54 protein-coding genes (2 of these 54 cut by a window edge) are annotated in these 56,261 nt (G+C 62.2%); 23 read left to right on the top strand and 31 right to left on the bottom strand.

Annotated features, from left to right (window positions below; all coding sequences use genetic code 11):
• Positions 1-44: the 3' portion of an aminotransferase-like domain-containing protein gene (locus NCT03_RS04875; RefSeq protein WP_250492082.1), read on the top strand. The gene continues 1,396 nt to the left of window position 1, outside the view; the window shows 44 of its 1,440 coding nt (coding positions 1,397-1,440); its start codon lies off the left edge, out of view; its stop codon occupies positions 42-44.
• A gap of 54 nt (positions 45-98) precedes the next feature.
• Here the strand turns inward: NCT03_RS04875 and NCT03_RS04880 are convergent, their stop codons facing one another.
• Positions 99-671, bottom strand: coding sequence for a Rhs element Vgr protein (locus NCT03_RS04880; protein WP_250492083.1), 573 nt, complete (start codon positions 669-671; stop codon positions 99-101).
• Positions 672-858: 187 nt separating this feature from the next.
• Here NCT03_RS04880 and htpG point away from each other — a divergent pair, with 187 nt between their 5' ends.
• A complete protein-coding gene (gene htpG / locus NCT03_RS04885; RefSeq protein WP_250464158.1) occupies positions 859-2,763 on the top strand; it encodes a molecular chaperone HtpG in 1,905 nt (634 codons plus the stop codon).
• Positions 2,764-2,943: 180 nt separating this feature from the next.
• On the opposite strand, the gene NCT03_RS04890 is transcribed toward htpG, so the two are convergent.
• Entirely contained in the window at positions 2,944-3,195 is a 252-nt protein-coding gene (locus NCT03_RS04890; RefSeq protein WP_250492084.1) for a hypothetical protein, read from the bottom strand.
• A 124-nt stretch (positions 3,196-3,319) separates the two neighbouring features.
• Here NCT03_RS04890 and NCT03_RS04895 point away from each other — a divergent pair, with 124 nt between their 5' ends.
• From NCT03_RS04895 to NCT03_RS04920, 6 genes are all read left to right on the top strand, one after another.
• Positions 3,320-3,967, top strand: coding sequence for a chorismate--pyruvate lyase family protein (locus tag NCT03_RS04895; RefSeq protein WP_250492085.1), 648 nt, complete (start codon positions 3,320-3,322; stop codon positions 3,965-3,967).
• Positions 3,964-4,446 (top strand): DNA-deoxyinosine glycosylase, encoded by a 483-nt coding sequence (locus NCT03_RS04900; protein ID WP_250492086.1) that lies wholly within the window; start codon positions 3,964-3,966, stop codon positions 4,444-4,446. The genes NCT03_RS04895 and NCT03_RS04900 overlap by 4 nt, the downstream gene beginning before the upstream one ends.
• Positions 4,443-5,345: a class I SAM-dependent methyltransferase gene (locus NCT03_RS04905; protein WP_250492087.1), complete on the top strand. Its 903-nt coding sequence runs from the start codon at positions 4,443-4,445 to the stop codon at positions 5,343-5,345. Before NCT03_RS04900 ends, NCT03_RS04905 begins: the two co-directional genes overlap by 4 nt.
• 259 nt (positions 5,346-5,604) lie before the next feature.
• Positions 5,605-5,862, top strand: a complete 258-nt coding sequence (locus tag NCT03_RS04910; RefSeq protein WP_244827500.1) for a DUF3311 domain-containing protein — start codon at positions 5,605-5,607, stop codon at positions 5,860-5,862.
• Positions 5,862-7,412, top strand: a complete 1,551-nt coding sequence (gene mctP / locus NCT03_RS04915; RefSeq protein WP_244827999.1) for a monocarboxylate uptake permease MctP — start codon at positions 5,862-5,864, stop codon at positions 7,410-7,412. Before NCT03_RS04910 ends, mctP begins: the two co-directional genes overlap by 1 nt.
• A gap of 89 nt (positions 7,413-7,501) precedes the next feature.
• A complete protein-coding gene (locus tag NCT03_RS04920) occupies positions 7,502-8,590 on the top strand; it encodes an FUSC family protein (protein WP_250492088.1) in 1,089 nt (362 codons plus the stop codon).
• A gap of 34 nt (positions 8,591-8,624) precedes the next feature.
• On the opposite strand, the gene NCT03_RS04925 is transcribed toward NCT03_RS04920, so the two are convergent.
• From NCT03_RS04925 to NCT03_RS04955, 7 genes are all read right to left on the bottom strand, one after another.
• The gene (locus NCT03_RS04925) at positions 8,625-9,059 is read right to left on the bottom strand and encodes a VOC family protein (protein WP_250464167.1); all 435 of its coding nucleotides are present in this window, start codon (positions 9,057-9,059) and stop codon (positions 8,625-8,627) included.
• 199 nt (positions 9,060-9,258) lie between these two features.
• Complete coding sequence (tal, locus tag NCT03_RS04930; RefSeq protein ID WP_250492089.1) at positions 9,259-10,212, bottom strand: transaldolase; 954 nt, start codon at positions 10,210-10,212, stop codon at positions 9,259-9,261.
• A 210-nt stretch (positions 10,213-10,422) separates the two neighbouring features.
• The gene (locus NCT03_RS04935) at positions 10,423-10,728 is read right to left on the bottom strand and encodes an energy transducer TonB family protein (protein WP_250464169.1); all 306 of its coding nucleotides are present in this window, start codon (positions 10,726-10,728) and stop codon (positions 10,423-10,425) included.
• Between the two features lies 1 nt (position 10,729).
• Positions 10,730-11,932 (bottom strand): benzoate/H(+) symporter BenE family transporter, encoded by a 1,203-nt coding sequence (locus NCT03_RS04940; RefSeq protein ID WP_250492090.1) that lies wholly within the window; start codon positions 11,930-11,932, stop codon positions 10,730-10,732.
• A gap of 13 nt (positions 11,933-11,945) precedes the next feature.
• Positions 11,946-13,121 carry a vWA domain-containing protein gene (locus NCT03_RS04945; RefSeq protein WP_244827506.1) on the bottom strand — a complete coding sequence of 392 codons (1,176 nt, stop codon included), beginning with the start codon at positions 13,119-13,121 and terminating at the stop codon, positions 11,946-11,948.
• 25 nt (positions 13,122-13,146) lie between these two features.
• Entirely contained in the window at positions 13,147-13,737 is a 591-nt protein-coding gene (locus NCT03_RS04950; RefSeq protein ID WP_250492091.1) for a GNAT family N-acetyltransferase, read from the bottom strand.
• 22 nt (positions 13,738-13,759) lie between these two features.
• The gene (locus tag NCT03_RS04955; protein WP_244827508.1) at positions 13,760-14,602 is read right to left on the bottom strand and encodes an AAA family ATPase; all 843 of its coding nucleotides are present in this window, start codon (positions 14,600-14,602) and stop codon (positions 13,760-13,762) included.
• Positions 14,603-14,999: 397 nt separating this feature from the next.
• Here NCT03_RS04955 and NCT03_RS04960 point away from each other — a divergent pair, with 397 nt between their 5' ends.
• Positions 15,000-15,365 carry a c-type cytochrome gene (locus NCT03_RS04960; protein WP_061121774.1) on the top strand — a complete coding sequence of 122 codons (366 nt, stop codon included), beginning with the start codon at positions 15,000-15,002 and terminating at the stop codon, positions 15,363-15,365.
• A gap of 96 nt (positions 15,366-15,461) precedes the next feature.
• Positions 15,462-15,842 (top strand): c-type cytochrome, encoded by a 381-nt coding sequence (locus NCT03_RS04965; protein WP_244827509.1) that lies wholly within the window; start codon positions 15,462-15,464, stop codon positions 15,840-15,842.
• Positions 15,843-15,938: 96 nt separating this feature from the next.
• Here NCT03_RS04965 and NCT03_RS04970 read toward each other — a convergent pair whose 3' ends face one another.
• The 3 genes from NCT03_RS04970 to rsxB all read right to left on the bottom strand — a co-directional run bounded on the left by NCT03_RS04970 (position 15,939) and on the right by rsxB (position 17,970).
• Positions 15,939-16,370, bottom strand: coding sequence for a DUF1841 family protein (locus tag NCT03_RS04970; protein WP_250464171.1), 432 nt, complete (start codon positions 16,368-16,370; stop codon positions 15,939-15,941).
• Positions 16,371-16,471: 101 nt separating this feature from the next.
• A complete protein-coding gene (gene nth, locus NCT03_RS04975; RefSeq protein WP_250492092.1) occupies positions 16,472-17,116 on the bottom strand; it encodes an endonuclease III in 645 nt (214 codons plus the stop codon).
• The gene (gene rsxB, locus NCT03_RS04980; RefSeq protein ID WP_502800353.1) at positions 17,113-17,970 is read right to left on the bottom strand and encodes an electron transport complex subunit RsxB; all 858 of its coding nucleotides are present in this window, start codon (positions 17,968-17,970) and stop codon (positions 17,113-17,115) included. The genes nth and rsxB overlap by 4 nt, the downstream gene beginning before the upstream one ends.
• A gap of 324 nt (positions 17,971-18,294) precedes the next feature.
• On the opposite strand from rsxB, the gene NCT03_RS04985 reads away from it, so the two are divergent.
• Positions 18,295-18,927, top strand: a complete 633-nt coding sequence (locus NCT03_RS04985) for a TetR/AcrR family transcriptional regulator (protein WP_244828000.1) — start codon at positions 18,295-18,297, stop codon at positions 18,925-18,927.
• Positions 18,928-19,039: 112 nt separating this feature from the next.
• On the opposite strand, the gene NCT03_RS04990 is transcribed toward NCT03_RS04985, so the two are convergent.
• Both NCT03_RS04990 and NCT03_RS04995 read right to left on the bottom strand, forming a co-directional pair.
• Positions 19,040-20,311 (bottom strand): polyhydroxyalkanoate depolymerase, encoded by a 1,272-nt coding sequence (locus tag NCT03_RS04990; protein ID WP_250492094.1) that lies wholly within the window; start codon positions 20,309-20,311, stop codon positions 19,040-19,042.
• A gap of 347 nt (positions 20,312-20,658) precedes the next feature.
• Positions 20,659-22,533, bottom strand: coding sequence for a glycoside hydrolase family 15 protein (locus NCT03_RS04995; protein ID WP_250492095.1), 1,875 nt, complete (start codon positions 22,531-22,533; stop codon positions 20,659-20,661).
• A gap of 396 nt (positions 22,534-22,929) precedes the next feature.
• On the opposite strand from NCT03_RS04995, the gene NCT03_RS05000 reads away from it, so the two are divergent.
• Complete coding sequence (locus NCT03_RS05000; protein WP_250492096.1) at positions 22,930-23,178, top strand: hypothetical protein; 249 nt, start codon at positions 22,930-22,932, stop codon at positions 23,176-23,178.
• A 65-nt stretch (positions 23,179-23,243) separates the two neighbouring features.
• On the opposite strand, the gene NCT03_RS05005 is transcribed toward NCT03_RS05000, so the two are convergent.
• Positions 23,244-23,396 (bottom strand): DUF3096 domain-containing protein, encoded by a 153-nt coding sequence (locus NCT03_RS05005; RefSeq protein WP_244827516.1) that lies wholly within the window; start codon positions 23,394-23,396, stop codon positions 23,244-23,246.
• A gap of 170 nt (positions 23,397-23,566) precedes the next feature.
• Between NCT03_RS05005 and NCT03_RS05010 the strand changes: the two genes are divergently transcribed.
• On the top strand, positions 23,567-24,910 hold the full coding sequence (locus NCT03_RS05010; RefSeq protein WP_250492097.1) for a lactonase family protein: 1,344 nt from the start codon (positions 23,567-23,569) through the stop codon (positions 24,908-24,910).
• A gap of 275 nt (positions 24,911-25,185) precedes the next feature.
• Positions 25,186-26,253: a transporter gene (locus NCT03_RS05015; protein ID WP_244827518.1), complete on the top strand. Its 1,068-nt coding sequence runs from the start codon at positions 25,186-25,188 to the stop codon at positions 26,251-26,253.
• Positions 26,254-26,259: 6 nt separating this feature from the next.
• On the opposite strand, the gene NCT03_RS05020 is transcribed toward NCT03_RS05015, so the two are convergent.
• Together NCT03_RS05020 and NCT03_RS05025 are read right to left on the bottom strand one after the other, a co-directional pair.
• Positions 26,260-29,931, bottom strand: coding sequence for a DNA translocase FtsK (locus NCT03_RS05020; protein WP_250492098.1), 3,672 nt, complete (start codon positions 29,929-29,931; stop codon positions 26,260-26,262).
• Positions 29,932-30,076: 145 nt separating this feature from the next.
• Complete coding sequence (locus NCT03_RS05025; protein WP_250492099.1) at positions 30,077-30,649, bottom strand: META domain-containing protein; 573 nt, start codon at positions 30,647-30,649, stop codon at positions 30,077-30,079.
• Between the two features lie 295 nt (positions 30,650-30,944).
• On the opposite strand from NCT03_RS05025, the gene purT reads away from it, so the two are divergent.
• From purT to NCT03_RS05045, 4 genes are all read left to right on the top strand, one after another.
• Complete coding sequence (purT, locus tag NCT03_RS05030; protein ID WP_244827520.1) at positions 30,945-32,213, top strand: formate-dependent phosphoribosylglycinamide formyltransferase; 1,269 nt, start codon at positions 30,945-30,947, stop codon at positions 32,211-32,213.
• 45 nt (positions 32,214-32,258) lie between these two features.
• The gene (locus tag NCT03_RS05035) at positions 32,259-32,414 is read left to right on the top strand and encodes a DUF6726 family protein (protein WP_309845184.1); all 156 of its coding nucleotides are present in this window, start codon (positions 32,259-32,261) and stop codon (positions 32,412-32,414) included.
• 58 nt (positions 32,415-32,472) lie between these two features.
• Positions 32,473-32,841 (top strand): MliC family protein, encoded by a 369-nt coding sequence (locus tag NCT03_RS05040; RefSeq protein ID WP_250464215.1) that lies wholly within the window; start codon positions 32,473-32,475, stop codon positions 32,839-32,841.
• Positions 32,842-33,261: 420 nt separating this feature from the next.
• Positions 33,262-34,731: a DEAD/DEAH box helicase gene (locus NCT03_RS05045; protein ID WP_250464186.1), complete on the top strand. Its 1,470-nt coding sequence runs from the start codon at positions 33,262-33,264 to the stop codon at positions 34,729-34,731.
• Positions 34,732-34,972: 241 nt separating this feature from the next.
• Here the strand turns inward: NCT03_RS05045 and gluQRS are convergent, their stop codons facing one another.
• Positions 34,973-35,848 (bottom strand): tRNA glutamyl-Q(34) synthetase GluQRS, encoded by an 876-nt coding sequence (gene gluQRS, locus NCT03_RS05050; RefSeq protein WP_250492100.1) that lies wholly within the window; start codon positions 35,846-35,848, stop codon positions 34,973-34,975.
• A 20-nt stretch (positions 35,849-35,868) separates the two neighbouring features.
• A complete protein-coding gene (locus NCT03_RS05055; protein ID WP_244827523.1) occupies positions 35,869-36,723 on the bottom strand; it encodes a sulfurtransferase in 855 nt (284 codons plus the stop codon).
• A 213-nt stretch (positions 36,724-36,936) separates the two neighbouring features.
• Here NCT03_RS05055 and dnaE point away from each other — a divergent pair, with 213 nt between their 5' ends.
• Together dnaE and NCT03_RS05065 are read left to right on the top strand one after the other, a co-directional pair.
• Positions 36,937-40,467: a DNA polymerase III subunit alpha gene (dnaE, locus tag NCT03_RS05060; RefSeq protein ID WP_409015181.1), complete on the top strand. Its 3,531-nt coding sequence runs from the start codon at positions 36,937-36,939 to the stop codon at positions 40,465-40,467.
• Positions 40,467-41,528 carry a glycosyltransferase family 4 protein gene (locus tag NCT03_RS05065; RefSeq protein ID WP_250492102.1) on the top strand — a complete coding sequence of 354 codons (1,062 nt, stop codon included), beginning with the start codon at positions 40,467-40,469 and terminating at the stop codon, positions 41,526-41,528. Before dnaE ends, NCT03_RS05065 begins: the two co-directional genes overlap by 1 nt.
• Positions 41,529-41,552: 24 nt before the next feature.
• Here NCT03_RS05065 and NCT03_RS05070 read toward each other — a convergent pair whose 3' ends face one another.
• Positions 41,553-42,314, bottom strand: a complete 762-nt coding sequence (locus NCT03_RS05070; RefSeq protein WP_250492103.1) for a glycosyltransferase family 2 protein — start codon at positions 42,312-42,314, stop codon at positions 41,553-41,555.
• Positions 42,315-42,368: 54 nt separating this feature from the next.
• Entirely contained in the window at positions 42,369-43,364 is a 996-nt protein-coding gene (locus NCT03_RS05075) for a glycosyltransferase family 2 protein (RefSeq protein ID WP_250492104.1), read from the bottom strand.
• 159 nt (positions 43,365-43,523) lie between these two features.
• Here NCT03_RS05075 and NCT03_RS05080 point away from each other — a divergent pair, with 159 nt between their 5' ends.
• From NCT03_RS05080 to NCT03_RS05090, 3 genes are all read left to right on the top strand, one after another.
• A complete protein-coding gene (locus tag NCT03_RS05080; RefSeq protein ID WP_250492105.1) occupies positions 43,524-44,801 on the top strand; it encodes an O-antigen ligase family protein in 1,278 nt (425 codons plus the stop codon).
• A 172-nt stretch (positions 44,802-44,973) separates the two neighbouring features.
• A complete protein-coding gene (gene msbA, locus NCT03_RS05085; protein WP_370652127.1) occupies positions 44,974-46,692 on the top strand; it encodes a lipid A export permease/ATP-binding protein MsbA in 1,719 nt (572 codons plus the stop codon).
• A gap of 181 nt (positions 46,693-46,873) precedes the next feature.
• On the top strand, positions 46,874-48,133 hold the full coding sequence (locus NCT03_RS05090) for a CotH kinase family protein (protein WP_250492106.1): 1,260 nt from the start codon (positions 46,874-46,876) through the stop codon (positions 48,131-48,133).
• An 85-nt stretch (positions 48,134-48,218) separates the two neighbouring features.
• Here NCT03_RS05090 and NCT03_RS05095 read toward each other — a convergent pair whose 3' ends face one another.
• The 10 genes from NCT03_RS05095 to upp all read right to left on the bottom strand — a co-directional run.
• Positions 48,219-48,566 (bottom strand): YggL 50S ribosome-binding family protein, encoded by a 348-nt coding sequence (locus NCT03_RS05095; protein WP_250492107.1) that lies wholly within the window; start codon positions 48,564-48,566, stop codon positions 48,219-48,221.
• Positions 48,567-48,834: 268 nt separating this feature from the next.
• On the bottom strand, positions 48,835-50,304 hold the full coding sequence (gene rng / locus NCT03_RS05100; RefSeq protein ID WP_250492108.1) for a ribonuclease G: 1,470 nt from the start codon (positions 50,302-50,304) through the stop codon (positions 48,835-48,837).
• 7 nt (positions 50,305-50,311) lie between these two features.
• Positions 50,312-50,923 carry a Maf family protein gene (locus NCT03_RS05105; protein WP_250492109.1) on the bottom strand — a complete coding sequence of 204 codons (612 nt, stop codon included), beginning with the start codon at positions 50,921-50,923 and terminating at the stop codon, positions 50,312-50,314.
• Positions 50,924-50,989: 66 nt separating this feature from the next.
• Positions 50,990-51,460 carry a 23S rRNA (pseudouridine(1915)-N(3))-methyltransferase RlmH gene (gene rlmH, locus NCT03_RS05110; RefSeq protein ID WP_244827533.1) on the bottom strand — a complete coding sequence of 157 codons (471 nt, stop codon included), beginning with the start codon at positions 51,458-51,460 and terminating at the stop codon, positions 50,990-50,992.
• A 14-nt stretch (positions 51,461-51,474) separates the two neighbouring features.
• A complete protein-coding gene (gene rsfS, locus NCT03_RS05115; protein WP_244827534.1) occupies positions 51,475-51,930 on the bottom strand; it encodes a ribosome silencing factor in 456 nt (151 codons plus the stop codon).
• 2 nt (positions 51,931-51,932) lie between these two features.
• Complete coding sequence (locus NCT03_RS05120) at positions 51,933-52,637, bottom strand: nicotinate-nucleotide adenylyltransferase (RefSeq protein WP_250464257.1); 705 nt, start codon at positions 52,635-52,637, stop codon at positions 51,933-51,935.
• A complete protein-coding gene (hemF, locus tag NCT03_RS05125; RefSeq protein WP_250492110.1) occupies positions 52,628-53,566 on the bottom strand; it encodes an oxygen-dependent coproporphyrinogen oxidase in 939 nt (312 codons plus the stop codon). The genes NCT03_RS05120 and hemF overlap by 10 nt, the downstream gene beginning before the upstream one ends.
• Before the next feature lie 111 nt (positions 53,567-53,677).
• Positions 53,678-54,955, bottom strand: a complete 1,278-nt coding sequence (gene purD / locus NCT03_RS05130) for a phosphoribosylamine--glycine ligase (protein ID WP_250492111.1) — start codon at positions 54,953-54,955, stop codon at positions 53,678-53,680.
• A gap of 209 nt (positions 54,956-55,164) precedes the next feature.
• A complete protein-coding gene (locus tag NCT03_RS05135) occupies positions 55,165-55,893 on the bottom strand; it encodes a YebC/PmpR family DNA-binding transcriptional regulator (protein ID WP_244827538.1) in 729 nt (242 codons plus the stop codon).
• A gap of 346 nt (positions 55,894-56,239) precedes the next feature.
• Positions 56,240-56,261 carry the 3' portion of a uracil phosphoribosyltransferase gene (upp, locus tag NCT03_RS05140; RefSeq protein WP_244827539.1) on the bottom strand. The gene runs 632 nt beyond the window's last position, so only the last 22 of its 654 coding nucleotides appear in the window; its start codon lies off the right edge, out of view; the stop codon is at positions 56,240-56,242.

Raw genomic sequence — 56,261 nt, forward strand, 5'->3', positions numbered from 1 at the left:
TGCTGGCGAGTCATCGGGAAAAGACGGCGCGGCGGGGTTCCTAGGCGAGCGGCTCGGCTGAATGGGTGTCGTGGAAAACCGCGCACCCCGGCCGCACGTCAACTCTCCCGATGCGGCCGATTCCGAAGACGAGGCAAATGCCGCCGGTCCGATGGCGCATTCAAAAACCCCGCCAGCACGTGTTCGAAGAGCGCAAGCGCACCCGGCATCAACCGATACCGATGCTCATAAAGCCGCGCCTGTCCGCCGCAAAACTTTAGCGCGTAATAGTCGGCAAGCAGGTTGCCTTGCGCTTCCATGTTGTAGTCCGCGAGACCTTTGTCGGCCGCAAGCGCATAGCGATAAGGCAGGCCGATACGAATCGCCCCGCGCAGCCTCACCCAATAGCCGAGCTGGAACTGCCACACATGCGTCATCTCGTGGATGAACCACATGCGCTCACCGAGGTCGCAGGCGGAGAAGTCGTGCTGGTAGCATGCGCGTGGAAAATAGAGGTTGCCGTTCGGCGCCATCGCGGTGTGTCGCGGTTGCAGTCCGAACGGCAGATAGCCGCGAGCGTGAACGCGGACCGTCGAATAATCGATCGAAGCGCCGAACACGCACCGCGCCAGCGCGATCTCACCGGGCGTGAGCGGCCGTGCGCGTATCAAGGGCTTCGGCGTGTGAAACATGGTCGGGCGATCGGTCGTGCTAAAGCGTCATCCTAACCGGCTTTTCACTGGCTCTTGAAATAGCCCGTCCCGCCCATATATCGGACGAATTCTGCGTGTGTTCGCGGCGCATGCCATGCAAGTGGCTTAAGATCGCACGCCGCGCATTCCGAACCGCATCTATAAAACTCAACCAGAGGACCCGACCATGGCGCAAGAAACCATGAGCTTTCAGGCGGAAGTGAAGCAGCTTCTGCAACTGATGATTCATTCGCTCTACAGCAACAAGGAAATCTTCCTGCGCGAGCTGATCTCGAACGCATCGGACGCGGCAGACAAGCTGCGCTTCGAGGCAATCGAAAACAGCGCGCTCTACGAGAACGATCCGGACCTGCGTATCCGCGTGTCGTTCGACAAGGCGGCGCGCACCGTCACCATCGACGACAACGGCATTGGCATGAGCCGCGAAGAAGCCATTTCGCATCTGGGCACGATCGCGCGCTCGGGCACGAAAGAGTTCTTCTCGAAGCTCTCCGGCGACCAGCAAAAGGACGCCGCGCTCATCGGACAATTCGGCGTGGGCTTTTACTCGGGCTTCATCGTCGCCGACAAGATCACGGTGGAATCGCGCCGCGCCGGTCTGCCGGCATCGGAAGGCGTGCGCTGGACGAGCGCGGGCGAAGGCGAGTTCGAAGTCGAGAATATCGAGCGCGCGCAACGCGGCACGACCATCACGCTGCATCTTCGTCCGGAAGAGGACGAACTGCTTTCGAGTCACAAGCTCAAGTCGATCATCCAGAAGTATTCGGATCACGTCGCGCTGCCCATTCTCATGAAGAAGGAAGAATGGGACGCCGAGAAGAGCGAGATGGTCGAGAAGGACGAAGACGAGACCGTCAATCAGGCGAGCGCGCTGTGGACGCGTAACAAGAGCGACATCACCGACGAGCAATACAAGCAGTTCTACCAGCATATTTCGCACGATCACGACGACCCGCTCGCGTGGACGCACAACCGCGTGGAAGGCCGCAGCGAATACACGCAACTGCTGTATGTGCCGAAGCACGCGCCGTTCGATCTGTGGAACCGTGAGCATCGCGGCGGCCTCAAGCTCTACGTGAAGCGCGTCTTCATCATGGACGATGCCGAGCAATTGCTGCCCGCGTATCTGCGCTTCGTGAAGGGCGTGGTCGATTCGGCCGATCTGCCGCTCAACGTCTCGCGCGAGATCCTGCAGGAAAGCCGCGACGTGAAGGCAATTCGCGAAGGCGTGAGCAAGCGCGTGCTGTCGATGCTGGAAGAAATCGCATCGTCGTCGGCCGAAGCAACCGAGGACGCCGACCGAGAAAAGTACACGAATTTTTGGAAGGAATTCGGTCAGGTGCTGAAGGAAGGCATTGGCGAGGATTTCAGCAACCGGGATCGCATCGCGAAGCTGGTGCGTTTTGCATCGACGCATAACGACTCCGACGTGCAAAACGTCTCGCTCGCCGATTACGTCTCGCGCATGAAGCCCGAGCAGACGAAGATCTATTACGTCACCGCGGACAGCTGGCAGGCCGCGAAGAACAGTCCGCATCTGGAAGTGTTTCGCAAGAAGGGCGTGGAAGTGCTGTTGCTGACGGATCGCGTCGACGAATGGATGCTGTCCTTCCTCAATGAATTCGACGGCAAGCCGCTAGCGAGCGTCGCGCGTGGCGACCTCGATCTGGGCGCGCTGAACGACGAGGAAAAGCAGCAGCAGGAAAAGGTCGGCGAGGAATTCAAGCCGCTCGTCGAGAAGATGAAGGAAGCGCTCGAAGGCAAGGCCAAGGACGTGCGCCTGACCTTCCGCCTGACCGATTCGCCGAGCTGTCTCGTGGCCGACGAAGGCGACATGAGCGGCTACCTGCAACGCATGCTGAAGGCAGCGGGGCAGAACGCACCGAAGATGGAGCCGATTCTCGAAGTGAACCCGGAACATCCGCTGGTGAAGGCGCTGCAGACCGATGGCGCGAATTTCGCGGATTGGTGTCATCTGCTGTTCGATCAGGCGTTGCTGGCCGAAGGCGGATCGCTGGAAGATCCGGCGAGTTTCGTGAAGCGGACGAATGCGTTGTTGTTGGCGCGTTGAGGTCGAGGGTTGGTTGTTGAGGTGAAGGACGCGCCGTTGGGGTTTCGACGGCGCGTTTTTTTGCGGCTACGACTTCTTGGCCCGCTCTGGCACGGAAGCGGACTGAAGCGTTGTCGTTAGCGCGCTAGAAGTCTCGACCTTTGGATGCGCGCTGCCGGAACGGACCGGCAGCGCGTATTTTTACTTGCGCTCCTTGTTGGACTGGGCGAGCACGGAAGCAGCTAGCGTCTTCGTTTCCTTCGAATACTTCGGGCTTTTCAGCACTTCGCTTGCCTTGTGCTCCATCGCGCCGCTTGTTTGCTTCGCGCTATGGGCCTGTGATAGAGCCGACGCGGCAAGACTCTTTTTGATCTCCGATGCTTTCGGATCATGAAGCGTCTCGGATGCCAAATGCGCCACCTTGTTCGACGTCTGCTTTGTGTTTTTAGACATTTAGATATCCTTTTATAAATGCGCTGATCGTGAAATCCACGGTCTGCAATTCAGTGTGCTGCGTTGCGCGCCGCCATTCCATACGATTTGTCCGAAGGGCCAGCGCGGTTTTATAATTAACGCCATGCTGACCTGCACCGATCCCGTCGACCGCCATTGGCGCAGCGCGCCGCTCGCATCGCTTACGAGGCATCAAAAAGACTGGCTCACACGCGGCGGCTCCCTGACCGCGCACTTGCGCGCGCTAGGACAAGTCACTGTGGAAGTGACGCGCGAATGCGTCGCCGCGCCGTGGCTTGACGAATGGCAAGCGCTCGGCGTCACGCCGCGCACGCCGGTGTGGACGCGCGAAGTCGCGTTGAAGGTCGATGGCGTCGCAGTTGTAGTCGCGCACAGCATCGTCGCGCTGTCGCACAGCACGGGCATCTGGCAATCGATGCGCCGCCTGCGCACCCGCCCGCTCGCCGAACTTCTTTACAGCGACAGCAGCGTGTCCCGTTCCGTACTCGCAAGCCGCGTCGTCACCGCGCGGCATCCGCTCCATGCGCTGGCCTTGCGCGAAACGCCGCCCGGACATGCTCTGCACGCGCGCCGCTCGGTATTCCTGCGCCACGGCGCGGCGCTCATGGTCACCGAATGCATGCTCGATGCGCTCTGGGCCCGGCTCGCGGAATCGGCAAGACCGCGGGGTGTTCATCATCGTGAGCATGCGCGGGCGTTCGAGCACCTGAGTTCGCATGCAAAGCGCGTCGCGGACGAGAAAGCCCGATGACGCTGACCGGATTCGCGCCCGTGGCCGACCGCGCCACGCATACGCTGATTCTCGGCAGCTTTCCGGGCGTCGCATCGCTGACGGCGACGCAGTACTACGCGCATCCGCGCAATCAATTCTGGCGGCTCGTGGGCGCGGTGATCGGCGAACCGCTGCATGAATTCAGCTACGAGGAACGTCTGCAACGCCTGCTCGCTCATCGGATCGGCTTATGGGACGTGCTTGCCGCATGCGAGCGCCAGGGCAGCCTCGACAGCGCAATCCGCAACGCCGCCGCGAACGACTTCGACGCATTTCACACGCGCTTTCCCGCGCTCGGGAAAGTCTGCTTCAACGGCAAGACTTCGGGCCGCTTCGAGGCGCAGGCGAGCGCCGCGGGTTACGCGACGCTCGTGCTGCCTTCGTCGAGCGCGGCCAATGCTATGCTCTCGTTCGACCAAAAACTGCGCGTCTGGCGCGACATTCTCAGCACACAATGAAGAATCTGATCAAGCGCGCATCCGCCGAAGCACGCGCGTTCGGCCGCAACAAGGACGCGGCGAAACAGGACCGCCGCCGCATCAAGGGCGATGACGACGATCTCGCCAACGCGCCGCGCATCGACGCGCCGCGTAAGCCGCGCTTCGCGCCCGTGACGTTCTCGGAAGAGGGCGGCGTGCGTTATCTGCACTTCGGCACTGAATGGATCCAGGGCGCGATGCGCATCAAAAAGCCCGATCACCTCGAACTCGAATACGCGCAGCAGATGATGGCGTGGCTGCTTTTCATCGAGACGCCGGCGCGCATCGTGCAACTCGGGCTCGGCTCGGCCGCGCTCACCAAGTTCTGCTATCGCTTCCTGAAACGCGCGCAAGTCGAAGCGGTCGAGTTGAATCCGGCGGTCGTGATCGCCGCGCGCGCCATGTTCGAGCTTCCGTACGACGACGCGCGCCTCACCGTCACCGAACGCGACGCGTGGGAGTTCGTCAACGACCGCGCGAACCACGGCACCATCGGCGCGCTGCAGATCGATATCTACGACGCCAGCGCGCGCGGTCCCGTGCTCGACAGCGTGTCGTTCTATCGCGCGTGCCGGGCGTGTCTCACGCCGGATGCGGGCGTCGTCACGATCAACCTGTTCGGCGATCACCCGAGCTTCGTGCGCAACATGCGGCATCTGAACGAGGCATTCGCCCATCGCGTGATCGCGCTGCCGGAAGTACACGACGGCAACCGTATCGCGCTCGCCTTCGCCGGTCCCACGCTCGACGTGCCGTTCGCCGCGCTCGAAGCCCGCGCCAGGCTGATCGAAGCGCAACTCGGCCTGCCCGCGCGCAAGTGGGTAAAAGGCCTGGCCGAAACCGCGAAGCTGCCGATGACCGGTTCGTTCACCATCTGATCCCCGGATCCGCTCCAGCCAATCCAGCCAATCCAGGCAGGCGATCTCGGCGATTTTTACGATCTCATTTCTTATCAGGGGATTAGTCGGGATTCCCCCTGCTTGACCCGCGTTTTTCGGTCCATATACTCCTCCTGTTATTTCGGGGCGCTTTCAGCGGCGTGCCATGCAAGATGGCAACCGGCCTTTCGAGCGAGCGACCGACCGTCCTCGCCTGGCCGCGTCCAAAGCGAATGCTCAAAACAATAGGGAGACCGTCATGGCTCACGAAGCTGCGACCGGCACAGGACAACCACGCAACAAGCATTGGCTCTGGCTTCTGATCCTTCCGTGGATCGGCGTGGTTTGGGTGCCGTTTTACAACAAGATCGAGCCGGTTCTGTGGGGCTTTCCGTTTTTTTACTGGTATCAGTTGCTGTGGGTGCTGATCAGCGCGGTCATCACGGCCGTCGTCTATAAGAAGACCAAGGCGCTGTCCTCGGGTCGTGCCACGCCCCGACAAGGAGCCCCGCGATGATGAATCTCACCGCGACTTTCGTCTTCGTCCTGTTCTTCGTCGGCGTGACGATTCTCGGCTTCATCGCCGCGCACTGGCGCAAGGGCGATCTCGGCCAGCTCGACGAATGGGGCTTGGGCGGCCGGCGCTTCGGAACCGTCGTCACGTGGTTCCTGCTCGGCGGCGATCTCTACACCGCGTACACCTTCGTGGCCGTGCCGGCGCTCGTGTTCGGCGCGGGCGCGACGGGCTTCTTCGCGCTGCCTTACACCATCCTGATCTATCCGTTCGCCTTCGTCGTGTTTCCGAAGCTGTGGAGTATCGCGAAGCGGCACGGCTACGTAACCGCCGCCGACTTCGTGCATGCACGATACAACAGCCGCATGCTCGCGCTGGCGATCGCCGTGACGGGTATCGTCGCGACCATGCCGTATATCGCGTTGCAACTCGTGGGCATCGAAGTGGTGATCGGCGCGCTCGGCTTTTCGACGCAAGGGTTGCTCGGCGACATGCCGCTCATCATCGCGTTCGCGATTCTCGCGGCCTACACGTACACCTCGGGCCTGCGCGCGCCCGCGATGATCGCCGTGGTGAAGGACGTCCTGATCTACATCACCATCATCGCCGCGATGATCATCATTCCCGCGCAGCTCGGCGGCTTCGGGCACATCTTCGGGGTCGTGCCGCCCGCCAAGCTGCTCTTGAAGGCGCCCGATACCGCGAGCCTCAACGGCTACAGCGCGTACGCGACGCTCGCGGTGGGTTCGGCGCTCGCGCTGTTCCTGTATCCGCACTCGGTGACGGCGATTCTTTCGTCGAACTCGGGCAACACCATTCGCCGCAACATGGCACTGTTGCCCGCGTACTCGCTCGTGCTCGGGCTGCTCGCGCTGCTCGGCTACATGGCGCTTGCCTCGGGCGTGAAGGACATGCCGGAATACGCGTCGTACTTCAAGGCCTACGGCGCGAACTTCGCCGTGCCGGCGCTCTTTCTGCATTACTTCCCGTCGTGGTTCGTGGGCGTGGCGTTCGCGGCCATCGGCATCGGCGCGCTGGTGCCCGCGGCGATCATGTCGATCGCGGCGGCCAACCTCTACACGCGCAATGTGCATCGCGAGTTCGTCAACCGGTCGATGACGCCCGAGCAGGAAACCAACGTCGCCAAGCTCGTCTCGCTGATCGTGAAAGTGGGCGCGGTGGTGTTCATTCTCGCGCTGCCGCTTACTTATGCCATCCAGTTGCAACTGCTCGGCGGCATCTGGATCATCCAGACGCTTCCCGCGCTCGTGCTCGGTCTCTATACGCGCGTGCTGGATCATCGCGGTTTGCTGATCGGCTGGGCGGTGGGTATCGGCACGGGTACGTGGATGGCCGTATCGCTGCAACTCAAGGGCTCGATCTTCACCGTGCATATGTTCGGCTACGCCGTGCCGGGCTATGCGGCGGTGTGGGCGTTGATTGTCAATCTCGTGGTGTCCATCGTCGTGAGCCTGCTGGTACGCGCGCTCGGCCTCAAACGTTCGGATGACCGTACACGTCCGGAAGATTATCTGGACATCGTGGAAGGTTGATCGCGCGATTTCTCCGCGTTTGATACCCTGAACGCCCGTAACCGCCTTCCGGCTGTTGCGGGCGTTTCGACTTCGGACCACGAGCGACCATGCCCTTACAGACTTCCGTGTCACCCCGGCGCATGCAGGCAAGGCGGCTCATGCACGGGCTCGCTTCGCCGTATTTTCGATACCGGCATGCGAACGTGATCCACGCGGTGCGCGTCGCGCTCGGCATGGCAACCTCGTTTCTGGTGACGACCGGCATCAACGTGCCGCATGGCGTGTGGGCGTCGGTGTCGCTGCTGGTCGTGATCGGCGGCTTGCAGCACTACGGCAATATCCGCAAGAAAGCCGTTGAACGGGCACTGGGTACGGCGCTCGGCGCGGGCATCGGCCTCTTTCTAATCCTCGTGCATGCGCTGTTCGGCTCGCTCCTGCTGTTTTTCTTTCTAATGTCCCTGTTCGCGGGCGCGTGCGCCTACTACGCAATCGGCAAGGCGGGCTATGTCGCGCTGCTGACCGCGATCACAATGGTCATCGTCTCCGGTCATGGCGATCTTTCCTTCGATGTCGGGCTGTGGCGCACGGCCAATGTGATGATCGGCATTGCCATCGCGCTGGCGTTCTCGTTCGTGCTGCCGCAGTACGCAACGTATTCGTGGCGCTATCGGCTGGCGGACAACCTGCGCGAATGCGCGCGGCTTTACGGCGCATTGCTCGATGGCAAGCCGCTGTTGCCCGAGGAAACCACGCGGCGCTTTCTCGCGATGAGCCAGCGTCTCGTGCAGGCGCGCGGCTTGATGGAATCGGTCGCAAAGGAAACACATGTGCCAATTGCGCGGCTAGAGGAGATTCAGCGCCTGCATCGTTCGATCCTGGCGGCGCTGGAGATGCTGGCTTCGTCGGCGGTGGAGAATTTCGGCATCGACTGCACGCCGCGTGAGCAGGAGGCGCGGCACAAGCTGCTGCGCATGTCGCGCGCGCTGCGTTTCGGACGCGTGGGTCTTTTGCACCGAAGCGTGGACCTGACCGTATTCACGCCGATGCCAGGAGAAGCGAACGAAAGGGATTTATCGACGCAGGGCATGCACTGGCTCGCGATGCGTTTTGCGGAGCAGGTGGAACGCCTGCGCTTGCGACTGAGTGAGATCGAGCGGCAGTGGAACATAGAAGGCGCACGGCCGCTCAACGATTGACTGTGCTCGTCTCGCGCCTTCAGTGAGCGGGCTGTCACGCCTGCGCGGGTGCTTCCTCGGTGGTATTGACCACGTTGATGAGCCAGGGCACGCCGAAACGATCCTTCAGCATGCCGAAGCCTGCCGTGAAGAACGTGGCCTGCCACGGGGTCAGCACTTCGCCGCCTTCGACGAGCTGGTTGAACATGCGCTCGCCGGAAGCCGCGTCGTCGGCGGCGATGGACAGCGTGAACCCCTGATAAGCCTTCGACGGCTGACCGAACTGGCCGTCCGACACCATGATGGCGTTAGGTCCCACGCTGAAGAGCGCGTGCATGACCTTGTCCTGCCATTCGGGCGGAACGCTCGCGCTGTCGGGCGTGTCGCGAAAGCGGATCAGCGCATGAATCTCCGCGCCGAGTGCGGTTTGGTAGAGAGCGAGCGCGTCCGCGCAGTCGCCGTTGAAGAACACATAAGTATCGAGTTGCATGACTGACTTTTCAAGCTCTTACGTTTTGCCTCAGAGCCTCGCAGTCTATTGCAACGCGCGTTTATGGAAACTGGGAAAAGGTCAATTTAGGTCAAAATAAACGGGAATAGTGCGTTTACAGAAACACTGACCCATGACAACAAAATGGCGCAGTGTGAGTGCGCCATTTTGTTGTACTGCATGCGGGGAAGCGCCCGGCTTATTGAAGCGCGGTAATCAGCTTTTCGAGCTTTATTGCATCGGCAGCGAACGCGCGGATACCTTCCGCGAGTTTTTCGGTGGCCATGGCGTCGTCGTTGACGAGGAAGCGGAAGGTCGGCTCATCGACGCTGATCTTCTCGACGTTCTCGTTCTTGACCGAATCCGCGGAGAGCTTGCGCTCAACCTTCTCCTCGCTGTCGGCGAGTTTCTTCAGGAGATCGGGGCTGATGGTCAAGAGATCGCAACCCGCGAGTTCCGTGATCTGGCTCACCGTGCGGAAACTCGCGCCCATGACTTCCGTCTTGTAGCCAAACTTCTTGTAGTACGCGTAGATGCGGCGCACCGACTGCACGCCCGGATCGTTAGCGCCGCCCATTTTCGCTTCGTCCCATTCGGCGCCCGCCGACTTCTTGTACCAGTCGTAGATGCGGCCGACGAACGGCGAGATCAGTTGCGCACCGGCTTCCGCGCACGCGACGGCTTGCGCCAGCGAGAACAAGAGCGTCATGTTGCAGTGGATGCCTTCCTTTTGCAGCACCTCGGCCGCGCGGATTCCTTCCCACGTGGACGCCAGCTTGATCAGCACGCGGTCCTTCGAGATGCCCGCTGCGTCGTACAGCTTGATGATTTCGTGTGCCTTGTCGATCGAGCCTTTGGTGTCGAACGAAAGGCGTGCGTCGACTTCGGTCGATACGCGGCCCGGAATGATCTTCAGAATCTCCGTGCCGAACGCGACGAGCAGATTGTCGATGATCTGACCCATCGGCTTGTCCTTGTGCTCCTTGACGGTCTTCTCGAGCAGCGGCTTGTAGTCGTCCTTCTGCACGGCCTTCAGGATCAGCGACGGATTGGTCGTGGCGTCCTGCGGCTTGAACGCGACGAATTGCTGGAAGTCGCCGGTATCGGCGACGACGGTGGTGTATTGCTTGAGCTGGTCGAGAGCGGATGTCATGTCGAGTTGTCGGCGCAATGCGCCTTGTCAATTGCGGTGGCCCGCGGTTTGCCCTTGAACGCGACGCCGCATGCGATGCTTCGGCTGCGGCGCGCCCCTGATTTCTCACTTCATCATTCTAGTCCCGCGCACGGGTTTCACGCTTGAAAGCGCGCACGCGGCATGCCCGGCTTCGACCGGAGCTGCACGGCGCGGTTCCTTACAGCGCGGTCACTCGATGCTGTACGCCAGCTCGTGCCAGCGCCGCACCGTGCCCGAACCGATCTGCCCGCGTGGAAAGCGCATGGCGCGTACTTCCTTGAGGGCGCGCGCGTCCTTGGCCGTATCGCCGCAACTTTTTTTGAGCACGACATCCTGGACGGTGCCGGTGTCGTCGAGCAGGACGCGAACGATCGTCTTGCGCTTTGTCGCGCCGGCGGAGATGCCGCGCGCCAGTAATTTGTCGATCAGAGACATGACGGTGATGCAGAAGTAGTTGCAATGTCTCGGCCAGATAATGCCGGCCGATACCGTCATTTTAGGCGCTCGGCCGGCGCGCATTAAGGATCAGATGCGTCACGACGCCCGCGATTAAACCCCAGAATGCGGAGCCGATCGACAGTAGGGTCAGCCCGGAAGCCGTCACCATGAACGTGACGAGCGCCGGCTCGCGCTGGCGCACGTCGTGCATGGCGTTGGCGAGTCCGCTCATGATCGAACCGAAAAGCGCGAGCGCCGCGACCGAAACGACCAGCGCTTTCGGGAACGCCGCGAACAGTGCAGCGATGGTCGCACCGAACGTGCCCGCGACGAGATAGAAAATGCCGCACCAGACCGCTGCCGTATAACGCTTGTCGCGATTTTCATGCGCTTCGCGGCCGGTGCAGATAGCGGCCGTGATCGCCGCGAGATTGACGCCGTGCGAGCCGAACGGCGCGAGCAGCAAGGAAGCGATGCCGGTGGTCGAAATGAGCGGCGCGGAAGGCGTGTCGTAGCCGTCGGCGCGCAAGACGGCGATGCCCGGCACGTTTTGCGAGGCCATCGCCACGATGAAGAGCGGAATGCCGATGCTCACGATTGCCGAGACGGAGAACGACGGCATCGTGAAAACGGGGTGTGCGAGCGCCACATGGAAGCGCGAAAAGTCGAGCAGTCCGAGCGAACCCGCGACGGCGATTCCGGCGATGAGCGTCGCCGGAATGGCGTAACGCGGCGCCAGGCGCTTGGCGATGAGGTACGTGAAGAACATCACCAGCACGAGCGCCGTCTGCATTTGCGCCGCTCGAAAAATCTCGATGCCGATTTCGAACAGAATGCCCGCAAGCAAGGCTGCGGCGATGCCCGACGGAATGCGCTTCATGAGCGTGTCGAACCAGCCCGTCACGCCGATCGCGGTCAGGAGCACCGCGCACACGATGAACGCCCCGATCGCCTCGCCATACGCCACGTTCGGCAGCGACGAGATGAGCAAGGCCGCGCCCGGCGTCGACCACGCGACGACGATAGGCGCGCGATAGCGCAGCGACAAGCCGATCGTGCACAGCGCCATGCCGATGGAAAGCGCCCAGATCCACGACGAAATCTGCGCGTCCGACAGATGCGCGGCCTGGCCCGCCTGGAACATCAGCACGAGCGAACTGGTGTAGCCGGTCATCATCGCGACGAAGCCGGCGACGATGGCGGAAAGGGAGGTATCGGCAAGCGGGCGAAGCGGGGCGGGCGTGGAGGAAGAGACGTTCATGCGTGGTGGATGGTTATTTGGACAGCGCGCGCATCGCGCTTTCGAGGCCTGCCATGGTGAGCGCGTACATGCGGTTGCCGAGGACATGGCGGATCGCGGAAACGGACTGGCGATATTCCCACAGCCGCTCGGGCTCCGGGTTCAGCCACGCATGATGCGGGAACTGATCGGCAAGACGCCGCAGCCACACCGCGCCGGCTTCGGCGTTGTTGTATTCGACAGAGCCGCCCGGTTGCAGCACTTCGTAGGGACTCATGGTGGCGTCGCCGACGAAGATCAGCTTGTAGTCCGGCGTGAATTTGTGCAGCACGTCGAAGGTTGGCGTGCGTTCGGCATGCCGGCGCCGATTGTTCTTCCACAGATAGTCGTACACACAGTTGTGGAAGTAGAAGAACTCGAGATGCTTGAACTCGGCCTTCGCCGCCGAAAAAAGCTCTTCGACGCGCTTGATGTGATCGTCCATGGAGCCGCCGACATCGAGCAGCATCAGCACTTTCACTTTGTTGTGGCGCTCCGGCACCATCTTCAAATCGAGCCAGCCGGCGTTGGCTGCCGTGCTGCGAATGGTGTCGGGCAAATCGAGTTCGTCCGCCGCGCCTTCGCGCGCGAAGCGGCGCAAGCGTCGCAAGGCGACCTTGATGTTGCGCGTGCCGATTTCCACCTGATCGTCGTAATCGGCATAGGCGCGCTCGTTCCACACCTTGACGGCGCTGCGCTCGCCGGGCGAATCGCCGCCAATGCGGATGCCTTCCGGGTTGTATCCGCCATGTCCGAATGGCGACGTGCCGCCCGTGCCGATCCACTTGTTGCCGCCTTCGTGGCGGTCCTTTTGCTCGTCGAGCAGTTCCTTCAGGCGCTCCATCAGTTTATCGATGCCGCCCATTGCCTCGATGCGCTTTTTCTCTTCCGGCGTGAAGTCGCGTTCGAGCCGCTTCTTGAGCCAGTCGAGCGGAACCTCGAAGGCTTCGTCGGGCAACTCGGTGATGCCATGAAAGTACGCGCCGAACGCGCGGTCGAACTTGTCGAAGTACTTCTCGTCCTTGACGAGCGCCATGCGCGCGAGGAAATAGAACTCGTCGAGCGAGGGCGAGATGACCTGGGCCTTCAGCGCTTCGAGCAAGGTCAGGTATTCCTTGACCGAGACGGGCAGCTTCGCGTCGCGCAGCGAGTAGAAAAAGTCGATCAGCATGGCGCGCTCTCCATAGCGAGGTGAATCAGCGGTCGAGCCGATACTTCAGGTGCGCGCGCACCGCGGGCCATTCCGACTGAATGATCGAGAACACGACGGTATCGCGCAACACGCCGTCGCGTCCTATCTGATGATTGCGCAGAATGCCGTCCTGCTTCGCGCCAAGCCCCGCAATGGCTGCACGCGAGCGGTGATTCATGAAATGCGTGCGGAACTCGACGGCGATGGCATCGAGCCTTTCGAAGGCATGCGTGAGCAGGAGCAGCTTGGCTTCGGTGTTGAGCGCGGTGCGCTGCACGCGCTTTGCATACCACGTATGGCCGATTTCCAGCCGCCGATGCGTTTCGTCGACCGCGAAATAGCGCGTGGAACCGACGACATCGCCGGTCTTCGCATCGATCACCGCGAAGGGATGCGCGCCAAGACGGTCGCGCATGTCGAGCGCCGTGTCGATATATGCGCGCGTCTTGTCGGGCGAGGGCACGAAGGTGTACCAGAGTTTCCACAACTCGCCGTCGGAAGCAGCGACCGTGAGCGCGGCTTCATGTTCGACGGTGAGCGGCACGAGCTTGACGTGCTCGCCTTCGAGCGTGACGGGTTCGATCCAGCGGCTCATGCGTGCTTTTTCCAAGGCTTGGTTAGCGGTTGTTGCGGTTCATGAACAGAAGCCGCTCGAATAGCGCGACGTCCTGTTCGTTCTTCAGAAGCGCGCCGTGCAGCGGCGGCACGATCTGCTTTTGATCAGTCGAGCGCAGCGCTTCAGGCGGGATGTCGTCGGCGAGAAGCAGCTTCAGCCAGTCGAGCAGCTCGGAGGTGGACGGCTTCTTCTTCAGGCCCGACACGTTGCGCAGTTCGAAGAAGCTCTGCATCGCGGCGGCGAGCAACTCCTGCTTGATGTCCGGGTAATGCACTTCGACGATTTCTTTCATCGTCTGCGCATCCGGGAACTTGATGTAGTGGAAGAAGCAGCGGCGCAGGAACGCGTCGGGCAGTTCCTTCTCATTGTTCGACGTGATGATGACGAGCGGGCGATGCCGCGCCTTCACGAGTTCCCGCGTCTCGTAGACATAGAACTCCATGCGGTCGAGTTCGCGCAGCAGGTCGTTCGGAAACTCGATATCGGCTTTGTCGATCTCATCGATCAGGAGCACCGTCTGTCGATCCGCTTCGAAGGCCTGCCACAGCACGCCCTTGACGATGTAGTTGCGGATGTCCTTCACGCGCTCGTCGCCGAGTTGCGAGTCGCGCAGGCGCGAGACGGCGTCGTATTCGTAGAGGCCTTGCTGGGCCTTGGTGGTCGACTTGATATGCCATTGCAGGAGCGGCATGCCGAGCGCGCTTGCCACTTCCTCGGCAAGCATGGTCTTGCCGGTGCCGGGTTCACCCTTGATGAGGAGCGGGCGTTGCAGCGTCACCGCGGCGTTCACCGCGAGTTTGAGGTCGTCGGTCGCGACGTATTGCGATGAGCCTTCGAAACGCATGACGAAGTCCGGTGAGGAAAAAAATCCCAGTATAAGTCAGAAGACCTTTTGGCATCGGGGCTTGCCGGGGTATCGTGTGAGCCGCTTCAGGCACGCCGGAGCACGCGCGCCGGCCCTGCATCCGAAGTCGGGCGAAGTCAATCGGAATGTTTGTGCAGGGACCAATTGTCGCAGGCGGGTTAGCTGCTTTTCAGCCGATTCCCCTTGTCAGCAGGGCTTTCGCGCGATCTCCCCTTGTGGACGGTGGGGAGGTCGCGCGGTACAATTAGCCCGATTTTTTTGGCCTGCGTGGCTAAATAGCGAAAACAGTCCCGAGAAGGTTGTGGTGCGCTCGGCGCGGCCTTGGCCCCAGGCGGTAGAAGCGCGCCGGATTTCCCCTCATGCTAGGTTAGAAGCTATGAACAATTTTGTCGGCAAATGTGCCGTGATTGCAGCGCTGTCGGGTCTTGCCGGCTTCGCGACCCAGGCGTCGGCCGACGTCGTGGGCAACGCAAAGGCCGCTGAGGGCAAGGTCGCGATGTGCATCGGCTGCCACGGCATACCCGGCTATCGCACGGCGTATCCCGAAGTTTATGAAGTGCCCATGCTCGGCGGCCAGAACGCGCAGTACATCGCCAACGCGCTGCATGCCTACAAGAAGGGCGACCGCCACTTCGACACCATGCGCGCCATCGCGACTACCTTGTCCGATCAGGACATCGCCGATATTGCCGCGTACTACGCCGCGCAAACTCCCCAATCGAAGAACAATCCCGACAAGTGATCCGTGCTTTTTAGCGTTTGACTCGATGCGACGCGCGCGCACTCATGCGCCGACGTCGATACGGCAATCCGGTATTGCATGGACACAGGAGAATTCATGATGCCCTCTCAGGCACTCCACACAAGCTTCAAGGCGGCATGCGCGGCAGCGGCGCTCATCGGCATGGCGGCGTTGAATGTTGCGCACGCGGCGGACGTCGGCAACGGCAAGGCACTGTCCGAGAGCCACAATTGCTCGGCCTGCCACGGCCCCAACCTCAATAAACCAGTGAGCGGCGAGTATCCGCGTCTCGCGGGTCAGCACGCGAGCTATATCTACTGGGCGCTACGGCAGTATCAGATTGGCGGCGGAAATCCGAATTTCGGCCGCAACAACGCCATCATGGCGGCGCAGGTGCAGAACCTGTCGCAGAGCGACCTAAAGGATCTCGCGGCTTATATCGAATCGCTCGATGGCAACCTCGTGCTGAAGAAGTAAGCGCGCTTCGGTTCGTTCGCATTAAACGAAACACCCCGCATCGAGCGGGGTGTTTTGCTTTGTCGCGCGGCTTCGAAGATGTTTAGTCCGGCGAAGTTAGTCCTTTGAAGCTCGACGCTCGATGAGCGCGAGGTATGCGTCGGTATCCGGCGGCGTGTTGCTGCGCTGCGCTTCCCAGATCACCTGCCCGAGGCATTCCATGATGGCGTGCTGCGCCTCGTGCGTGGAACCAAGCCGCGCGGCCAGTCGCTCGTGCGCTCGACGAATGCCAGGCGGCTGATCGATCGACAACTGTTCGGTGATCGCAAGATGCATCGACAGATGCAGAAACGGGTTGCTCTGGCCGCGATCGGGTGAATAGTCCGCGCCTTGTGCTTCAGGATCGATGAGCGCGTCGTGATATTCCGGATGCTCGCGCATCCAGTCGGCGGCCATGCTTTCGAGCGGCGTGAGAATCTCGCTCGCGCGCTCCTTGCGCCAGGTTTCGGTGAAGAACTGACGGACTTCGTCGCGGCTAGGGTTGAACATAAGGTATTGATTCGATTGCGGGATTCAGTCCGCTATTGTAGAGCTAGGGGTAGGGGTTCTGCTTGAGCGGTGGGGCAATTGGCGCTTGGCTGCCCGGCGATTCAAACCACCGGCGCCGGCGTCTTCGGCCGATATTCGCAAAGCGGCTCGATCGCGCAATGCCAGCACTCCGGCACGCGCGCCTTGCAGATGTATCGCCCATGCAGGATCAGCCAGTGATGCGCGTGCTGCAAAAATTCAACCGGGACATACTTCTCCAGCGCGGTTTCGACCGCGCGCACGTTCTTGCCCGGCGCCAGTCCCGTCCGATTGGCGACGCGAAAGATATGCGTGTCGACGGCAATGGTCGCTTGCCCGAACGCAATATTCAGCACGACATTCGCTGTCTTGCGTCCGACGCCTGGCAGCGCTTCGAGCGCCTCGCGATTGTCGGGCACTTCGCCGCCGTGTTGCTCGATCAACATCCGGCACGTCGCGATCACGTTCTTCGCCTTGGTCCGATACAGCCCGATCGTGCGGATATAGTCCGTCACGCCTTCCTCGCCGAGCGCAAGCACCTTTCCGGGCGTGTTGGCGACGGGGAACATCTTGCGCATCGCTTTGTTGACGGAGACATCGGTGGCTTGCGCCGAGAGCATCACGGCGATCAACAGTTCGAATGGCGTCGTGTATTCGAGCTCCGTCTTCGGCTCCGGGTCGATGCTTTGCAACGTTTCGAAGATGGCGCGGCGCTTTTTGGCGTTCATCGTGAGTTCGGGGGATCGTTGTTCGCGTCTTCCTGCATGGCGAGCCGCCGGCGGCGCTCCTCGGCGGCATCGATCTGCGCTTGCACGGCGGGGCTCACGTTGTCCGTGTTCTTCGGGCCGGTGCCTGCGCGCGCCATCTCTTCCTTCTTCTTGCGTGCGCGGTCGAGCGCGGCCTGAATGATCGCGCGTTTCCTGGCTTCGGGGTCGTCGGCTTGCGCGGCGGCGCTTGCGGCTGCTTCAGGCCGTGCGGAAGATGCCGCCGCTTGCGCCCGACGCGCCGATGCACGCGCTTCGGCCGCCGCGTGCTCACGTTCGTCGCGCGCCACGCGCCGGTCATGACGCTCGCGCGCCGCGTCGGCTTCCGGTTGAGACCACGCATTCCAGCCGGTGGCGTCGCCGGTCACGGGAATCATCGCGATGCAATCGACGGGGCAGGGCGGCACGCATAGATCGCAACCCGTGCACAGTTCGGGAATGACCGTATGCATCTGTTTCGCCGCACCGACGATTGCATCGACAGGGCACGCCTGCATGCAAAGCGTGCAACCGATGCACACGTTCTCGTCGATCACGGCAACGGGACGCGGACGTTCGACGCCATGCGTGGTGTCGAGCGCAATCACGGGCTTGTCGAGCAATCGAGCGAGCCGCGCGATACCTTGTGCGCCGCCTGGCGGGCACTGGTTGTAGTTTGCATCGCCCGCGGCGATGGCTTCCGCATAAGGCCGGCAGGCGGGATAGCCGCACTTGGTGCACTGGGTCTGCGGCAGCAAATCTTCAATGCGCTCGGCGAGCGTCTTTGAAACGATAACGGTCACGAAGGGGTCGCGATATGGCTTGGGGAGTCGAGGCAGGGAGGAGCGCAAGAACGGCTCGACCACAATCAAACACGTATGACGGTTGCTCGCTGCCTGCAATCGGCGCGCTTATTCCGCTTTTGACGACGGTACGCGCTCGGGTTTAGGCGTCATTATCGCCGAAGTCGCAAATAGTCGTGCTGCGAACGCTTAATCCCAATTGCCAATGACGTGGCGATGTGCGCATAATCAAAGCGCTTTACCGTTTGACCGCAGGACGGTGTTCCCCAATAACCATGGGCAGCGCCCGTTCACGTCATGTACCCAAACGCGGGCCGCGTGACGCTCATCCGGACAACGCGGCTCCTGAATCATGCCACCATGAATCAGCCGAAAATCAAAAGAGATCCTGAAGGCACCCGTCGCCGTATCCTGCTGGCTGCTGCAGAAGAGTTTGCAGCGGGAGGACTGTTCGGCGCGCGCGTCGATCAGATCGCGCGCCGGGCCGAAACCAATGAACGCATGCTCTATTACTACTTCGGCAGTAAGGAGCAGCTTTTCACGGCAGTGCTGGAACACGCCCTCGGCTCGCTGGTGGAAGCCGAGCGCACACTCGACCTCGACGGCGTGGCGCCCATCGAGGCCATCACGCGCCTTGCCCATTTTGTCTGGGATTACTACCGCGATCATCCGGAATTGCTGAGGCTGATCAACAATGAAAACCTGCACGAGGCGAAATACATCAAGAGCTCGAATCGCACGCGCGAACTGATCTCGCCCATGCTCGAAACGGTCACCGCAATTCTGGATCGCGGCCAGAAAGCCGGGCTTTTTCGAAACGATGTCGACCCGTTGAAGTTCTATATCACGCTGTCGGGGCTCGGCTACTACATCGTATCGAATCGATTTACGCTCGAAGCTACGTTTGGACTCGACTTTAGCGAAACGTCGCAGCGCGAACAAATGGTGCGGATGAATACGGAATTGCTGCTCGCGTTTTTGACGCGTCGTTAATCGTCTGACACGCGGCCAATAAAAAAGTCGCGCCTGGAAACAGGCGCGACTTTTCGTCTTTTACGGAACCGGTTCTAAGAACCGGCGCGTAGTCGAACTCGGTCACTGAATCTCAGGCCGGCACGGCTTCCTTCTTCGGCGCCTTGTCGTGTTCGAGAATGAACTCGCGCAGTTGCGGATACACCATCGTGCGCCAGCGGCGTCCGGAGAAGATGCCGTAGTGACCAGCTTTTTCCGCCGTGAAGTGCCGCTGATTCTGCGCGGGAATGCCCGTGCAGAGATCGTGCGCGGCGCGTGTCTGACCGCTGCCGGAGATGTCGTCCAGTTCGCCTTCAATGGTGAAAAGGGCCGTCGCCGTGATGTCTTGCGGGCGCACGCGCTCGCCGTTCACGTCCCACGTGCCTTCGGCAAGACGGAACTCCTGGAACACGATACGGATGGTCTCCAGGTAATACTCGGCCGCCATGTCGAGCACGGCGTTGTACTCGTCGTAGAAACGGCGATGCTGCTCGGCGTCGTCGTCGTCGCCGCGAAGGAGGTTCTGATAGAAGTCCCAGTGCGCGGTAAGGTGGCGCTCCGGATTCATCGCGACGAATCCCGCGTGCTGCAAAAAGCCCGGATACACCTTGCGGCCCACGCCCGGATAATTCGCCGGCACCGTATAGATGACGTTGTTCTCGAACCACTCGTACGAGTGCTCGTTGGCGAGCGAATTGACCGATGTCGGGCTGCGGCGCGCGTCGATCGGGCCGCCCATCATGGTCATGGTGCGCGGCGTGTCCTCGCCGCGGCTCGCCATCAGCGAAATGGCGGCAAGCACCGGCACGGTCGGCTGACACACCGAAATGACATGCAGGTCCTTCGCACCGATATGGCGGATGAACTCCTGAATGTATTCGACGTAATCGTCCAGATGGAACGCGCCATTTTCGATCGGCACCATGCGCGCGTCCAACCAGTCGGTGATGTACACCTTATGGTCTTGCAAAAGCGTGTTCACGGTGTCGCGCAAGAGCGTTGAATGGTGCCCGGAAAGCGGCGCGCACACCAGCACGATAGGCTCGTCCTTCAACTTGGTGACGGTGGCGCTGTCGTCGGCGAAGCGCTTGAAGCGCAGCAGTCGGCAAAACGGCTTTTCGACAACCGTCTGCTCGACGATCGGAATGTTATGGCCGTCCTTCACGATCTGGTGAATGTCGAACTGCGGCTTTTCGTAGTCTTTACCGAGCCGGTACAGCAATTCGTAGCCGGCGGCAAAACGGCTCGCGCCGGGAACATAGGAAAGCGGGCTCGCCGGATTCACAAACGACTTCGATGCGGCCTGGGCCCAGGCGGTGAGGGGCGACAACATGGCCCGCTGAACTTCGTGGATTTGGTAGAGCATGGTTGCCCCGTGAAAAACCGGTCTGCGTGTCGATCCCGGCAAGACTTCCGGCGATCAGGCTCAACGACGCTCGATAATCCCCGCGTGCGGCGGGCTGTCGCCGCACGCGAGGCACTGTCTCTTCCCTTACTGCAAACGTCTGATGCTTGATACTGGGCAACTTCTGGGCATTTAACGACACGCCCGGCTCGGAGCTTGAGCCGAAGCAGAATTTTCTGCGCAACAAACGCACGATTCCACCAAACGGTTAAAAATACCAGCTTTTGCTTCGCTACGCGCAACAGTTAAATTTTGTGCGTTGCACCAATCTTAACTGCATGGCATTCGTATTCCAAACACGACTTTGCCTATTTCTTGGCCATCGCGGCTTCCAGCGCTGGATTTGCCTTGAGATTTACGTCTTTCGAGTCGCCAGCAGGTTGACCCGTCGCTTCGGCCATCTCTTCCTCGTGCCGCATCAGATTCATGCCGGTGTGCACCAGCGCCACGTGCGTGAACGCCTGCGGAAAGTTGCCAACCATGCGCTTCGCTATCGTGTCGTACTCCTCGGCCAGAAGGCCTACGTCGTTGGCGAGGCCGACGAGACGCTCGAACATCTGATGCGCCTCATCGAGCCGCCCTTGCAGCGCGAGGTTGTCGACCAGCCAGAAGCTACAAGCCAGAAACGTGCCTTCTCCAGGCGGCAGACCATCGGCGACTTCGGTCGTGTGATAGCGCTTGACCAGCCCATCGTGCGTCAGAGTGGTTTCGATTGCATGTACGGTTCCGGCCACTCGCGGATCATCGGGCGGCAAAAAGCCGAGCAACGGGATCAGAAGGAGGCTCGCATCGAGCGCATCGCCGTCATACGTCTGCGTGAACGAATTGATTTGCGGATTCCAGCTTCTCGCGCAGACGGCGGCATGCACGCGCGCGCGCATCTCGCGCCAATGATCCACCGGACCTTCCAGATCGAACTTTTCCGCCGATTGAATCGCGCGGTCGTAGGCCACCCACGCCATCACCTTGGAGAACGTGAAATGCTTGCGGCCGCCGCGCACTTCCCAGATGCCTTCGTCGGGCATCTCCCAGACGGTGTCCAGGTGCTGAAGCATGGCGCACTGGATCGACCATGCGGTTTCGTCGCTTTGCAGGCCACCGACGCGCGCGAGATGCAACGCGTTCATCACTTCGCCATAGACGTCGAGCTGCAACTGATTGACCGCGCCATTGCCGATGCGCACCGGTTGCGCGCCTTCGTAGCCCGGCAGCCAGGGAATTTCGTATTCGGGAAGACGCCGCTCGCCCGCGATGCCGTACATGATCTGCACCTGATCGGGCGAACCCGCCATCACGCGGCCCAGCCACGCGCGCCAGGCGCGGGCTTCGTCGTAGTAGCCGCCGCGCATCATCGCGAGCAGCGTGATGGTCGCGTCGCGTAGCCAGCAATAGCGATAATCCCAGTTGCGCGTGCCGCCGAGCTGTTCGGGCAGCGACGTTGTCGGCGCGGCAACGATGCCGCCGGTCGGCTCATACGCCAGCGCCTTGAGCGTAATGAGCGAACGGCGTATGGCGCTGGCCCACTTGCCCTTGAGTTCACTTTGGCTAGACCATTCGCGCCAGTAATTTTCGGTGCGTGCGAGTTGCGTGTGCGGATCGTGCGCGGGCGGCAGCCGCAAATGCGATTGCGAATAGCACAGCGAAAAGGGCACGCGTTCGCCCGCGCCAACGTCGAAGTACGCGGTCGTGCGCATGTTCTCGCCGACGAGATCCACGGGCGTGCGCAGCACGGCGAGATCGGGACCGGCAATCGCGCGAATGCCGCTTGCGTCGGGCAGGCGGCTGACCCACGGAATCGCCGAGCCGTAGTCGAAGCGCAGCACCAGTTCCATCTTCATGCGCACCGAGCCGCGTTTACCCACGACGATGCGCACCAGTTCCGAATGACCGTTGCGCGAAGGCATGAAATCGACGATCGTCACCGCGCCATCCGGCGTCTCGAAGTCGGTTTCGAGGATCAGCGTGTCTTCGCGATAACGACGCCGGATGACCGGCGCTTTACCGTCGGGCATTTCCGGCGCGAGCAGCCATCGGCCGTGTTCGGGTGTGCCGAGCAACGCCGAAAAACACGAGGCTGAGTCGAAGCGCGGCCAGCAGAGCCAGTCTACGGAACCGTCACGGGAAATAAGTGCTGCGGTGTGGCCGTCGCCGACCATGGCGTAATCTTCGATCAATGCTGGCATGCGGACATCTTCCTGCTGGCGGCGCCCGAGAGCGCCGAGGGTTGGAATGAGAACGACACAGACATGTAAGACGCAAAACGCGAACCCTTGGTCTGGCCGCATTCTGCCGCATTCGTTCACGGTGAGCAGGAAACCGGGCGAACGCTCCTCTATCGCAGCGGCAACGGCGCGTCCCGCAGGGCTGGCGGAAACGCCCGCGTGACTCGCCGATGAAAACTTGCCGGAACGATCGGCCAATGTTTAAATGAAGTCTTACGAACGGCCTTCAGGTCGCGTCGTTCAACTGCGCGTCGGGGCCATGTCGCGCTGTCATCGAACCTTCTTTCGTACCACGGTCTCACGCTTCGCACGTCGCATATCGGTTCATCACTTCGTGATTTCGAGGAACAGGACACCATGCACAATCCGTCGAAAGCTGACTGCATCGCCATTCTTTCCGCAGCAAGCCGGTTGAACGAGCCCGACACTCTGCTCGCGCTCGATCCCGGACATCTCGGTTTGTCGCGCAACGCGATGGAAACCGCCGCTGTCTTTCTCACCGAGCGCGGCTGCTTCAGCGGCTATTCCTTCGACGCGGCGGGCGTCGCGGTAGGCGCGCTGTCCTTGCAAGGCCGCTTGCGGCTGGAACAACTCGCCAACGGTTGAAACGCGAAGACTTTCGCGTCCAATCCTAGGACATGCGCGCGGTTCAAGCCGCGCGCATGCGTTCGTCAGAAATGCGCCGAGCCCATGCCGAATAGCCCGATCAGTCCAATCACGATCAGATAGATCGCGACGATGAAGTTCAGCAGTCGCGGCATCACGAGGATGAGAATCCCGGCGATCAGCGACACCAGCGGCCCAAGGCTTACGTGAATGTTCATCGCAGCAACTCCTTTTTGTTGTTGGTTCGAATGGTTGGGTTTAGCCTGTTGCGGTTTGCCCGGTGGCACGGTGGGAGCAAAACTTGCTCGCGCCACGCCAGCCAGACGATGCCGCAGCCGTTCGCGCATCGCCCTCGATAACAAGCATCAGAAGACGATGAGGAGCTTTCATGCACCCGAGCCATCCGTTGCCGGAACGGTTGTCCGCCGTCGCGGCGAGACGCACGTCGCAAGTGCCGCGCCCGCTACAGAATACGCTCACGAGTTCGCTCTTGGCTTCATTCAAGCCGCATAAGTGGGTTCGGGGTGTCGCGTTGATCCTGTCGATCGCGGCCACGCATGCCGTAGCGCAGACGCCCGCGATCGCGACGCCGGCCGCGGGCGCCAGTGGCGCTGCGGTTTCATCGGGCGGCGAGGTGCTCGATCTGCTCATCGGCACTTACACGGGCGGCGGCAAGAGTGAAGGCATCTATGTTTATCGCTTCGATACCGGCAATGGCGAACTGACGCGCGTCGCGTCGGCGCAGACGGTGAACCCGTCGTATCTCGTCGTGAGTCGCGATCACAATTACGTGTATGCCGTGAACGAACTGCCCGGCGACAACGGCCCGGCTTCGCAACGCGGCGGCATCAGCGCGTTTCGCTTCGACCGCGCAACCGGCCAGTTGAGCTTTTTGAACCGCGTGTCGGCGGATGGCAACGACCCGTGTTACCTCGCGCTCTCGCCGGACGGCAAATATTTGCTGACAGCCAATTACTCGGTGGCGGCCAATCCCGGCGGCAGCTTCGCGGTGTTTCCGATCAACGCCGATGGTCACGTCGGCACCTCCGTGCTGACGGTGCATCACGAAGGCAACGGGCCCGTGAAAGGGCGGCAGGACAACTCGCACGTCCACTCGACCGTGTTCTCGCCCGATGGCAAATATCTCTTCACGCAAGACCTGGGCGTCGACAAGGTGTTCGCGTACCGCTACACGCCCGATGGCAGCCGCGGCCTGTTCGGTCCGACCGATGCGCGTTACACGCCGATCAAGGCTGGTTCGGGCCCACGGCATTTGATTTTCGATACCGGCGGCAAGCATGCTTATCTCACGACCGAAATGAACGCGTCGGTGCTCGTCTTCAACTATCGCGACGGCAAACTCAGCGAAACGCAGAGCGTGCCGATGACCGCGCCCGGCTTCAAAGGCAAGATCGGCGGCGGCGCGGTGCATCTGTCGCCCGATGGACGCTTTCTGTATGCGACGAATCGTGGCGACGCGAATGAGCTCGTCGCGTTCGCGGTCGATCCGAACAACGGCCATCTCAAGCTCTTGAAACGATATCCGACGCTCGGCAAGACGCCGCGTGAGTTCGCGATCGACCCGAGCGGGCGCTGGCTCATCGTCGGCAATCAGGACAGCGACAGCGCGTTCTTCTTCCGGCGCGATCCGGCATCGGGCGAACTGGCATCGGATCCGAAGCGGCTTTCTATCGGCTCGCCGGTCGATTTCAAGTTCGTCTCGCCGTCTTGAGAAGTTTTGCGCGGTGCGTTGTCGATCGCGGCAATGGTCCGTTCCAGGCTTTCGTCACGTGACCGACACGCGAAGCCGTCACGGTTTCATCTCTGTGCACGGTCTTCGCGCTTCTCATGCGGCCCGTGCAACCGATGGCAACGGCGGCGTTGTGTTCTTCCGGGTCCGCCACGAGTTCTAGTACGATGCTGCGTCGGCTCGCGCAGCCTGGCATTTGGAACCGAAAGGTATCCTGATGAAATCGAAAGACAACGGAAATTGCAGGGAAAGCAAGATTGAACACGACTTACACTTCCGGCCGCGCCGGGCGTCCCGAACCGGGCCCGCAGCCTGACAAGAACGAAGCGGCGCCGCCCGGCTTCATCAGCGCGTTCCGCTTTGCGGGCGGCCAGGCGCTGCGGCTTTCGTGGGACGAAGCGCGCGATGCAATCACGGGCGACGGACCGACGTGGCTCCATCTCTCGGCCAACGACGATACCGTCGAAGGCTGGCTCGAAGGCGTGAGTTCCATGCCCGATGTCGCGCGCGAATTTCTGAACGGCGAGGACAAACGTCCGCGCGTGCACATGGGACCGAATTTCATGTACGGCGTCGTCGCCGACTTGGAGCTCGTCGCGGCGACGCCCGCGGGCGCGGAGCCGGGCGCACGCGAGGCGATTCGCGCGACTGGCGCGTTGCGCTTTTACGTCGACCGCAACCGCATGATTACGGTGCGCGCGCGTCCCTTGCAGTCGACCGACCGGCTGCGTCATGCCGTGCTCGAAGGCGCGATGTTCCGCGATACCGTCGATCTTTTCGCGGGTCTGATCCGCGCGCTCAACGAAACCTTCGCGGACCGTATCGATGAAATCGGCGACCGTCTCGACGATGTCGAAGAGGGCGTGCTCGAAGGCGGCCATTCGAACTGGCGCGTCGAACTCGGCGTGGTGCGGCGGCGGCTGGTGGAGGTCAAGCGGTTTATCGACCCCGAGCGTAACGCGCTCACGCAACTCGTGACGCGCCGGCTTGAATGGGCCGAACCGCGCTCGATGGAAGCGCTCGTGCAAGCCATTCAGGTGCTCAACGGATTGGGCGGCGGGCTCGAAGGACTTTACGAACGCGCCAAACTCTTGCAGGACGAAATCGCCGCGCTGCTTTCCGAGGACATCAACCGCAAGCTCTTGTGGCTCGCGATCATGTCCGCGTTGTTATTGCCCGCCACGCTCGTGACGGGCATCTTCGGCATGAACGTCGCGGGCTTGCCGGGCACGCACAATCCCGCTTCGTTCTGGGTGGTGGTCGGCGTGATGGCGGGCTGCGCCGCCATCACGATCTTCCTGTTGCGCCGCTTGCGGCTCTGGTAAATACGCTTAGTCGGCCGGGCCCGGCGGTGCGAGCACTTCGCGGTTGCCGTTGCTGCCCATCGAGGAGACGAGCCCGGCCGTTTCCATCTGCTCGACAAGCCGCGCCGCGCGGTTATAGCCAATACGCAGTTGCCGCTGCACCGACGAAATCGAGGCGCGCCGTGTGCGCAACACGAACGCGACCGCTTCGTCGTAGAGCGGATCGGCTTCGGCCTCGGGCGTTTCGCCGAACAGGTCTGGCGACGCGCCTTCGGACGTCGGCCCGGACAGAATGCCTTCCTCGTATTCCGGCTCGCCAAACTGCTTCAAATATTCGACCACGCGATGCACTTCGTCGTCCGCGACGAACGCGCCGTGTATGCGTTGCGGATAGCCGGTGCCGGGTGGCAGGAACAGCATGTCGCCTGCGCCGAGCAGCGATTCCGCGCCCATCTGATCGAGAATCGTGCGCGAATCGATCTTGGACGACACCTGAAACGCCACGCGCGTCGGAATGTTGGCCTTGATGAGACCCGTGATGACATCGACCGAAGGCCGCTGCGTCGCGAGAATCAGGTGGATGCCGGCCGCGCGCGCCTTCTGCGCAAGACGCGCGATCAATTGTTCGATTTGCTTGCCCGCGACCATCATGAGGTCGGCCAGTTCGTCGATGATCACGACGATGAGCGGCAGCGTCGATAGCGGCTCGGGTGCATCGGGCGTCAGCGAAAATGGATTCGTGAGCTTCTTGCCGGCCGCTTCGGTGGCGCGGATCTTTTGATTGAAGCCCTGCAGATTGCGCACGCCCACCGCCGACATCAGCCGGTAGCGCTTTTCCATTTCGCCGACACACCAGTTGAGCGCGTTCGACGCGAGCTTCATGTCGGTGACGACGGGTGCGAGCAGATGCGGAATGCCTTCGTAGACGGACAGTTCCAGCATCTTCGGGTCGATCATGATGAGGCGCACGTCCTCAGGCGTCGCCTTGTAGAGCAGCGAAAGGATCATTGCGTTGATCGCGACCGACTTGCCGGAGCCCGTCGTGCCCGCGACCAGCATGTGCGGCGCCTTGGCAAGGTCGGTGACGACCGGATTGCCGACGATATCCTTGCCCATCGCGATGGTGAGATTCGACTTCGACGCGCGGTACACGTCCTGTTCGAGAATCTCGGACAGACGGATCATCTGGCGTTTCGCGTTCGGCAGTTCGAGACCCATGCAGGTTTTGCCGGGAATCGTTTCGACGACGCGGATCGACGTGAGACCGAGGCCTCGCGATAGATCCTTCATGAGGCCGACGATCTGACTGCCGCGCACGCCGAGCGCCGGGTCCACTTCGAAGCGCGTGATGACGGGGCCAGCGGACGCGCCGACAACCGTGACGGGCACCTTGAATTCCTGCAGCCGTTGTTCGATTAGCTGGCCGGTTTCGGCGAGTTGCTGTTCGGAGACGGGTTCGGCGTCTTCGGATGCGGGTTCGAGCAGATCGAGCGTAGGCAATTCAACTGCGGATGCGTGCGGCGCGTGGAATTCGAATTCGGTGGGCGCGAAACCGCGTACCGGCGGGCGCGGGGCGCTTGCTGGCGACGTTGTTGCGGCGGGTGGCGCTTCGGCTTCGGCCTCTTGCAACGGGACGGCGACAGGGAAGCGCACGATGTTCGATGGCTTTTCCGGCGCGTCGAGGGCTTCCTCGCGCGCGGCCTCGTGGACGGGCGACGTCGAGGCGCTTTGGATCGATTCATCTCGAAGCGACGCGGGCGCGTGCCGCACGGTGCCGTCGCGCGGCAACGCGGGTGCGCCTTGGCCGGTTTCGTCGCCAGGCAACGTGGGTGTGCTTCGGAATGTTTCGTCGGGAGGCATTGCCGTCGCGTTTCGCAAGGGGTCCGCAACAGACGGAGCGGGCTGGTCGAGAGCATCGTCGAATACGTCCGCGAGCGGCGGCGGCTCGTCCATCGGCAGGAACGACGGCAGCGGAGGTGGCTCGTATCTCGGCGACGATGACGGCTCGTCCAGCCACGGCGGTGTAGGCGTTTCGGTGTGACGCGTTGGCTCGACCAAGTCAGGCTCGATGCGCTCCGGCGTGAACTCGCGATGACTGGGTGGTGTAGCGGGCGTTGCGGGCGCTTCCAACGAAACCGCTGCCGGTGCTTGCGACGCAACGTTGGCTCCCATGCGTGAAAAAACGAGCGCGCTTGCCCCAACGGAGGTGGCATCGTCTGAAATGGCGCTGTTCGCGTTCAGACCGCCGTCGATCAACGTGTCCGCTGGCTTCGGAGAGAAGTCGACAGGTTCCGAACTCGTTGGCGCTCGCGTCACGGCGTCGCTCGCAGATTGCGATGTGACTTGCGAGCCAGACGCTGCGGCCATATCCGCCACGATCGCTTCAGGTTCACGCGCGAGCCCCGTTCCGGCGAGCGACGTCCATAACGCGGCGTTCTCCTCGATAGATCGCAGCGTCGCCTGAACGGACTCGGGCGGCGGAGGTGGTTCGAGCGGCGGAAGTGCCGAACGCGCCAGCGCGTCGGCGGGCGTTGGCAGCGAACGCCCAGCAAAGTCACGCGTGGCCGGTGTTGCGGTCGGACGAGCGGGCGGCGTGCGCCGCACGAGCCCAGGCGAAGTCTGCCCCGCACGACTTTGTGCGGGCATCGGACCGCGTGCATTGCCTCCTGCCGATACTGAAGCGGTGCCGCCCCGGGCCAGTGCAGCCGATGCAGCCGGAGCCGCACCCGCCCGAGAAACATTCCCGCGCGGCTCGACCGCAACCGATGAGGCAGCATTGCGCGACGCAGAAGCCGCAGCCATTCCCGCGGAAGTTCGCGCCGACGCTGTCGTGCCATTCGCGCCTTGTGCCGGCCGCGCCCCCGGCGACACCGAGGCACGCGGCTGCGTGGACGGATTCAACCATCCACCGGGCGCGACCGGCTCGATAGGCATCGGCCGACCGGACGCGCTCTCCGCTTCGAACGCGGATCGGCTGAGACGCACGGCGGCATAGTTGGTCGACGCGGTATTCCTCGCTGACGCCTGATCGCGATTCGCGCCGCTCTTGCCGATCGAAGGCGGACGCCACGCGGTAGGCCGCCGATAGCGTCCGCGTTGCTTGCCGGTCGGCAAACCGAGCGTGGGCTCATCTTGCGGCACGCGCACGGACGAGGCATCGAAACGATCCGCGCCGATGCCGCGCACGGGGATCTCGCGCGTCGTCTTGGTCTTGTCGCGCGCACGACGCTCGAACCAGCCGGATGCATCGCGTCGCCCACGGCGTTCCTTCTTCGGCTGCGGTTCGCGCTCGTTTTTTTCGGGTGGTGTCAGCCAGCTCTTCGGCAAATCGAAGCCGAACGCTTCATCGAACCAGATCAGCACCGAGCGCCACGAGAACTCGACGAGCCACGGCGCGAACATTGCCAGCACGAGGGCCGCAACGGCAATCGCGCCAGCCGGATAAGCCAGATTGACGAGAAGCAAGGCAAGCGCCCGACCACCGCGATTGATATTCGCCTGCGTTTCGACGCCACTTGCAAGCAGGCCTTCGAGCACGCTGCTCGACAGCAATACGCAGATGAAGCCGACCCACAGCCGGATCGTGCCGGGGCCGCGCAGTCCGCTGCCGCTCGGGAGCACCGATTTCACGATGCGCCAGAGGAGCGGAAGGATCCAGACGACTGATGCACCGAACCAGCCGAGAACTACCATTTGCATGCTAGAGATAGAACCAATGTTGGGTGAGACGTATGAGACAGGACCAGACTCGCTGCCGGCTTCGGACGCATGCGCGTTCAACCAGGCAGTTTAACGGTTGCGGCGTGCGCCGATAGGTATGGCGCGAGCACGCAACACCTCGCGCTTACTTTGGCCGCGGCGCGAACGTGAGCACCTGTCCATCGGCGAGCGTCAGTTGCAACGCTGGCGGCGGGTTCATCTGAACGCCGCTTCTGGCGACATGTGCGAGCCCATCCAAATACGGCTGCTCCAACGCACCGCCCGTGCCGGAGACGCAGGCCATGCGCGTACCGGCGAGCGGGCCGAACGTGAGCTTGCCGTCTTTCAGGTCATAGGCGCCCGCGAAGCGGTTGCAACCGGAAAAGCCGCTCGCGCGCCGATGGCCGCTCGCCGTCGAAAAGTCGAGCGTGATGGGCTGCGCGCCGCCCGCGTCCTGAGGAAGCGCACGCGGCTTGCCACTTGCATCGGTCCACCGCGTGAGCTGCCATTGCGTGTCGTCGAGCAATTGCGTGGCGGCGGGATTGTAGGGATCGGTGGGCGGCGCGCTCGCGTCGGGATGCTTGGGGAGCGCGCAGCCGGCGATGAAACCCGTGGCGAGCAGCAGCACACCGGCGCGCCGCGATGCACGTGTGAGCCACGCCGGCGCTCCCCGAAAAAGCGGCGACGAAGACGGTGTGCGGATGAAGTGCGTGGGCATCGGGGAGTCCTGAAACTGGCGAAACCGTAAGGGTATCGCACTCGTCCTACGATTTGTCCAGCGCTCGATGCAACAAAATGATCGGCAGCGCTTTCCTCCCGTCGACGATCTTCGAAAAGCACGCAAATGCCTTGCAACTGAGCAGCGATACCGCTTGTCATACTCTCTTGGCGCCTGTCAATAGACCGAATGGCAGAGCTGTTGCACTAAGCGGTGCGTGTTAACATCCGGGCCATTCTCGCCTCATCGAATGTTCGAGCAACAGGCGCCACCGAATCCGATTTCTGGAGCACTCATGCACACCGACTCGCAACGCGACCCCGCTACCGGCACGAATGCCGCGACCGACGTCGAGCGCCGCATCGGCACGCCGCTTTCGGCGCATGCCACGCGCGTGATGTTGCTCGGCGCGGGCGAGCTCGGCAAGGAAGTGATCATCGCGTTGCAGCGGCTCGGCGTCGAGGTGATCGCGGTGGATCGTTATGCGAACGCGCCGGGGCATCAGGTCGCGCACCGGGCGCATGTCATCGACATGACCGATGCCGTGGCGCTGCGCGCGCTCGTCGAGCAAGAGTCGCCGCATCTGATCGTGCCCGAGATCGAGGCAATCGCCACCGACGCGCTCGCCGACATCGAAGCCGCTGGCATTGCCACCGTGATTCCGACCGCGCGCGCCACGCAATTGACGATGAATCGCGAAGGCATTCGCCGCCTGGCCGCCGAGACGCTTGGCTTGCCGACCTCGCCGTACGCGTTCGCGCAGTCGCTCGAAGAGATGAAGGCGGCGATCGCGAAGATCGGTTTTCCGTGCGTGGTGAAACCCGTCATGTCGTCCTCGGGCAAGGGACAATCCGTGCTCGGAAGCGACGCGGATGTCGAGCCCGCCTGGAACTACGCGATGGCGGGCGGGCGCGTGAACCACGGGCGCGTGATCGTGGAAGGGTTCATCGACTTCGAGTACGAAATCACGCAACTCACCGTGCGCGCGGCCGACCCCGCGACCGGCGAGACGGCGACCTTTTTCTGCGAGCCGATCGGCCACGTGCAGGTGGCGGGTGACTACGTCGAATCCTGGCAGCCGCAGGCGATGAGCGCCGTCGCGCTCGCCCGCTCGCGCGATGTCGCGGCGAAGGTGACGACCGCGCTCGGCGGACGCGGCCTCTTCGGCGTGGAACTCTTCGTGCGCGGCGATGACGTATGGTTCTCGGAAGTCAGTCCGCGTCCGCACGACACGGGTCTCGTGACGCTCGCCACGCAGCGTTTCTCCGAGTTCGAACTGCACGCGCGCGCCATTCTCGGCTTGCCCGTCGATACCGCGCTGCAAACGCCGGGCGCATCGGCGGTGATCTACGGCGGCCTCGACGAAGCGGGTATCGCCTTCGAAGGCGTGGCCGAAGCGCTTGCGGTGCCGGGCGCGGATCTGCGCCTCTTCGGCAAGCCCGAGAGCTTCGCGAAACGGCGCATGGGCGTCGCGCTCGCTACTGGCGTCGATACCGGCGAAGCGCGTGAGCGCGCGAAGCTGGCGGCGTCGAAAGTAAAGCCCGTATCGAGTCGACCGGGCTGACCATCGCCTGCAAATGGCAGGGAGAAGATAGTGAAGCGAATCATCATGGCCGCGTTGATCGTGGCGTGCGCGGGACTTTCGGGTTGCGGGCTGGCCGCGGCTCCGTGCCGGATCGCGTCAGCGGGTTTGAAGATCGTGCCGGTGGTCGGCCATGTCGCGGCCGCGCCCACGGACGCCTGCGCGGACGTGATCGATCCATGATCTTCGGGCCATCCATCAAGGCTCGCCGAGCCGCTTCCCACGATTTCCGGACTCGATGATGAAACGATCTCTCGTACTTTCGGCCGCGCTTCTTATGGCGTCTTCCGTCGCCACGACCGCGCGAGCGATGCCGCTCACCGTGCCGCAAATCCAGACCGCCTCGACGCAGACCACGCGCTACGACTGCAAGGACGGCAAGAGCGTGTCGGTGCAATACACCAACGCACGCAATCACCAGAGCTTCGCGGCATTGACGGTGGATGGCCGCAAACTGCTGTTCGTCAACGTGATCGCGGGTTCCGGGGCCAAATACGTCGCGGATCAATATACGTGGTGGACCAAGGGACCGCAGGCCAATCTCTATGACGAGATGGCGGCCAAGGACTCGCCGCCGCTGCTGGCCGATTGCGAGGCGCACAACAAGTAAGCGCGGCCCACGTCGTGCGCCTCTGTCTCATGAAGCGCGGAAAGGGGCGGATCGACGCCGGATGCTACAATGTGCGGCTTTCCGGCTAAGATTTTTGCCCTGCAGCGTCGTGGTTCGCATCGGCTCGCGTGGCCTTCCACTTGAGCGTGCGTCGGCCGCTTCGAAGGCGTCATCGAGCCGTGTTCCATCGCAGCGGGCCTTGTGCCCGAACCTGCGGCGTTCCGCAGGCCGCGACCATCGGCCGAATCTGCGTCAGGCGTTCGTTTTCCTGCCCGGCGCGCTTCAAGTGCATGGCAAGCGCCGCGCACAAATGCTTGCGCGGACAACCCTCCGCGTCACCGAAATACTCACGCGTAATCGACCGAACGCCCGCTTACGCACCGCTTCAAGCGGATTTTTAGCGAAAGCCCAATAGTCACCATGTCAGATTCCGTCGCCACGAACCCGTCCACCGCGCCTACGTTCGATCAGTTCGGCCTGGCCGCCGACATCCTCAAGGCAGTGAGCGAGTCCGGCTATACCACGCCCACGCCGATCCAGGAGCAGGCCATTCCCGTCGTGCTCGCGGGCCGCGATGTGATGGGCGCGGCGCAGACCGGCACGGGCAAGACCGCGAGTTTTTCGCTGCCGATCATCCAGCGTCTTTTGCCGATGGCCAATACGAGCGCCTCGCCCGCCCGCCATCCCGTGCGCGCGCTGATGCTTACGCCCACGCGCGAACTCGCCGATCAGGTCGCCGCCAACGTGCAGACCTACTCGAAGCACACTGCATTGCGCAGCACGGTGGTGTTCGGCGGCGTCGACATGAATCCGCAGTCGGATGCACTGCGCCGTGGCGTGGAGATTCTCATCGCGACGCCGGGACGGCTGCTCGATCACGTTCAGCAAAAGACGCTCAATCTCGGCCAGGTGCAGATGCTCGTCCTCGACGAAGCCGACCGCATGCTCGACATGGGCTTTCTGCCCGACCTGCAGCGCATTCTGAATCTGCTGCCTAAGGAGCGTCAGACGCTGCTGTTTTCGGCGACGTTCTCGCCTGAAATCAAGAAGCTCGCGGCAACTTACTTGCGCAACCCGCAGACCATCGAAGTCGCGCGCAGCAACTCCACCGCGACCAACGTGCGGCAGATCGTCTTCGAAGTGCACGAGAGCGACAAGTCGGGCGCCGTCGCGCAACTGATCCGCCAGCGCGGATTGAAGCAGGTCATCGTGTTCTGCAACAGCAAGATCGGCGCGAGCCGGTTGGCGCGCGTGCTGGAACGTGATGGCATCGTCGCCACCGCGATTCACGGCGACCGTACACAAGGCGAGCGCATGCAGGCGCTCGACGCGTTCAAGCGCGGCGAGATCGAAGCACTCGTCGCAACCGACGTGGCCGCGCGCGGACTCGACATCGCCGAATTGCCGGCGGTCATCAACTTCGACTTGCCGTTCAGCGCGGAAGATTACGTGCACCGTATCGGTCGCACGGGGCGCGCGGGTGCGTCGGGCGACGCGTTGTCGCTGTGCAGCGCGAACGAACGCAAGCAGCTTGCCGACATCGAGAAGCTGATCAAGCGTCCGCTCGAAGTGATGACGCTCGAAGTAGCGACGCCGGTGCGTCGTGAAGGCGCGCGGCGCGACGAGCGGCCGGTCCGCCCGGAGCGCAGCGAACATCGGCATGGCGCGCGGGAAGAAGCGGGTCCGCGCCGGCGCACGTCGGGGTCGTCGTATGATCGGCCGCGCGGGCGTCAGCAGCCGGTGGACGAATTCTTCCTCAAGCCTTACGAGCCCTCGCCCTCGGCGGTGAAGCGGCATGAGGAAAGCGTCGAGCCGGAGCGCAAGAGCGCGCCGAAGCAGCCGTTGGCCGCGTTGCTTGGCGGGTTGGGTGCGTTGCGTAAGTCGACTTGAGTTGGCGCGTGAAGCTCTGAGAAACGGTGGTCTTTGCGACTGCCGTTGAACCGTTGAGCACGGTACGTGTGGGATGAAAAGGGCAACCGGTCAGGTTGCTTTTTTTATGTGCCGCTCCTTGATCACTTAAAGGCCGCAGCCAACGTCCTGACGCGACAAAAGGCCCAATCTCGTACCGCACTCGTCAGTCGAACGCTTACGCGGCGCGAGCGATTAGCCCCTCAGAAGCGAACGCATGCCGCTAAATAATCCCGAACCGACGCGCCCACTGCGCGGTCGCATCCGCATAAAACGACTCGAGCGAACCGGCGGCGGCCACTTCGATACTCAAATGCCGCGCCGCCTGCACCAACGCATCCAGCGGCGCGTCACGACCAAGCGGCGCCGCGCCCGTCTGCTTGCTGAGTTTCTCGCCCGCATCGTTGCTGACGACAGACACATGCAGATACGACGGCGTCGGCACATCGAGACATCGCTGAAGATAAATCTGCCGCGCGGTCGAATCCAACAGGTCTGCGCCGCGCACGACATGCGTAATGCCGGCTGAAGCGTCGTCGACGACGACAGCCAGTTGATACGCCCACAGCCCATCTGCACGCTTCAAGGCGAAATCGCCGACTTCGGCCGCAAGATCTTGCGTTTGTATTCCCTGCCAGCGATCCACGAAACCGACGCGCGCCGCGTCGCCGTCCGGCACGCGCAGTCGCCACGCGCGCGCGGGACGGCCATGCAAGCCGCTTCGACAAGTACCGGGATAAGCGAGCGTCGCGTGACGCGCATGCGCATGAACGAGCGAGTCGGCGATCTCGCGTCGCGTGCAGCCGCAGGGATAAACGAAGCCGGCGGCAAGCAAGCGCTCGAATGCATCTTGATAAGCCGCGTCGCGTTGACTTTGCCAGACCGGCGGTTCGTCCGAATGCATGCCGAAATGCGCGAGCGTTGCGAGAATCTCGTCGGCCGCGCCGGCCACCGTGCGCGGTGCATCGACATCTTCTATTCGCACGATCCAGCTACCGCGATGCGCCCGCGCATCGAGAAGACTAGCAAGCGCGCTGACGAGCGACCCCGCGTGCAGCGGCCCGGTGGGCGAGGGCGCGAAGCGGCCACGGTAAGTCATCTATAAGGCTCGTTCAAGGTTCAGGCGGCCTTCGCATCCGGATGACACGCGGGGCACGTGGCGCCCGGCACGTACAACGGCGACTGCTGATCTTCCACGCTGACCACCGCGCGGCAGCCGAAGCATTGCGAAGTGGAGGTCTGCTGCAGGTTCGGATCGAGCGCCGTGCGGTAGTCGAACACGAAACATTCGCCCGAGTAATGCGCGCCGCCCACTTCCTCGAAATATTTAAGGATGCCGCCTTCGAGTTGATAGACGTGATCGATGCCCACTTCCTTCATGTGAATCGCAGCCTTCTCGCAACGAATTCCGCCCGTGCAGAACGACACCACCGTCTTGCCTTCCAGATCGGCACGGTTTTGTTCGATCACCTCGGGAAACTCGCTGAATTTCGTGATGCGGTAGTCGAGCGCGTGGTCGAACGTGCCGACGTCCACTTCGAAGGCATTGCGCGTGTCGAGCATGACGACCGGACGGCCTTCGTCGTCGTGACCACGGTCGAGCCAGGCCTTGAGCGTCACCGGATCGACGGCGGGCGCGCGGCCGAGTTCCGGCTTGATCGCGGGCTTCTTCATGGTGATGATCTCGCGCTTGAGTTTCACCAGCATGCGGCGAAACGGTTGCTTTGCGGAGAGGCTTTCCTTGAATTGCAGATCGGCGAAGCGGTCGCCGAAGAGCGCGTCGCTCCGAATGTAATCGATGAACTCGCGCACCTCCGCGACCGGCCCCGCGATGAAGAGGTTGATGCCCTCCGGCGCGAGCAGAATCGTTCCCTTCAGGCCAAGCGCGCTGCAGCGTTCGGTGACGAGCGGGCGCCACGCGGCGCTGTCGTCGATGGAAACGAATTTGTAGGCGGAGAGGTTCAGAATGCTCATGATCGGATAACGGGGCAAAGCCGGTAAAAAGGGCGGCAAAAAGCGGATGCTGGGACGCCGCGCAACTCCGTATTATCCCGCAAATGGCGCAGGTCTTTTCGCAGGCGCGGGCCGCCGCGTTCGCGCCGTTTGCGCCAGCGCAATTTCGAGAATCGCCGAGGGCTTGTCCGTTCGGCTAACGCGCGCCCCTTAGCCGTTTTCGCGATGGGCCGCATGTACAATATCGTCATGTCAGATCCCCGCTTCGTTCATCTTCGCGTCCACTCCGAGTTCTCGATTGCCGACGGCATCGTGCGGCTGGACGACGTCGTCAAATCCGCCGCGAAAGACGGTCAGGGCGCACTCGCGCTGACCGATCTCGCCAACGCGTTCGGCCTCGTGCGCTTCTACAAGGAAGCGCGCAGCAAGGGCATCAAACCCATTGCCGGCTGCGATGTCTGGATCACCAATCCCGCCGATCGCGACAAGCCTTCGCGGCTGATCCTGCTCGTGCGCGACAAGACCGGCTATCTCAACCTGTGCGAACTGTTGAGCCGCGCGTGGCTGACGAATCAATATCGCGGGCGCGCGGAAGTGCTCGTCGAATGGCTCGAAGAAGGGCTGGCTGAAGGTCTGCTCGCCATTTCCGGCGCGCAGCAGGGCGACATCGGCATGGCGTTCGCGGCGGGCAACGCGGCAAGCGCGCAACGCAACGCCGAACGCTGGTCGGCGCTCTTTCCGAACGCGTTCTACATCGAACTGCAGCGCGCCGGTCAGCCGGGCGAACAGGCTTATTTTCAGGAGGCCGTCGCGCTCGCCGCAAAGCTCGGGCTGCCTGTGGTCGCCACGCATCCGCTGCAATTCATGACGCCCGACGACTACACCGCGCACGAAGCGCGCGTGTGCATTTCGGAAGGCGATATCCTCGCCAATCCGCGTCGTCAGAAGCGCTTCACGACCGAGCAGTATTTCCGCACGCAAGACGAAATGTGCGCGCTTTTCGCGGATATTCCTTCCGCGCTTGCCAATACGGTCCAGATTGCGAAGCGCTGTAATCTCACGCTCGAACTCGGCAAGCCCAAGCTGCCGCTTTTCCCCACGCCGGACGGCCTCACGCTCGACGACTACCTCGTGCAGTTGTCGAAGGAAGGCCTCGAGGTGCGGCTCGCGCAGCTCTATCCCGATGAAGCCGAACGCGAGGCACAGCGCGAGACTTATTACGCGCGGCTCGAATTCGAGTGCGGCACGATCATCAAGATGGGCTTTCCGGGCTACTTCCTGATCGTCGCCGACTTCATCATGTGGGCGAAGAACAATGGCGTGCCGGTGGGTCCCGGCCGCGGTTCGGGCGCGGGCTCGCTCGTCGCTTATGCGCTCGGCATTACCGATCTCGACCCGCTGCGCTACAACCTGCTGTTCGAACGCTTCCTGAATCCCGAACGCGTGTCGATGCCCGACTTCGACATCGACTTCTGTCAGGAAGGGCGCGACCGCGTCATTCAGTACGTGAAGCAGAAATATGGCGCGGACGCGGTTTCGCAGATCGCCACCTTCGGCACCATGGCGGCGAAGGCGGCGGTGCGCGACATCGGCCGCGTGCTCGATCTCGGCTACATGTTCACCGACGGCGTCGCCAAGCTCATCCCGTTCAAGCCGGGCAAGCACGTGACCATCGCGGACGCGATGAAGGAAGAGCCGACCCTGCAGGAGCGCTTCGACAACGAAGACGAAGTGCATCAATTGCTCGAACTTGCGCAGCGCGTGGAAGGGCTCACGCGTAACGTCGGCATGCACGCGGGCGGCGTACTGATCGCGCCGGGCAAGCTCACCGATTTCTGTCCGCTCTACACGCAGGGCGAAGACGGCGGCGTGGTCAGTCAATACGACAAAGACGACGTGGAAGCCGTCGGTCTGGTCAAGTTCGACTTTTTGGGCCTGACTACGCTCACCATCCTGGACTGGGCCGAGCGCTATATTCGCCGGCTCGATCCCTCGAAGAAAGACTGGAATCTCTCGCAGGTTCCGCTCGACGACCCTGCTTCGTTTTCGATCCTCAAGAAAGCGAATACCGTCGCCGTGTTCCAGCTGGAAAGCCGCGGCATGCAGGGCATGCTGAAGGACGCGCAGCCGGACCGCTTCGAGGACATCATCGCGCTGGTGGCGCTGTATCGTCCGGGCCCGATGGACCTGATTCCGAGCTTCTGCGCGCGTAAGCACGGGCGCGAGATCGTCGAGTATCCGGACCCGCGCGTCGAGCCCGTCCTGAAGGAGACCTACGGCATCATGGTCTATCAGGAGCAGGTGATGCAGATGGCGCAGATCATCGGCGGCTATTCGCTCGGCGGCGCGGACTTGCTGCGTCGCGCGATGGGCAAGAAGAAGCCCGAGGAGATGGCCGTGCATCGCGAGTTGTTCCGCGAAGGCGCGGCGAAGAACGGTCTCACCGCGCAGAAGGCGGACGACACCTTCGACCTCATGGAGAAATTCGCGGGCTACGGCTTCAACAAGTCGCACGCGGCGGCTTACGCGTTGCTCGCTTATCACACGGCGTGGCTGAAGGCACACCATCCGGCGGAATTCATGGCGGCCAATATGTCGCTCGCCATGGACGACACCGACAAGGTCAAGATCCTCTTCGAGGACTGCATCGGCAATGGCATGGCCGTGCTGCCGCCGAACATCAATCAGTCGGCGTATCGCTTCGAACCGGTCGCCGAAGCGGACGGCAAGCGCTCGAAGACCATTCGCTACGGTCTGGGCGCGGTGAAGGGCAGCGGCCAGAACGCAATCGAGGAAATTCTGCGTGCGCGTGAAGACGGGCCGTTTGCGGATCTCTTCGACTTCTGCGAGCGGATCGACCGGCGCGTCGTGAATCGCCGCACGGTCGAAGCGCTGATCCGCGCGGGCGCGTTCGACTGCCTGCACGAGAACCGCGCGCAACTGCTGGCCTCCGTGCCGCTCGCCATGGAAGCCGCCGATCAGGCCGCCGCCAACGCCATGCAAGGCGGTCTCTTCGATATGGGCGACGCGCCGCTCGAAAAGCATCGGCTCGTCGATGAACCCATGTGGTCCGACAAGAAGCGCTTGCAGGAAGAAAAAACCGCGCTCGGTTTCTATCTGTCGGGCCATCTCTTCGACGCCTACAAAGGTGAAGTGCGCCGCTTCGTGCGGCAGAAAATCGGCGAACTGAAGGAGGGGCGCGACAAGCTCGTCGCGGGCGTGATCTCGACCACGCGCACGCAAATGACCCAGCGCGGCAAGATGCTGATCGTCAATCTCGACGACGGCACCGGCCAGTGCGAAGTCACCGTGTTCAACGAGCAGTTCGAAGCCAACAAGGCGCTCTTCAAGGAAGACGAGTTGCTCGTGGTGCAAGGTCAGGCGCGTAACGACGCCTTCACCGGCGGCATTCGCTTTACCGTCGATACCGCGATGGACCTCGAACGCGCGCGCAGCCGCTACGCGCAGTCGGTAAAGGTCGAGATGAATGGCAACGCGGATTCCTTGCGTCTGCGCCGCGTGCTCGAAGCGCATGCGGCGGGTGCGGAAGCGCCGGCGGCCGTGGCACCCCCCGCGCGCGAAAACGGCAGGCAGCGCCAGTCCGCACCCATCCCGAACGGCTTGAACGTGAGCATCGTTTATCGCAGCGAGCATGCGGAAGGCGAAGTTCGGCTCGGCGATGCCTGGCGCGTCAAGCCCACCGACGAACTCATCACCGCGCTGCGCGGCGAGTTCGCGGGCAGCGCAATCGAAATCGTCTACTGATGCGCATCGGCATCTCGGCGAACGCGCTCAAACTGAGCGGCGGGCTCGAACGCTACGCCATGGACCTGGTGCGCGGTCTTGCCGCCGCCGGCTTCGAGGGCCGCCAAAAGCCTGCGTTCTTTGCCCGCAAGATCGACTCGTCGTTGCCGGAGAGCAAGCTCGTCGAGGCGCATCGCATCAAGGTGTCGTTTCTGCCGGGCAAGCTGCGCGACGTGTATTTTTCGTGGGCGCTCAAGCGCGCGCGCAATAAGGCCAGGGTCGACGTGCTGATCGGCTGCAATCGCGTGGAAGGCTCGGAGATTGCCATCTGCGGAGGCACGCATATCGGCTTTCTGCGCGCAACCGGGCGTCGCGAAAAGCGGTCGGATACGCGGCAGATCGCGCTCGAACGCAGGCAGTATCGGGACGCGCGCGTGATCGTCGCGCACTCGGACATGATGCGCAACGAGCTTCGCGGGCTTTACGGCATCGACGAACGGAAGATTCGCGTGCTTTATCCGCCCGTGGATGGCGCGCGTTTCGCCTTAGCCGATGAAACCTCGCGCGCCCGTCTGCGCGAACGGTTCGGTTTCAAGGAAGACGAAATCGTGCTGCTCTTTCCTTCGAGCAGTCACGAGCGCAAGGGTTTGCCGCTGATCGAGAAGGCGCTCGGCGGCGCGGGCTTGCCGATCGTGATCGCCGTCGCCGGGCGCGCGCCCGAGAAGAGCGCGCCGAACGTGCGCTATATCGGCTACGCGAAAAATATCGAGGACGCTTATCGCGCGGCGGACTTCACCATTCTCGCGTCGAGCTACGAGCCGTTTGGGCTCGTGGGCATCGAATCGGTCATGTGCGGCACGCCGGTGATCTTTCCGGCCTGCATCGGCTGTGGCGATGCCATCGACGAAAGCGCCAAGCACGTTTTCAAATCTGGCGATGCGGACGACCTGCGGCGCGTCGTCGCTGCGGCAATTGCTTCACGACGCCGCGTATCGGGCAATGCCGTTCGTTATGACGCGAGCGTCGCGTCGCATGTGAATGCGCTGCTGGCGCTGGCGGAAGAAATCAGCGGCGGTCGTTGAAGCCGCTGAGCCAAGCTGTGGCGCCTATCGTCTCTCGTTCAGATGCTCGAGCTTCAAGAACCGGTAATACACCGTCTGCGCATTGAAGAGCGCGATCATGAAGCCCGTGCGCCCATCCAGAAAACCGCGGCGCAGAAAATAGGTTCGCAAAAAAGCCCACGTGCCGCGTGTAAGCGCAACCCCGAAACCACCGCGCTTGCCTGCCGCATGACGCTGCACGGCGCCAGCGGTCGAATAAGCGTCCAGCTTGCGCAGCACGGTCTCGAAGTCTTCGTAGGAGTAGTGCATTAGACGGCCATTGAGCCTGATCGCGGGCTCGTTCGTGGAAAATACCAGACGCTCGTGCACGAGATCCGACGAGAAGCGCGCCGCGCCCCGCTTGAACAGCCGGGGAATCCAGTCCGGATACCAGCCGCTATGTCTCACCCACGTTCCGCAAAAACTCGATAACCGGTCGACCGAATAGACATCCGCTTGCGGGCGAGCGATGGCGGCTCGAATCGATGCGGCGAGTTCGGGCGTCACGACTTCGTCGGCATCGATAGACAAGACCCAGTCGGTGGCGAGCGCATCCAGCGCGCGATTCTTTTGCGGCCCGAAGCCGGGCCAGTCGCGCGCTTCGATCACGCGCGCGCGATGCGCCTGTGCGATACCCACGGTGGCGTCGGTGCTGCCGCCATCGACGATGACGATGTCATCCGCGAACGAAACCGAGTCGAGACATTGCGCGAGCCGCGCGGCCGCGTTGTAGGTGATGATGGCGATGCCAAGCGTTGGCGAGTTCATGTTGCCCGAGTCCGGCCTCTGATTCTTGTCGTGGTCATGTGTGATTGGAAAAGCCTAGCCGCGCAAATGCCATTTCACGAAGAAGAACGGCGAAAGCAGCCACGGGCACGTCGCATACACGAACATCTTGATGCGAAATCCCGGACTGACTTCATTCGATCCAGCCAGCAACGCGACCTTGCGCGCCAACGACGCGTCGCCGAACACGGCGCTCACGTAGCGCTCGCGCGCCGACTTTCGCGCCAGCATTGCGCGCATCTGAGCGCCGACGCCGACCTTGTCCGCGTCGCTTTCGAGCTGACGCGTCTCGCCCGATCCGTTGATATTCGCAAGCTTGATACGCGCGACGAAATCCGCCGGCGTGCGCCATTTGCGCTTGCTCGACAGCCCGCCGCGCCGGTACAGCACGAGCGGTTCGTGCAGCGTATGCGCGCCGTGACTCATGATCGCGCGAAACGCCATGATCTGGTCTTCGCCGTAGATGCCAGGCGCGATCGGCCCGAACTCCTCGAAGAGACGCCGCGCCCACGCATGCGCCGCGCCGACCAGATGAGGCCGCCGTTCCATCCAGTCGTCGAAGCTGCGATAGTCGTCGAGGTCCGTTACCCGCAGGATGTCGTGCGTATTGCCTTCGGCATCGAGGTCTTGCAGGTCGGTCGCGATGAGGTCGTGGCGCTTGCCGCTTGCGAGCCACACTTCCATGACGCGCGTGACGCGTTCCGGTCGCGAGATATCGTCGCCCGCCGCGATAAAAAGCATCTCGCCCGATGCGCGCGCCGCGAGCGCACTGAGATGCGCGCTGATACCCGTGTTCTTCTCGTTTCGATATAGCCGCACCGTATGCGGCCCGCGATATTCGCGCACACAGCGCTCGGCGACGGCGTAAGTGGCGTCGGAGGAGGCATCGTCGGAAATGAGGATTTCCAGCGGCGACCAGGTTTGCGCGAGCGCCCCGGCAATCGCGTCGGCAACGGTTTCCTGCTGATTGAAGGTAATGAGCAAGAGACTCGCGAGCGGCGCGTTCTGCTCTGGCTGTGATATTCCTGACATGTACGATTCTGAGTGCTTCGAAGGCCCGGCGCGTCTTGGCCACGGCGTTGCGCGCTCGCAGAGAGCGAATCTCATGCCAGACGGCAGCGGCTATAATAACCCGCGATTTGGGGATAGGCGACCGGGCCGGCCGGTCAATCCCGCTTAAGGTTCATCGATTTGGAAAAAACTCTGCGCTACATGATCGCCAGCATGGTCTTGCTGGCGCCCGCAAGCACACTCGTCGTGCGAGGAGGGACGGGCTACTGCTTCTTCGTGTTGCTTGCCATCGCGCTCTTCGCGGGGTTCAGCAAGCCGTTTCGTCTGAGGCTCGGTCTGCTCGTCAACGCGTTCCCGCTCTATACGGTGGCCATGCTGTGCTTCATGGTTTATCTGCCGTTGCAGCAAGCCATCGAAGGTTATTATCTGCCGCGCGAATTCGACGGCATGTCGCGCTTCGCACTCGCGTTGCCGATTTTCCTGCTGCTCGTCAACGTGCCGATTCGGCAACTGAAGGCGCTCGGCTGGGGCTGCGCGCTGGGTGCCATCGGCGCGGGTTTCTGGGCCGTGGACAGCGCCATCCACATGACGGTGACGGAACTCGATCGCCTCGGCAACGATTTCACCAATCCGATTCCCTACGGAAATACCGCGCTCCTGCTCGGCTTTCTTTCGGTGATGTCGATCCGCTGGGATCGTTATCCGAACGCGCTGGCGAAGCGCCTCGGCATTGCACTGAAGCTGCTCGGACTGGTGGGCGGCATTTACGCGTCGTATCTGTCGGGCACGCGCGGCGGCTGGCTTGCCATTCCGCTCTTTCTCGTACTGTGCCTGCTCAATTTCGGCTGGATCAAACACCCTTGTCACTGGCTGACCGCGCTCGGCGTCGCCGTTCTGGCGATGGCGCTCTTGCTCGCCTCGCCGATCGGCCGTGAACGTGTGCAGGCGACGCGCTCCGACATCGCGCGCCTGTCGCACGGCGCGGCGGCGGACAGTTCGCTCGGCGCGCGGCTGCAGTTGTGGACCGCGTCGATTCATCTGTTCGAGGCGAATCCGGTCTTCGGCGTCGGCAAGGGACATCTGAAGAATTCGCTCAAGGGCATGGCCGATGCCGGCGAGGTATCGCCGCTCGTCGTCAATCAACGCGCGCACAGCGAGTTTTTCTCGACGATCGCGGAATTGGGCGCGTCGGGTGTGGTCTGCCTTGCGTTGCTGTATTTCGGGCCGCTCGTGTATTTCCTGCGCTACCGGAAGTCGCCGCATCCCGATGTGTCGACGGCGGCGTATTGCGGGATCGCGGTCTCGGGGTCGGTTATCATCTTCGGACTGAGTATCGATGTATTCACGGTCGTGATGAGCACGTCGCTCATCGCGCTCTTCTGGGCCGTGCTGCTTGCGGTCATCACGCACGACGCGCGCGAGCCGCTTGGCAAGCCGGGGCGCGGACCGATCGGCTGAATTCGGGCCGGCCGGTTTCATTCTCCGGCTGACGAGAAATCACAAAAGTAACCAACGAGCGCCGCGGGAAGAGCTGGAAAGCGCCGGGCGAAGTGGAGATACGCTCTTGAAACGAGAAGGTAGTTTGCGCAAGCCGATTGGCGGCGCGGAAAGTTCGTCGCCGACCGCGGTCATGCGGCGCCTGTGGCCCTACATCCGCCCGCTCATGGGCATGGTGTTGCTCGGGCTCGGCACGATGGGTATCGTCGCCGCGACCGAAGCCGGCATCCCGATGCTGCTCAAACCGTTGCTCGACCACGGATTTGGCTCCAAAAGCAGCGATCACGCGAAATGGCTCGTGCCGGCCGCGGTGATCGGACTCGCGCTCGTGCGCGGCGCGGCGCAGTATGCGTCGGGCTATTTTCTGTCGTACGTGTCGAACAAGATCCTGCTGCAACTTCGCCTGCAGATGTTCGAGCGCATGATCCACACGAGCGCCGGCTTCTTTCAGCGCGAGACGGCCAGCACGGTCATCAATGCAGTCGTGTTCGAGGTCAACCAGATTCTGAGCGTGCTATCGAGCGTCGTCGTCACGCTCGTGCGCGATTCGCTCACGGTCGTCTTTCTGCTCGGCTATCTGTTCATCCTCAACTGGCGGCTCACGCTGATCGTCGCGGTCATCCTGCCGGTGATCGGCTGGCTCGTGAGCAAGATCAACCGCCGATTGCGGCGGCTCAATCGCGAGCATCAGACGCTGACCAACGAGTTGTCCTATGTCGTCGAGGAAACCGTCGCGGGTTACAAGGTCGTCAAGGTGCATAACGGCGAACCGTACGAAATGGACCGCTTCACGGAGATGAGCCAGCGCCTGCGCGGCTACTCGATGCGCATGCAGGTGTCCGGCGGCCTCGCGCAGCCGCTCACGCAGTTTCTTGCGTCGATCGCGCTCGCGGTGGTCATCACGATTGCGGTCGTGCAGTCCACCAACGATCAGACCACAGTGGGCGGCTTCGTTGCCTTCGTCACGTCCATGTTGCTCGTCATCTCGCCGCTCAAGCATCTGATTGACATCAATCAGCCGATGCAGCGTGGCATGACGGCGGCGGAGTTGATCTTCGGCCTGATCGACGAACCCGAGGAGCCGAAGGGCGGCGGGCGGCGTCTGGAACGCGCGCAAGGCGAAGTCGAGTTCCGCGATGTCACGTTCAGCTACGGTTCGCTGGACCGCATGATTCTCGACCGCGTGTCGTTCAAGGTTGCGCCCGGCGAGATGGTCGCGCTCGCGGGGCCGTCAGGCAGTGGCAAGACCACGCTCGTGAATCTGCTGCCGCGCTTCTTCGATCCACGCGGCGGGCAGGTGCTCGTCGATGGCGTGCCGATCACCGACTACGACCTGCACGACCTGCGCGGCCAGATGGCGATGGTGAGCCAGGATGTCGTGCTGTTCAACGACTCCATTGCGGCGAACGTTGCTTATGGGCAGAAGCCCGATCGCGACCGCGTGTTCTCGGCGCTGATGGCGGCGAATCTCATCGATATGGTGCAGGCGCTGCCTGATGGCATGGATACCTTGATCGGCGGCAACGGAATGCGCTTGTCCGGTGGACAGCGGCAGCGTTTGGCGATTGCCCGCGCGATCTACAAGGACGCGCCGATCCTGATCCTGGACGAGGCGACATCGGCGCTTGATTCCGAATCGGAACGCTACGTGCAGGCCGCGCTCGAAACGCTGATGAAGGGACGCACGACGCTCGTGATCGCGCATCGCTTGTCGACCATCGAGCGCGCGGACCGCATCCTCGTCATGGAAGGCGGGCGAATTGCGGAGCAGGGCAGCCATGCCGAACTATTGCGCAAGGAAGGACTGTATGCGCATCTGCACCGGATTCAGTATCAGCAACAGCCGGCTTGATCGGCTTATTGACCATCGGCGCTTGTTCCCGACTTCGGTCAACTATTGATACAAACGCTTCGATTAGCCTTGATATGATCCGCGGCCCAATTCGTGGGACCGGATCATTGAAAGAGAAGCGAAGATGATGTTGCAGTTCGTTGTAGAAGCAAAAACGCGCAGCCGGCCGAGCCTTGCGTCGATGGCTGCGGTGGTTCTCATCAGCACCGTTCTTGCTGCCTGCTCGGGCGGCGGCTCTAGCGCTCCCTCGACAGATTCGACGGATACCACGGGTACGACGGACCCGTCGGGCAAGAGCGCAACGACCGCGGCCGCGCTGCCGGCCATGTCCATTAATACGGATGGCCGTATTCCAATCGTCGATAAAGATGTTTATCTCGGCGCCGATCTCGGCATCACCGGGCCGGACGATGTCGATCCCTTCACAGGCAGGACGAGCATCAAGGGCCATGGCAACAGCACGTGGACGGCGGACAAGAAGCCATATCGCTTGAAACTCGACAGCAAGGCAAGTTTTTTTGGGCTGCCGAAGGACAAGAACTGGATTCTGCTCGCGAATTACTTCGACAAGACGCTCTTGCGCAATCGCACGGCGTTCGAACTCGGCAGGCGTTTTGGCATGGCGTGGACGCCGCATGACGTTCCCGTCGAACTCACGCTCAACGGTCAGTATGCGGGCGTGTATGACGTGGTCGAGTCGGTGCGGGTGGACAAGAACCGCGTGAATATCGCCAATAGTGACAACGCGGTCGCGCCCGAGAGCACAGGCTTCCTGGTCGAAATCAACGAGCGCATGGACGAAGACGTTTGCTGGCGCACGACGCACGGCATTGCGCTTTGCATCGACAGTCCGGATTCGGCATCGGACGCACAGGTCGCCTTTATCAAAGACTATATGCAGCAGGCCGAAGACGCGTTGTATTCCAATTCGGGGAATTACGAGCAGTACTTCGATGTCGCATCGCTGATCGACTGGTATCTCGTCAATGAGATTTTCAAGAATCAGGATGCGCGGGATTTTGCGAGCATCTACCTCTACAAGGATGCCGGCGGCAAATTGAAGTTCGGGCCGTTGTGGGACTTCGACATTGGCGCGGGCAACATTAACTTTTCCGACGCGCAGTATCCGGAAGGATGGTGGGTTGCAAATGGTCAGTGGATTTCACGCATGAAGCAGATCGATCCGAGCTTCGAGACGCGTGTTCGGGCACGGTGGGATCAACTGAAGGCATCGCAAATCGATACGATCGTGAGTTATGTCGATGAGAACGCGCAGGCGCTTCAGGCAAATGGCGCAGCTAAGCGCAACTTTGATAAATGGCCGGTGCTTGGGAAGAAGCTTTGGCCGAATCCGGTGGTGACGGGTTCTTATCAGGGTGAGGTGGCTTATCTGAAAGATTGGCTCACGCGGCGGATTGCCTGGTTGGATGGGAATCTTTGAGGGTGGAATTGCAGGAGCGTCACGCGCTCCTGTTTGCTATTTGCTGTTTGCTGTTTGCAGCATCGATACAGAAGAGCCGCTCGGCTCAGTCGTCTGGATAACCATACCAGCCATCCATTAAGGCGCTGATTTCGATGTCGATAAATTCTGGTCTGCCTTCCAACCACTGACGCATGATTTCACGTTGCGAGTCGGTTGCAGAACCTCGCAAGCGCTCGGATTGGACACAGAAGGCCAGGCCATCCTCGTTGATGCCTCCGCAGACTAGCATGCCGTTTGCCTCGACACATTCCTCCAAAAAAGTATCGATCAGGATGTCGATCTGCTCGGCATCGAGGGCTTGAACCAGCTGCGCGCGAGCCCTGAAAACCAGTTCCTGGAACTCGCCAAGATGCAATTTCTTGCGTTGTCGACGATTGTAATTCTTTGCCAAGTTGTTCTCCAATCAGAACCGCGCAGTGTAGCGCGCGCTGCTTGAGCGTCGGCCTGATCGAATAAATTTTTCCAATTAGCTGCAGGTTGTTCGGCCGTCGGCGCAGTCACGCTGCTCTAAAGCAACTAATCTCTTTCGACGTAAGTGAATGAAGCTTCGTAATTACGAAGGGCCGCTATTCGGCCCTCGTTGCTTATTTATGCGTCGATGAACAAAAGGTTCGAACGCGCGCCCCTGCGTGTTTCTTTAGAGGTTGTATGAGTTAGTCCTACATCAACACAATGTCATACTGCTCCTGACTCAAATTCGACTCCACCTGCAACGAAACCGGCTTGCCAATAAAGTCCATCAACATTGCCAGATGCTGTGACTCTTCTTCCAGAAACAGATCGATCACCTGCTGGGAAGCCACCACGCGAAATTCGCGCGGATTGAACTGCCGCGATTCGCGCATGATCTCGCGCAACACGTCATAACACACGGTTCGCGGCGTCTTCACCTGCCCCTTGCCCTGACAAGTGGGACACGGCTCGCACAACACATGCGCAAGAGATTCCCGCGTGCGCTTGCGCGTCATCTCCACGAGCCCGAGTTGCGAAAAGCCATTGACCGTCACGCGCGTACGATCCCGCGACAGCGCGCGCTTCAATTCGCTCAGGACCTGATCGCGATGCTCGACGTTCTCCATATCGATGAAATCGATGATGATGATTCCGCCCAGGTTCCTCAACCGCAATTGCCGCGCGATGGTGTGCGCCGCTTCGAGGTTCGTCTTGAAGATGGTGTCGTCGAAATTGCGCGCGCCGACATAGCCGCCCGTATTCACGTCGATGGTGGTCATGGCCTCGGTCTGATCGATCATCAGATAGCCGCCCGACTTCAAATCGACGCGCCGCGACAGCGCCCGCAAAATTTCCGCCTCGATGTTGTACAGGTCGAAAAGCGGCCGCTCGCCCGTGTAGTGATGCACGCGCGATGCCACCGCCGGCGTGAACTCCGCCGCAAAATCCGCCAGCATCTGATACGTCTCGCGCGAATCCACTTGAATGCGCGTGGTCTCGTCATTCACGAAGTCGCGCAACACGCGCTGCGCCAGATTTAGATCCTGATAGAGCAAAGTGGTCGGCGGTACGCGCTGCCCTTGAGCAACTATCGTCGCCCAGGTCTTGCGCAGATACGAGACATCGGCGGCAAGCTCTTCACTCGATGCATCTTCGGCAATCGTCCGCACGATATAGCCGCCTTTTTCATCGGCGGGCAACACGGCGGTGAGACGCGCGCGAATAGCTTCGCGCTCCGTCTCGCTCTCGATCTTCTGCGAAATCCCGATATGCGGTTCCTGCGGCAGATAAACCAGCGTGCGCCCCGCAATGCTCACCTGCGTGGAAAGCCGCGCGCCCTTCGTGCCGATAGGGTCCTTCACGACCTGCACCATCAGCGCCTGTCCTTCGAAGACGATCTTCTCGATAGGCACATGCGGCGACGATCCATGCGGCTCGCCCGCCACGCGCGGATGCCAGATATCCGCAACATGAAGAAACGCGGCGCGTTCCAGACCAATGTCGATGAACGCCGACTGCATGCCCGGCAACACGCGCACGACCTTGCCAAGATAGACGTTGCCGACGCGGCCGCGCGAGAGCGTGCGTTCGACGTGAAGCTCCTGAACGGCGGCTTGCTGCACCAGTGCGACGCGGGTTTCTTGCGGTGTGACGTTGATCAGGATTTCTTCGTTCATGGCCTGTTTAGAATTCGACGCGTGCCACGCGCAAGAGTGCTGCGGTTTCGAAAAGGGGCAAACCCATGATACCCGAATAGGACCCGTCGATTCGCTCGATAAATGCTGCCGCGCGGCCTTGAATGCCATATGCGCCGGCCTTGCCCAAAGGCTCGCCCGTCGCGGCGTATCGTTGCAGCGCAGCACGGTCGACCGGCGCGAAACGCACCGTTGAGCGCGAGAGCGCGGCGTGACATGCGCCATCGGCATCGACGACGGTCAGCGCCGTCAGCACTTCATGTTCGCGACCCGCGAGCTTCGTCAGCATCGCGACCGCGTCTTCTTCATGCGCGGGCTTGCCAAGTATTTGTCCGTCGATGGTCACGGTTGTATCCGCGACGAGAACGGGCGCTGTCCCATGATCGCCCGCGACGAGACGTGCGCGCGCCGCATGCGCCTTCAGCATGCAGACACGCTGAACATAGGCATGCGCTGCTTCGCCGGGCAGCTCGGCTTCGAGCGCTTCGGCGTCTTCATCGGGACGAGGCAAGAGGAGTTCGAAGCGCACGCCCAGTTGCCGCAGCAACTCCTGGCGGCGCGGGCTTTGAGACGCAAGATAGACGAAGGGATAAGTAGACATTCGATAGCGGGTCTCGACAAGCGCGCCGGCCTTCGACACCACCACGGAATATCAGGGCATCTGCCGTTACGCGCGATGATAAGGATGATTCTGCGTGATGCTCCACGCACGGTAAAGCTGTTCGGCAAGCAGCACGCGCACCATGCCGTGCGGCAGCGTGAGACTCGAGATACGCAGCATGAGTTCGGCGCGCGCCTTCACTTCGGGCGCGAGGCCGTCCGCGCCGCCGATCACGAACGCGACATCGCGGCCGTCCTGTTGCCAGGCGGGCAGGGCGTTCGCGAGTTGCATCGTGGTCCAGTCGCGGCCGCGTTCATCGAGCGCAATCACGCGGGCGTTCTTCGGCAGGGCAGCTTCTATTCGCTGCTTCTCGGCAGCCATCACGCTTTCGGCATTGCGGCCGGACGAGCGCTGCTCGGGCTTGATCTCTTTGAGCTCGATGCGCAATTCGGGCGGCATGCGCTTCGCGTATTCGTCGAAGCCATTCGTGATCCAGTCGGGCATCTTGTGTCCGACTGCGAGAATGACGAGCTTCATCGACGCGCTGCGCTTTAGGCCTGCTTGCGCGCGGTCTTGCGGGCGGGACGCTTGACGGCCGGTGCGGCATCTTCCTCGTCTTCGTCCTCGTCGGCTTCGACGTTCGCGCCGCCGAACATGCTCGGCTTGCTCAATTTCACGCGCACGGGTTTGTCGCCCCAGACTTCTTCGAGGTTGTAGTACTGGCGCAGCGCCGGTTGCAGGATATGGACGACCGCGTCGCCGCAGTCGACCAGCACCCATTCGCCGATCTCTTCGCCTTCCGTGCTGATGATGTCGCCACCGGCTTCCTTCACCCGCTCGCGCACGCTGTTGGCAAGCGCCTTGGTCTGCCGGTTCGACGTGCCGCTCGCCACGACCACGCGGTCGAACAGCGACGTCAGGTGAGTGGTGTTGAACACTTTGATGTCTTGCGCCTTGACGTCTTCGAGACCGTCGATGATCGCGCGTTGAAGCTTTTGAATTTCCATGATTACCGTTGATACAAATGATGTTGAACAATGTAGTCCCATACGGCGGATGGGACCTGCGCGCGGACTTCGTCTTGCGACGCGCCTCGTGCGCCTTCGTGTGATGCGCTCGCTTCCTCGCGGATCGCCGTGGCGGATACGTCGATGAGAAGCGTGGTGTCGATCAGCATGTGACCGTGCGTGCTGGCCTGCAAGACTTCCGGGGATGCCTCGCGTGCTTCGAGTTCGGCGGCGACGGGCGCGGGCAGCGACGCGACATCGAAGCCGGGACGCGTCTCCACGCAGACATGCGCGAATTCGAAGAGCCGTTTCCAGTCGCGCCAGGTATTGAGCTTGACCAGTTGATCCGCGCCGATCAGCAACGCAAGCGATGCCTCGGCGCCTTCCTGCTCGCGCCAGCGGGCAAGCGTCTCCACCGTGTAGGTCGCGCCTTCGCGCTCGACTTCATCGGTGGCGACGGTGATCTTCACCCCCTCAATGTGCAGCGACTGCGCCGCCGCGCGCGTCATCGCCAGCCGGTGATGCGGCGCCGATACGCCTTCCTTCTGCCACGGCTGACCCGCGGGCAACAGCACGAGTTCGGTCAGGCGCAAGAGCGCGGCGAAGCGGCGCGCGAGCGCCAGATGCCCTTCGTGAATCGGATCGAAGGTGCCGCCCAAAATGCCGACGCGCTTTTTGCAAGGTGTGCCCGGCGCGATCACAGCCATTGCCGGCGCACCAGGAAGTCGGAATAGAGTCGCGCTTCCGGCGTGCCGGGCTCGGGCGCCCAGTCGTAGCGCCAGTTCGCGACCGGCGGCATCGACATGAGAATGGATTCGGTGCGCCCGCCGCTTTGCAGACCGAAGTGCGTGCCGCGATCGAACACGAGGTTGAACTCGACGTAACGTCCGCGCCGATACGCCTGAAACGCGCGTTCGTGCTCGCCGTAAGGCGTGTCGCGGCGCTTGTCGATGATCGGCAGATACGCTTCGAGAAACGCGTCGCCAACGCGCTGCATCATCGCGAACGAACGCTCGAAGCCGGGCTCGGAGAAATCGTCGAAAAAGATGCCGCCGATACCGCGCTGCTCGTCGCGATGCTTCAGATAAAAGTACTCGTCGCACCACGTCTTGAAGCGCGGATACAACTCCACGCCGAACGGGTCGAGCGCGTCGCGGCAGACGCGGTGGAAATGCCGCGCGTCGTCCTCGTAGCCGTAAATGGGCGTCAAGTCCATGCCGCCGCCGAACCAGAAGATCGGCTCTTCGCCGGGCTTGACCGCCGTGAGCATGCGCACGTTCATGTGCACGGTCGGGCAGTGCGGATTTCTCGGATGCATCACCAGCGACACGCCCAGCGCCTCGAAACCGCGCCCGGCGAGTTGCGGACGCGCGGCGCTAGCGGAGGGCGGCAGCGCGTCGCCCGCCACGTCCGAAAAGCCGATGCCGCCGCGCTCGAAAAACTCGCCGCCTTCGAGAATGCGCGTCACGCCCCCGCCACGCAGATGCGCGCCGGGCTCGCGAGTCCAGGCATCGGTCGCGAACGAACTGCCGTCGAACGCGCCGAGGGCATCGGCAATACGCGTCTGCAAGCCCGTCAGGTATTGACGGACGGCGGCGATATCGTGGGCTGCGTCGTGCTGGTTCGTTTCACTCATCGATTGCTGCAATGCGCCATGACAGGCGTTACGTGGATTCTCTAAAAACGCGCTGCCGGACGCGGAGGTCCGGCAGCGCGGGAAAAACGGCTCGATTTCAGGCGATAAGCCTTATCCGTGCTTGCGATTCACCGCCCGGTAGCCTATGTCCCGGCGATACTGCATGCCATCGAACGAGATCTGATTCACTGTATCGTAGACCACGGACTGCGCGCCGCGCACGGAATCCGCCAGACCCACGACACACAACACGCGCCCGCCTGAAGTGGTGAGCTTGCCGTCCGCGAGCGTGGTGCCCGCATGGAACGTGACGGCGTTGTCCGTTTCAGGCGGAATGCCGTTGATGCGGTCGCCCTTGCGCGGCGTCTCCGGGTAGTTGTGAGCCGCGAGCACGACGCCCAGCGCCGTGCGCCGGTCCCAGTCGAGCTCCACGCTGTCCAGCTTGCCGTCGATGGCCATCTCCACGACCTTCGAAAAATCGCCCTTGAGGCGCGCCATGATCGGCTGCGTTTCGGGGTCGCCCATGCGGCAATTGAATTCGAGCGTCTTGGGCGTGCCGTTGGCGTCGATCATCAAGCCCGCGTACAGAAAGCCGGTGAAGCGGATGCCGTCGTTTTCCATGCCGCGCACGGTCGGCAGGATGATCTCGCGCATCACGCGAGCGTGCAGTTGCGGCGTGACGATCGGCGCGGGCGAATACGCGCCCATGCCGCCGGTGTTCGGGCCCTTGTCGCCGTCGAGCAGACGCTTGTGGTCTTGGCTGGACGCGAGCGGCAGCACGTGCTTGCCGTCCACCATGACGATGAAGCTCGCTTCCTCGCCGGAAAGAAATTCTTCGATCACCACGCGCGCGCCTGCGTCGCCGAGCTTGTTGTCGGCGAGCATGGAGTCGATCGCGTCGTGTGCTTCCTCTGCGCTCATCGCGACCACCACGCCCTTGCCGGCAGCGAGGCCATCCGCTTTCACGACGATCGGCGCGCCTTTCGTGTCGATGTAGGCGTGCGCGGCGGCGGCGTCGGTGAAGGTTTCGTAGTCGGCCGTCGGAATGTTGTGGCGCTTCATGAACGCCTTCGCGAAGTCCTTCGAGCTTTCGAGCTGCGCGGCTTCCTTTGTCGGCCCGAAAATCTTGAGCCCGCGCGAACGAAACAGATTGACGATGCCCGCGGCGAGCGGCGTTTCCGGTCCGACGACGGTCATCGCGACATGCTCGCGTTCGACGAAATCGGCGAGCGCCGAAGGCTCGGTGATGTCGATATTGCGCAGGCGCTCGTCCTGCGCGGTGCCGCCGTTGCCGGGCGCCACATAGACGATCTGCACGCGCGGCGACTGGGCGAGCTTCCAGGCCAGCGCATGTTCGCGACCGCCGGAACCAACGACGAGTAACTTCATTTGAATCCCCGAAAAGCTTGAGTGAAAGCAGTAGCCGCGCGCTGACGCCGGGCGGACCAGGCCAATGCCGGAGCCCACGCCGTCACCGGCATGACAGGTCGAAGGCGGCTCGCGCGGACTTCAGGCTGCGTCACCTGCCTTCTCATCAAGCGAAAGCCGTTCCAGCATCGCGGCCCGCCGAGCGCGGCGGACGGGCGCAACGGCGGCGCTTATTCGTCGTTGATGGCGGCGTTTGTATAGACTTCCTGCACGTCGTCGAGATTTTCGAGAGCGTCCAGCAGTTTTTGCATTTTCAGGGCGTCGTCGCCGCTGAATTCCACTTCGCTTTGCGGCTTCATGGTCACTTCGGCGAGTTCCGCCTTGAAGCCGGCGGCTTCGAGCGCGTCCTTCACCTTCTGGAAGTCGTTGGCGGGGCTGATCACTTCGATGCTGCCGTCGTCGTTCGTCACCACGTCGTCCGCGCCTGCTTCGAGCGCGGCGTCCATCAGCTTGTCCTCGGGCGTGCCCGGCGCGAACAGGAACTGGCCGACATGGTCGAACATGAACGATACCGAGCCGTCCGTGCCCATGTTGCCGCCGAACTTCGAGAACGCGTGGCGCACTTCCGCGACCGTGCGGGTGCGGTTGTCGGTCATGGTGTCGACGATGATCGCCGCGCCGCCGATGCCGTAGCCTTCGTAGCGGATTTCCTCGTAGCTCGCGCCATCGACGCCGCCGACGCCGCGCTGGATCGCGCGGTTGATGTTGTCCTTCGGCATGTTGGCGTCGTACGCCTTGTCGACCGCAAGCCGCAGCCGCGGGTTCGAGTCGACTTCGCCGCCGCCCATGCGGGCCGCGACCTGGATTTCCTTGATGAGGCGCGTCCAGACCTTGCCGCGCTTTGCATCGGCTGCGGCCTTCTTATGCTTGATGTTGGCCCATTTCGAGTGACCCGCCATTACCTTTCTCCATCGCGCGCGGACGTCGTGCCGCGCCTTGGTTTGCTGTGATGCTGTAGATGTCTGTTCGATGCGCTGCCGCGTCTTTTTAAACGGCAGCCGGGTTCGTGCGTCGGGCGCGGCCCGAAGGCAAGCCAGTCAGGCTCGCGGCAAGATCCGCTTAGGAACAGACCGAAATTTTATCATGCTGGGATGGCTTGGCAGGCGGCTTGCGTCGATTGGGGAAAACGAGCGGGCGAAGGCGGATTCGGGGAAAGTGCGCCGCGCAAAAGCCATCGCACAATAAAAAACCGCCGCGCATGTCGCGCGGCGGTCTCGAGACTTGATCTGCGAAAACGGGTTGCGATCAGTTCTTCGTCCCGAACAGC

The organism is Caballeronia sp. GAWG1-1, assembly GCF_023631465.1.
Lineage (GTDB): Bacteria > Pseudomonadota > Gammaproteobacteria > Burkholderiales > Burkholderiaceae > Caballeronia.

Coding starts and splice junctions, on each gene's coding strand:
- NCT03_RS04905 (WP_250492087.1), top strand. CDS start 4,443: ATGAAGAATCTGATCAAGCGCGCATCCGCCGAAGCACGCGCGTTCGGC.
- NCT03_RS04935 (WP_250464169.1), bottom strand. CDS start 10,728: ATGACGGTATCGGCCGGCATTATCTGGCCGAGACATTGCAACTACTTC.
- NCT03_RS04900 (WP_250492086.1), top strand. CDS start 3,964: ATGACGCTGACCGGATTCGCGCCCGTGGCCGACCGCGCCACGCATACG.
- NCT03_RS04950 (WP_250492091.1), bottom strand. CDS start 13,737: ATGAGCCGCTGGATCGAACCCGTCACGCTCGAAGGCGAGCACGTCAAG.
- NCT03_RS05000 (WP_250492096.1), top strand. CDS start 22,930: ATGCACAATCCGTCGAAAGCTGACTGCATCGCCATTCTTTCCGCAGCA.
- rlmH (WP_244827533.1), bottom strand. CDS start 51,460: ATGAAGCTCGTCATTCTCGCAGTCGGACACAAGATGCCCGACTGGATC.
- NCT03_RS05070 (WP_250492103.1), bottom strand. CDS start 42,314: ATGAACTCGCCAACGCTTGGCATCGCCATCATCACCTACAACGCGGCC.
- NCT03_RS05025 (WP_250492099.1), bottom strand. CDS start 30,649: ATGCCCACGCACTTCATCCGCACACCGTCTTCGTCGCCGCTTTTTCGG.
- NCT03_RS04965 (WP_244827509.1), top strand. CDS start 15,462: ATGATGCCCTCTCAGGCACTCCACACAAGCTTCAAGGCGGCATGCGCG.
- NCT03_RS04995 (WP_250492095.1), bottom strand. CDS start 22,533: ATGCCAGCATTGATCGAAGATTACGCCATGGTCGGCGACGGCCACACC.
- NCT03_RS04880 (WP_250492083.1), bottom strand. CDS start 671: ATGTTTCACACGCCGAAGCCCTTGATACGCGCACGGCCGCTCACGCCC.
- NCT03_RS04990 (WP_250492094.1), bottom strand. CDS start 20,311: ATGCTCTACCAAATCCACGAAGTTCAGCGGGCCATGTTGTCGCCCCTC.
- NCT03_RS05065 (WP_250492102.1), top strand. CDS start 40,467: ATGCGCATCGGCATCTCGGCGAACGCGCTCAAACTGAGCGGCGGGCTC.
- NCT03_RS05010 (WP_250492097.1), top strand. CDS start 23,567: ATGCACCCGAGCCATCCGTTGCCGGAACGGTTGTCCGCCGTCGCGGCG.
- NCT03_RS04920 (WP_250492088.1), top strand. CDS start 7,502: ATGCCCTTACAGACTTCCGTGTCACCCCGGCGCATGCAGGCAAGGCGG.
- NCT03_RS04925 (WP_250464167.1), bottom strand. CDS start 9,059: ATGCAACTCGATACTTATGTGTTCTTCAACGGCGACTGCGCGGACGCG.
- NCT03_RS05005 (WP_244827516.1), bottom strand. CDS start 23,396: ATGAACATTCACGTAAGCCTTGGGCCGCTGGTGTCGCTGATCGCCGGG.
- NCT03_RS04940 (WP_250492090.1), bottom strand. CDS start 11,932: ATGAACGTCTCTTCCTCCACGCCCGCCCCGCTTCGCCCGCTTGCCGAT.
- NCT03_RS04910 (WP_244827500.1), top strand. CDS start 5,605: ATGGCTCACGAAGCTGCGACCGGCACAGGACAACCACGCAACAAGCAT.
- NCT03_RS04960 (WP_061121774.1), top strand. CDS start 15,000: ATGAACAATTTTGTCGGCAAATGTGCCGTGATTGCAGCGCTGTCGGGT.
- NCT03_RS04895 (WP_250492085.1), top strand. CDS start 3,320: ATGCTGACCTGCACCGATCCCGTCGACCGCCATTGGCGCAGCGCGCCG.
- NCT03_RS05035 (WP_309845184.1), top strand. CDS start 32,259: ATGGCCGCGTTGATCGTGGCGTGCGCGGGACTTTCGGGTTGCGGGCTG.
- rsfS (WP_244827534.1), bottom strand. CDS start 51,930: ATGGAAATTCAAAAGCTTCAACGCGCGATCATCGACGGTCTCGAAGAC.
- tal (WP_250492089.1), bottom strand. CDS start 10,212: ATGACATCCGCTCTCGACCAGCTCAAGCAATACACCACCGTCGTCGCC.
- NCT03_RS05075 (WP_250492104.1), bottom strand. CDS start 43,364: ATGTCAGGAATATCACAGCCAGAGCAGAACGCGCCGCTCGCGAGTCTC.
- dnaE (WP_409015181.1), top strand. CDS start 36,937: ATGTACAATATCGTCATGTCAGATCCCCGCTTCGTTCATCTTCGCGTC.
- NCT03_RS05090 (WP_250492106.1), top strand. CDS start 46,874: ATGGCTGCGGTGGTTCTCATCAGCACCGTTCTTGCTGCCTGCTCGGGC.
- mctP (WP_244827999.1), top strand. CDS start 5,862: ATGAATCTCACCGCGACTTTCGTCTTCGTCCTGTTCTTCGTCGGCGTG.
- NCT03_RS05105 (WP_250492109.1), bottom strand. CDS start 50,923: ATGTCTACTTATCCCTTCGTCTATCTTGCGTCTCAAAGCCCGCGCCGC.
- NCT03_RS04985 (WP_244828000.1), top strand. CDS start 18,295: ATGAATCAGCCGAAAATCAAAAGAGATCCTGAAGGCACCCGTCGCCGT.
- rng (WP_250492108.1), bottom strand. CDS start 50,304: ATGAACGAAGAAATCCTGATCAACGTCACACCGCAAGAAACCCGCGTC.
- NCT03_RS05020 (WP_250492098.1), bottom strand. CDS start 29,931: ATGCAAATGGTAGTTCTCGGCTGGTTCGGTGCATCAGTCGTCTGGATC.
- NCT03_RS05135 (WP_244827538.1), bottom strand. CDS start 55,893: ATGGCGGGTCACTCGAAATGGGCCAACATCAAGCATAAGAAGGCCGCA.
- nth (WP_250492092.1), bottom strand. CDS start 17,116: ATGAACGCCAAAAAGCGCCGCGCCATCTTCGAAACGTTGCAAAGCATC.
- NCT03_RS04970 (WP_250464171.1), bottom strand. CDS start 16,370: ATGTTCAACCCTAGCCGCGACGAAGTCCGTCAGTTCTTCACCGAAACC.
- gluQRS (WP_250492100.1), bottom strand. CDS start 35,848: ATGACTTACCGTGGCCGCTTCGCGCCCTCGCCCACCGGGCCGCTGCAC.
- NCT03_RS04890 (WP_250492084.1), bottom strand. CDS start 3,195: ATGTCTAAAAACACAAAGCAGACGTCGAACAAGGTGGCGCATTTGGCA.
- purD (WP_250492111.1), bottom strand. CDS start 54,955: ATGAAGTTACTCGTCGTTGGTTCCGGCGGTCGCGAACATGCGCTGGCC.
- msbA (WP_370652127.1), top strand. CDS start 44,974: ATGCGGCGCCTGTGGCCCTACATCCGCCCGCTCATGGGCATGGTGTTG.
- NCT03_RS05040 (WP_250464215.1), top strand. CDS start 32,473: ATGAAACGATCTCTCGTACTTTCGGCCGCGCTTCTTATGGCGTCTTCC.
- NCT03_RS05120 (WP_250464257.1), bottom strand. CDS start 52,637: ATGGCTGTGATCGCGCCGGGCACACCTTGCAAAAAGCGCGTCGGCATT.
- NCT03_RS04945 (WP_244827506.1), bottom strand. CDS start 13,121: ATGCTGATCGACTTTTTCTACTCGCTGCGCGACGCGAAGCTGCCCGTC.
- NCT03_RS05055 (WP_244827523.1), bottom strand. CDS start 36,723: ATGAGCATTCTGAACCTCTCCGCCTACAAATTCGTTTCCATCGACGAC.
- purT (WP_244827520.1), top strand. CDS start 30,945: ATGCACACCGACTCGCAACGCGACCCCGCTACCGGCACGAATGCCGCG.
- hemF (WP_250492110.1), bottom strand. CDS start 53,566: ATGAGTGAAACGAACCAGCACGACGCAGCCCACGATATCGCCGCCGTC.
- NCT03_RS04955 (WP_244827508.1), bottom strand. CDS start 14,602: ATGCGTTTCGAAGGCTCATCGCAATACGTCGCGACCGACGACCTCAAA.
- NCT03_RS05045 (WP_250464186.1), top strand. CDS start 33,262: ATGTCAGATTCCGTCGCCACGAACCCGTCCACCGCGCCTACGTTCGAT.
- htpG (WP_250464158.1), top strand. CDS start 859: ATGGCGCAAGAAACCATGAGCTTTCAGGCGGAAGTGAAGCAGCTTCTG.